Source organism: Spirillospora sp. NPDC048911 (assembly GCF_043198015.1).
Lineage (GTDB): Bacteria > Actinomycetota > Actinomycetes > Streptosporangiales > Streptosporangiaceae > Spirillospora.
In genome coordinates this window covers 56,911-113,681 of sequence record NZ_JBICUD010000007.1, presented here as the reverse complement: position 1 = coordinate 113,681, position 56,771 = coordinate 56,911, and the positions used below count along the sequence as shown (strand labels likewise).

The window sequence follows — 56,771 nt, the reverse complement described above, 5'->3', positions numbered from 1 at the left end:
GTACTGCGAGATCCACGCGATGGTCTCGTGCATGCTGACCTGGCTGCACAACAGGGACGACTTCGGCGGAGCGTTCGCCGACGGCGGGTGGCTCGTGCTCTGCCTGCAACGCCTCCTGCAACGCGTCCATCCCGACACCGAGCTGACGGAGGATCATCTGCCCACGATCGAGGCCGCGATGTTCAAGGGGTTCGGCGAGCGCCGCTGGTTCTCGCTGCTCTCCCTGGCGACCGAAGACGGGCCAGACGTGCGGCCTGACGTCCGGTCCGACGTGCGGGCCGGGGTGTGATCCGCGTGCGATCGCGCGACGGCCTCGTCCCGGGCGGCGGATTCGTCTCCGTCGTGCGGGAGAACGTGGCGGCCTACGGCGACCAGCGCTCCTTCACGTTCGTCACCGAGGAGCGAGGGCCGGGCCGGACGTACAAGGAGACCGTGCTGGGCTTCGCCGAGCTCGACCGGAGCGCCCGCGCGCTCGCCGCCCGCCTCCAGGCGTACGACCTCCAGGATCGGGCCGTCATGCTGCTCTACCCGGAGGGCCTGGAGTTCGTGACGGCGTTCCTGGCGTGCCTCTACGCGCGCGTCCTCGCCGTGCCGGCGCCCCTGCCCGAGCTCGACGCGGGCCGCTCGGGACGGACGCGGCGGATCATCGCCGACGCCGACATCCGCTGGGTCCTCACCGACCGGGCGCATCGCGGCAAGCTCGACAAGTGGCTCGCGGACGCGGGCCTGGCCGACCACGTCGGATGCCTCGACACCGAGACCGACATGGGCGCCGACCCCCGCGACTGGTCGACGCCCCTGATCGGCCCGGACACGCTGGCGTTCCTGCAGTACACGTCGGGTTCGACCAGCGAGCCCAAGGGCGTGATGGTCTCGCACGGCAACCTGCTCTACAACGCCGAGGAGATCAAGCAGGCCATCCGCGGCTGTCCCGACACGGTCGGCACCGGCTGGGTGCCGCACTACCACGACATGGGGCTGGTCGGTCAGTTCCTGCAGCCGCTGTACATGGGCTGCCGGTACGTGTTCACGTCGCCGATCACGTTCATCAAGCGGCCCGTCCTGTGGCTGGAGCTCGCCACCCGCCATCACGCGACGATCATGCTGGCGCCGAACTTCGGGTACGAGCTGTGCCTGCGCCGGGTCACCGACCAGCAGCTGGAGGGGCTCGACCTGAGGTCCCTGCGGACGGCCAAGAACGGCGCGGAGCCCGTCCGCGCCGCGACGATGGAGCGGATGGTCGAGCGGTTCGGCCCCGTCGGGTTCCGGCCGGACGTCTGGATGCCCTGCTACGGCATGGCCGAGACGACGCTCCTCATCGCGGGCGCCTCGTTCGGCGGCGGCGCCGTCGTCCGCGATTTCGACGCCGACGCGCTCACCCGCAACCAGGCGATCCCCGTCGACGCCCCGCCCGCCGAGGCCGCCGCCGCCGAACGAGGTGAGAGGCGATCGCCCGACGATCGGCCCGCCCCGGACGGCTCTGCTGAACCAGGCGTACGGCGATCGCCCGACGACCGGTCAGCGGCGGAGGGGTCCGCTGAGCGGAGCGTCCGGCGGCTGGTCGGCAACGGGAGCCCGGTGACGCTGGACGTGCGGATCGTCGACCCGGAGACCGGGGTCGTGCAGCCGGCGGGGCGGGTGGGGGAGATCTGGGTGCGCGGCGGCAACGTCGCCCAGGGGTACTGGCGCAGGCCCGAGCAGACCCGCGAGACGTTCCACGCGTTCACCGCCGACGGGGCCGGTCCCTACCTGCGCACCGGCGATCTCGGCTTCGTCGCCGACGGCGAGCTGTACGTGACCGGCCGGATCAAGGATCTGATCATCGTCAACGGGCGCAACATCCACGCCCACGACCTCGAGGAGGCGGCTCAGGCGGCCAATCCCAAGGCGCGCAACACCGCCGCGTTCGCGATCGACACCGGGACCGAGCAGGTCGTCATCGTGCAGGAGGTGGGAACCGCCCCCGGCGGTGAGATACCGCTGAGCGAGCTGGCGGCCCGTACCAAGGCGCGGGTCGCCCGGGCGTTCGACCTTCCGGAGCTCGGCGTCGTGCTCGCGGCACGGGGCGCGGTTCGCCGGACGACCAGCGGAAAGATCCAGCGTGGGCGCACTCGGCAGGCCCTGCTGGACGGGAAGATCAACTGTCTCTCTGCTGATCTTCAACCAGATGTGTCAAAACAAATTAGTCAAAAACGAGACTAGGTATGTCTTTGCCTGATAAAGTCACAGATCACCCGGTGCACAGAGTGGAGAGAAGACGGGCCATGGCGCTACGTCACGCGGTTCTCGCAGCCCTGCTGGACGGCGAGTACAGCGGTTACCAGCTCGCCAAGATCTTCGACCTGTCCGTCTCCAACTACTGGCACGCCGTACCGCAGCAGCTCTACGCGGAGCTGACCAAACTCGAGTCCGAAGGGCTCATCACCGGCCGGCGGATCATCCAGCATGATCGCCCCAACAAGCGGGTCTTCACCGTCACGCAGGCCGGGATCGAAGAGTTGGAACGTTTCGCGGCGGTGCCGGCCAAGCCGGGGATCATCCGCGAAAACCTGCTGGTCATGGTCCAGGCCGTGGATCACATCTCCATGCCCGCCGTGATCACCCAGCTCGAGGACCGCGCGCTGGCCTCCGCCGCCAAGATCGCGATCTTCGAGCGCACTCTCGAGCACCTGCGTGGTGATCTCGACGAGGAGTCCTATCTGCGTACCGGTTCTCCGATCGGGCCCTACCTGACGTGTCTGCGTGGGCTCCGATTCGAGCAGGAGAACCGCGAATGGTTCGTGAGCACTGCCCGACTCCTGCGCGACCGAGCAATCGCGCACGCCGAGGAAGGCAAGCCATCGTGACCCCCGGCCCCACGCCACGCCCGCGCGGGAACCGGTCGCCACGCCCCAGCCGAGGAGGCGTTCATGACGGGCGAACACCGCACGATAGAGCGACCTAGCGACAAAGCCGAGCCGCACGCCGAACCGCACGCCGAGGCGCGTACCGCGCCCCCCGCGTCCACCGCGCCCCAGGGGGCGCACCTGCAAGGGACGCACCTGCCCGCCGCGACGTCCGCGGTCGCGGCCAGGGCCCTGTCTTCCGCCACGTCCGCCACGGTCACGGCGGCCGCCCCGCCTGCCGCGCTCGCGGTGGCCGAGCCACTGCCACTGGGAGCGCTCCCGACCCTGGAAGTGCTCGAACCCCCAGAAACCCTCCTGGGTGAGCTGAACCTGCCGGCGGCGCACGCGTCCGTGCCCCTGGCCCGCGGGTTCAGCCGTTCCATCACCACCGGCCACGGCATCCCGGACGTCCGGGACGACGCCGAGGTGCTCGTCTCCGAACTGGTCACCAACGCCGTGCAGCACGCCGCGGAGTCCGGTGCCACGTTGTGCCTGCGCCTCCTCCGCATCGGTTCCCGGCTCCGGATCGAGGTCCACGACCCGAGCCCTGTCCTTCCGCGCGCCGTCCGGATCAACCTGCTGGAAGAGACCGGCAGGGGATGGTTCCTGGTGGCGATCATCGCTGAGCGGCACGGCATCGAGCAGACCCCGGCCGGCAAGTCGGTCTGGTGCGAGGTGCCCGCGTGGCCGTGACGGCCCGCGTCAGCCCTTCTCAGTGAGTCGGCCGGCAGTCGCGTCCTGCCGGTTGACCGGGAGCCCAGGTTCTGGAGCGGAAGAGCATCATGCGCGTTTACATGGCGATCTACGCCGCGTCCGCAAGCCCGCGCAGACGTACCGACCGTCGGCGATAGGGGTGGGGATGCGATGTCTGTGGACTGGTACCGAGCGGATGGAAGACCCGCGACATCGGACGAGGCACAACGGCTGCTGATCGACGTGCGATCACGCCTGCTCGCGCAGGACGTCATCCGCGTCGGCTCGGTCGTGGTGGTCGTGTCGACCTGGTTCACCGTGATCGATCAGGGGCTCGCGGCGAACGGGCGGCCGCTGCTGTGGCAGACCATCGCCTCCGATCTCGCGATGCACGCCGACATCGGGCAGTACACGACCCGGGAGCAGGCGGCCCGCGGGCACGCCGAGGCCGTGGTGATGATCACTGACCGGCTGCGCCGGCTGGTGGCGCGCACCGACGCGGGAGAGACCTGGTCGGGCGGGCACGGCAGCTGGTCGGCGACCGGCTGATCCGTCCCGGCGGCACGACCGTCCGGCCTGAACGAGCACGACCGTCCGGCTTGAACGAGCGACAACCGTCCGGTCTGAACGAGCACGACCGTCCGGCCTCGGGACCCGACCCCGAGACCCGGACTCCGCACGACCCGGCATCGGCCCTCCGATGCCGAGCCATCCGACTTCTGACTACCCGACCTCGAACTACCCGACATCGAGAAGAAGGCGGGCCGAGCCCTGCGGCCCGATCCGACATGAGGGTGAGATCTGATGGGCACCAAGAGCAAGCGCCGGCCGCCCGCCCCGCCCGGGGCGGCCGCCACGACGAAGGCACCGGACAGCGCCGGCGGCGCGAGGAGGCGAGGCCTGCCGATCCGGCTGCGGATCACCGCCCTGCTGCTCGTGCCGCTCATGTCCCTCGCCGCCCTCTGGGGGTTCGCCGCCAACATCACGCTGGGCGCGGCGTTCGACAAGTACGACTTCTCCACCACCTACGACAAGGTCGCGCTGCCCGGCCTCTTCCTCGTCAACCAGCTCCAGCAGGAACGTTCGCTGAGCGCGGTCGCGGTGAGCACGCGCAAGCCCGCGGACAAGCAGAAGCTCGGCGCGCAGCGGGCCCGCGCGACCGCCGTCCAGAACGCGTTCCGCGCGTCGGCGTTCTCGCCCGAGGCCACGGACGCCGCGAAGCCCGAGACGCGGCAGCGGCTGGCGGAGGCGATGAAGGCCCTGGAGCGGCTGCCCGCGCTGCGGGCCAAGGTCGACACGGGACAGATCAGCACCCTGGACATCATCGATTCCTACGGCGGCGTCCTCGACCGCGTGATCCTGGTCTTCAGCGGCCTGGTCATCGTCAACGACCTCGACATCTTCAAACAGGGCCGCGCGCTCATCAGCGTGGGCAACTCGCGCGCGTACATGCTGCGCCAGGACGCGCTGATCTCCGCCGCGCTCGCCAAGGGCGGCAAGATGAGCGACGCAGAGAAGGCCGCCTTCGCCGAGTGGACGGCCATCGGGCGGCGCGAGTTCCAGGTCGGGCTCGTCGACATGAACGACGGCATCAAGGGGCCGCTGCAGCAGCTCGCCGCGTCCCCCAACTTCCAGCGCTACCGGGGCATCGAGACGGCCGTGGTCAGCACGCGCGGCGACCGGCTGCCCGCGGAGGCCGCCGAGTGGCCGGCGACCGTGGCGCCGCTGTCCCAGGCATGGGAGCAGCGGGTCACCCAGGCCAGCCTCACGCTGAACGAGCTGGCCAAGCCGATCGGCGAGCGCGTCGTGCGCCGGCTGGTCCTGGTGGGCGGCTTCGGCCTGCTCGCGGTCGTGGCGTCCGTGATCATCTCGATCCTCGCCGCCCGCAGCCTGTCCCGCGAGCTGCGCGGGCTCCAGCGCGCCGCCCTCCGGCTCGCCGAGGACCGGATCCCGAGCGTGGTCGCCCGGCTCCGCCGCGGCGAGGAGGTGGACGTCGAGGCGGAGGCGCCACCGCTGATCATCGGGAAGACCAGGGAGGTCTCCCGCGTGGGCGACGCGTTCACCCGCGTCCAGCACACCGCGATCGAGACCGCGGTACGCGAGTCGTACCTGCGCGAAGGCATCAGCCGCGTGTTCCTCAACGTCGCCTGGCGCAGCCAGTCCCTGCTCCACCGGCAGCTCCGCATGCTGGACGAGATGGAACGCCGCGCCACCGACCCGGACGTGATGGCCGACCTGTTCCGGCTGGACCACCTCACCACCCGCATGCGCCGCCACGCCGAAGGCCTGGTCATCCTCTCCGGGGCCTCGCCCGGCCGCGGCTGGAGCAGGCCCGTGCCGGTCGAAGACGTCCTGCGCGCCGCCATCGCCGAAGTGGAGGACTACACCCGCGTGGAGGTCGTCGTGCTGTCGGCCGAGGCCGCCCTCATCGGCGAGGCCGTCGCGGACGTCGTCCACCTGCTCGCCGAGCTCATCGAGAACGCCACGGTGTTCTCGCCGGCGCCGACCGAGGTCATGGTCCGCGGCGAGATGGGGGCGAACGGGTTCGCGGTCGACATCGTGGACCGCGGCATCGGCCTCGACCAGGCCGAGCTGAACGCCCTCAACCTGCGGCTGTCGCGGGCCCCCGAGTTCGACCTGGCCGTCACCGACCGGCTCGGGCTGTTCGTCGTCGCACGCCTCGCGGGCCGGCACGGCATCCGCGTCGCGCTGCAGCCGTCGGTGTACGGCGGCGTCTCGGCGGTCGTGCTGATCCCGCGCGAGCTCACGGTGGACGTCGACCAGCCCGAGAACGAGAGCGAGCCCGGCTCCAACGGCTCTCGCGGGTCGAACGGGTCCAACGGATCCGGCGGGTCCAACGGCGCCGCCGGCGAGGGCGTCCCCGCCCCGAGGCCCGCACCGGAGATGCGACCGAACGGCTCCGGGCCCGCCGACGAGAACGGGTCGCGGCAGGCTCTGCAAAGGTCCAAGGCGATGCTGAACGCGCCGACGCCGTTCGACGCGCCCGCGTCCCCCGTCCAGGGGACGGGAGGGGACGCGCCGCCGTCCTTCGGGACCCCGGGCCCGCCGCCGCCCCTCCCGCCGGACCCGTCCGCGCCGTCCCTGCCGCCGCGTTCGCCCGCGGCGCCCGAGGTCCCGGCCTGGGCCTCCGACACGCCCGCGTGGGGGACCGACACCCAGGCGTGGTCGGCGGCCGACACGCCCACCTGGGGCAACGAGACACCGACCTGGGCGGCCGAGCCCACGTCCTACACCTCGCAGGTGGCCTTCGGTGAGCCGATGGCCGATCCGCACGCGCAGCCGGACTCCGGCGGGCGTGCCCCGCTGCCGCGGCGGACCAGGAGGGCCAGCCTGGCCCCGCAGCTGCGCAGCGACGAGCCGTACGCCGTGTACCAGCAGGACGACGCGCTCGTCGCCTGGGAGGAACGCTCGGCCGAGGCGTCCCGGGACCTGTTCGCCGAACTCCAGGCGGGCTGGATGCGGGGCCGGGACGAGGACGAGGGACCGTCCGACTACGCAGAGGGAAGGGGAGGACCGACATCATGACGCAGCAGGGAGTGGGGACCGAACTGAATTGGCTGCTCAACGACCTCGTCGACCGCGTGCCGCAGGTGCGCAAGGTCGTCGTGCTGTCGAGGGACGGCCTGGTCATGGGATCGTCGCGGGACGTCAGCCGCGACGACTCCGAATACCTGGCCGCGCTGGCGGCCGGCTTCCACAGCCTGGCGATCGGCGCCAAGCCGCAGCTGGACTCCGGCGAGATCCGGCAGACCATCATCGAGATGGACAAGGGGCTGTTCTTCGTGGTCCCGGCCGGCGCCAACAGCTGCCTGGCGTTGCTGAGCGAGGTGGGCGCGAACGCGGGTCTCGTCGCGTACGAGATGACGATGCTGGTCAAACGTGTGGGCCGGCAGCTTTCCACTGGGCTGAGACCGCGCGGCCCGGTGCCGGAATCCGGGTGAGCGGAGATGGACCCGAGCATCTCCGGAGGCCCCCGGGGCCCGGGGAGGGAGCGGTGGCTCGACGAGGCCGCCGGGCCCGTGGTCCGGCCGTACGCCATGACCCGGGGCCGGACCCGGCCCCGGGGCGAGCCGCTCGACCTCGTCACCATCCTCGTCGCGATCGCCCGCGCCCCCGCCGAGCCCGGCCGGCTCACCCGCGAGCAGCGGCGGATCCTGTGGCTCTGCCGCCGCCCGCACACCATCGCCGACCTGGCTTCCGACCTGGACCTGCCGTTCGGCGTGCTCCGGGTGCTGGCCGGCGACCTCCTCGATTCGGGCCTGGTGGGGATCCAGCGCTGGACCTCCCCGGCCGCCCCCCATGCCGATCAGAACCTGCTCAGGAGGGTTCTCGATGAACTTCGCGCGCTCTGAAGAACTGCACGACCCGCCGGACGGCCATCCGCCCGACGACGAGCCCGACGGTCCGCGCGTCGCGCTGAAGATCCTCGTGGCCGGCGGCTTCGGGGTGGGCAAGACGACCCTGGTCGGCGCGGTCAGCGAGATCCGCCCGCTGCGCACCGAGGAGGCCCTCACCGACGCGAGCGTCGGCGTCGACGACCTCGAGGGCGTGGCGGCCAAACGGACGACGACCGTGGCGATGGACTTCGGGCGGATCACGTTGCGGGACGGCGTCGCGATCTACCTGTTCGGGACGCCGGGCCAGGAACGCTTCTGGTTCATGTGGAACGAGCTGTCGCGCGGGGCGCTGGGCGCCGTGGTGCTGGCCGACACCCGGCGGCTCACGGCCAGCTTCGCCTCGATCGACTACTTCGAGGAGAAGGGCACGCCGTTCGTGGTCGCGGTGAACTGCTTCGAGGACGCCGACCGGTACGAGTCGAACGAGATCCGCGGCGCCCTCGACATCGATCCGCACGTGCCCGTCATCCTCTGCGACGCGCGGCGGACCGACTCGGCCAAGCGGGTGCTGGTCGGGCTCGTCGAACACGCACTGCGACTGGCGGGCGCGCCCGCCGGTCGGTAGAGGGGCTCGACCCGGCCGGCACAGAGGGGCGCGGCCGGCCGGTCGAGCGGCCTCAGCTGGCCGGTAGAGGCCAGCTTCGGCCCTCGACGCCGTTCGGTGCCGTTCAGCCGCCGATCGGTGTCATTCGTCTCCGGAGTACGGAGACCGCTGAACATGCCGGATGTGGCCAGTGTCTGGGCGAGAGTGGAGGTTCCGGCCAGACGCCGGCCCGCAGGGCCGCCGGAAGGGGTCAGGCGGTGGGATCGGAGGCCGGAGTCCCGGCGGTGTCGACCGTCGGGAGCTCCGGGATCACCCCCGTGAGCTGCTCGTCCTCTTCCGGCGGGTCCAGTGGCGGGCGCATGATGACCTCATGGACGCCGACGTCGTGGCCGGCCTCGCAGCGGACCTGTGACATGACGGCCTCGCCGCAGTCGGCGTGGACGAGGGCGACCATCCGCCCTTCTTCGCTCTCGAGGTAGATGTCACCCCATTCCATGAGGCTGACCAGCGTGGGCGCCAGGGCGAGGCCCGCCTTGGTGAGGTGGTACTCGTAGCGGGTGCGCTGACCGGGCTCCTGGTACGGCTCCTTGCTGAGCAGACCGAAATTCACCAGATGCCGCAGCCGATCGGTGACGGCCGATTCGGTCATGCCGAGGTTGCGCACGAAGTCGCCGAAACGGCTCGTACCGAGGTACGCCTCGCTCAGCACCAGCACCGCCGACGGCGGGCCGATCGCCGCAAGTGTCCTGGATACGGGGCAGTTCTGCATCGACCACGTGGTGCGGTCGGCGAAGTGCCCCTGAAGTGCGATGGTCACCTTCGCGATTATACGCCGAAGAACATGCTGACTTGTATTGACCGCAGTCAGCAGACCTCACTACGCTATCTAACTATGGTTGATCAAAGTCAGGTGAGACCGCGGATCGCCCTCGCGGTACTCTCCGTGGCCTCTTTCATGGCCGGGCTCGACCTGTTCATCGTCAATGTGGCGTTCAACGACATCGGCAAGGACTACGCGGGGAACTCCCTTGCCGATATCTCTTGGGTACTCAACGGCTACACGATCGTCTTCGCGGCACTGCTGGTCCCCCTCGGCAGGCTCGCGGACCGCTACAGCCGTAAGGCCGGGCTGCTGCTCGGCCTGCTCCTCTTCGTCGCCGCCTCACAGGCCTGCGCGCTCGCGCCGACCCTGTGGTGGCTGGTCGTCTTCCGCGTCCTGCAGGCCATCGGTGCGGCGGCTCTGATCCCCACCAGCCTCGGGCTGCTGTTGTCGGTGTTCCCCCCAGAGCGGCGCGCCGCCGCGGTACGGATCTGGTCCGCCTCCTCGGCATTGGCGGCCGCGGCGGGTCCGGCGGTTGGCGGCGTGCTGGTTGAAGCCTCGTGGCGTTGGATCTTCGAGGTGAACGTCCCGATCGGGATCGTCGCGGCGTTGCTCGCGCTGCGCTACGTTCCCGACTCCCGGGACGGCGCGTCCGCTCGCATCCCCGACCTCACGGGGGCCGCGGTCTTGACGGCGTCCATAGCGTTGCTCGCGCTCGGGCTCGTGAAGATCAATGATTGGCCGGGCGAGCGGACCGCGATCGTGATGGCCGTGTCCATGCTGACCCTTGGTGCGTTCTGGCTGCGCTCGTCGCGGCACGCCACACCGGTGATCGAGCCGTCGCTGCTCGCGGTGCGCACCTTCGCCTCGTCGAATGCGGCGATCCTGCTCTTCTGCGTCGCGTTCGCCGGCAACCTGCTGATCGGTGTCCTCTGGATGCAAGAGGTCTGGAACTACTCGGCGATCCAGACCGGGCTCGGGGTGGCTCCCGGGCCGCTGATGGTACCGATCTTCGCGTTGGTGGCCGGCCGGATGATCGGCGCGAGGATTCCGGTCGGCGTGGTCACGGCCATCGGCTGCGCGGTCTGCGCGGCCGGCATCGGCATCATGGTGACGAGCCTCGGCCCCACCCCGGCCTACGCGGCCGACCTGCTGCCGGGCTGGCTCGTCGGCGGGGCGGGCGTCGGGCTCGCCCTTCCCACCATCCTGGCGGCGGCGTGCACCGACCTGCCGTCGCACCGGTTCGCGACCGGCAGCGCGGTCGTCAACATGAGCCGGCAGATCGGCAGCGTCCTCGGCGTCAGCATGGCGGTGGCGGTGCTCGGCACACCGTACGGCTACCTGGACGCGCACGAGTCGTTCGTCAACGCCTGGCTCGTCATCGGCGCATTCATGATCGTCGCGGCCTTCGCCGCCCTCGGCATGACCCCGCGCCGCGTCCCGGTCGGGCACCGCGTGCCCGACCGCGGACCGGCCGTCGCCGGCGCCTCGTCGAAGACCACCTGAGCCGCGGCGCCTGCGGGTAAGCCCCTGCCCGCAGGCGTCCGACAGCGGCCCCTTGCTCGCGGTCCTAGCCGGCGTAGCCGGCCGGGGGACCGAGCAGCAGCCCGCCGTTGACCTCCAGCGTCTGGCCGGTGATCCAGCGGGCGTCGTCGGAGGCGAAGAACGCCACGGCGTCGCCGACGTCGGCCGGCCGGCCGTGGCGGCCGAGGGCGATCATGCGCGCGACGTGCTGGGCGGCCTGCGGATCGCTCAGCCATCCGTTCATGTCGGTCTCGGTGATGCCGGGGGAGACGGTGTTGACCGTGATGCCCCGCCCGCCGAGGCTCTGCGCGAGCGACCGGCTGAAGACGTTCAGGGCGCCCTTGGTCATGCCGTAGGCGACTTCGGGGGTGGCGAACCAGGTGACGCCCGAGGAGACGTTGACGATGCGGCCGCCGTCACGCATCAGGGGGAGTGCGCGCTGGGTGATGAACAAGGGCGCCCGCACGTTGATCGCGAATTGCCGGTCATAGGCCGCGCGCGTGACCTTCTCGATGGTGGCGTCGTAGTCGATGATCGCGGCGTTGTTCACCAGGATGTCGAGCGGGCGCCCGGCCAGGCCGTCTTCGAGCCCGGCGAACAGCGTGTCCACGTCGTCGTCCACGCCGAGTTCCGCGCGTACGGCGAACGCCTCCCCGCCCGCCTCCCGGATCGCCGCCACGGTGTCGTTCGCCGCCGCCTCGTTGGTGCCGTAGTGCACGGCGACCAGCGCGCCGTCGGCGGCCAGGCGTTCGGCGATGGAACGTCCGATGCCGCGTGAGGCCCCCGTCACCAGCGCCGTCCTACCGGTCAGATCAGCCATCCCTGGACTCCTTCAAAGCGAGTAATGTTAGGGATCGTTCCCTAACGTTCTGCCGAGTGCAAGCGGGTGTGATCCAGCTCACTTTCGTGCGGAGGTTCGGAGCGTGGTTAGGCTGTCCGGCGTGAGCGAGCAACGGGGTGGCCGGCGCCGCACGTCGGCCGAGACGCGCGAGCACGTGCTCGCGGTCGCGCACGAGCACTTCTACTGGCAGGGCATCCGGGCCGTCGGAGTGGACAAGATCGCGGCCGAGGCGGGGATCGCCCCGACCACGCTGTACCGGCTGTTCGCGTCCAAGGACGACCTCATCGCCGCCTACGTCGAACGCGCCGACAACGCCTACCGCGAGTGGTTCGACCAGGCCGCGCGAGCCGGCGGCCGCGGCGCGCGGGAGCGGATTCTGGCGCTGTTCGACGCGCTCCTCGTGCAGATCCAGCCGGACCAGTGCCGCGGGTGCCCCTTTCTCATGACCCTGGCCGAGTACCCCGACGCCGAGGTCGCGGGCCACCGGCTGGCGGTGGGGATGAAGACCTGGGTCCATGCGCGGCTCAACGAGCTCACCCGGGAGCTGGACGGCGTCGACGATCCGGCCCTGCTGGCCGACCATCTCACGCTGATCATGGAAGGCGCCTACGCCTCGGTCCAGGCGCTCGGGATCGACGGGCCCGCGCGGCAGGCGCGCGTCCTGGCCGAGTCGATCCTGCCCGGCGAGGACGGAGCCGGATGAGGCTGCTGCCTCGTCGACTCCGCCCTTGGCCGGAATGCGTCGGGCTGGCCGGATTCGAACCGGCGACCCCCGCCACCCAAAGGCGGTGCGCTAGCCAAACTGCGCTACAGCCCGTAGCGGCCGTCAGTCTAGCCCCTCCCGAGGACGGCGTGCAGTCCGTTAACGCTGCTAGAGATCGTTGATCAGTCCGGGTCACCGTCGTGGGCACGGAGCCAGGCGCCCACGCCCTCCGGGGTGAGGAAGGCGTCGAAGGCCAGCTCGGAGGCGCCGATCAGGGTGGCCTCGGCGCCGAGGGCGGAGGGCAGGACGGCGGCGGGCTGCTCGCGGCGGAAGTCCATCAGGCCGGCCTTGTAGGACGTCTCCATCGCCTCGGCCGAACGCGCGAGGATGTCGACGCCGAGCCCGGAGACCGTGACGATCTCCGGATCCAGGGCGTTGACCAGGGCGCTGATGCCGATGCCGAGGATGCTCGCGGTCTGGTCGATGACGGCCTGGTGGGCAGGGTCGCCGAGGATCTCCAGCGCGCGCGGCCGGTCCTGGGGCGGGTGGCCGGTCGCCCGCAGGAGGGCGTTCGCCCCGACCTCCAGGCCCCAGCAGCCGGTCGCGCCGCAGGCGCAGGGCCGGTCGCTGCCGATCAGCGGCATGTGGCCGAACTCCCCGGCGGCTCCCCGCGCGCCCGGGATGGGGTTGGCGTTGAGGATGAGCGTTCCGCCCAGGTCGAACTCGACGTGCAGGTGCAGCCCGAGCCCGCGGGTGCGGAGCGCGCCGCGCCGGGCCTCGGCCAGGCCCGCGAGGGTGGCGTCGTTGTCGAGGAGGACGGGCCCCAGGGTGGCCGCGACGTCGATCGCGCGCCAGCCGAGGTGCGGGATGTCGAGCAGCCGGCCGTCACGGACCGGCCCCGGAACGGCGACCGCCACTCCCACCGGACGAGGCGCCAGCGCTTTCCTGTGCCGGTGGATGGCGGCGGCGAGCGCGGCGAGGACGTCGGCGGCGGGCACGCCGGGATGCGGCTGCTCTTCGAGGACGGTCAGCCCGCCGCCGAGCTCGGCCGCCGCGATCGTCCACAGGTCCTCGCGGAGATCGACGGCCAGGACCAGCGGGCCGTCCGGATGCGGGCCCGGAACGCCGGTCGGGCGGCCGCGGGTGCCCTGGCGGGCGATCTCCTCGCGGACGAGGCGGCCGTTGGCCAGCTCCGCGACGAGGACGGCGGCGGTGCCGCGGGCCAGCCCCAGGTCGCGGGTGAGCTCGGAACGGGTGGCCCCGGCGCCCCGCTCGTGCACGGCGCGAAGCAGCCGCACCAGGTTGTGGAGCCGCAGCTCGCCGCTCGTCGTCGCTCCCGTCACCCGGGCGATTGTGCCAGGCCGGGGTCATCGATTATGTTCTAGCCGAGAGCAAATTAGGAGGAACCGTGATCAAGCGCGCAAGGCTCGGCGTCTTCGGCTATTTCGGGCTCTGCGGCCTGGTCATCGGCATGTGGGCGGCGAGCCTGCCGGCACTGGACGAGCGGCTCGATCTCGGCACCGGCCGCATGGGGACCGTGCTGCTCCTGGTCTCCTTGGGCGCGCTGGTCTCCATGCAGGGCGCCGGCCGGGTGGCGGACCGCTTCTCCAGCCGCCGGCTCTGCCTGCTCTCAGGCCCGCTGCACCCGCTGCTGCTCCTCGGCCCGGCGTTCGCGGGGTCGTACGAGGCGATGCTGGTGCTGGCGTTCGTGTTCGGGCTCGGCTTCGGGCTCCTCGAAATCGGCATGAACGCGCACGCCGTGGAGGTGGAGGAGCGCTACGACAGGCCGATCATGTCGGCGTTCCACGGCATGTGGAGCCTCGGCGGCGCGATCGGCGGCCTGCTCACGGCGGCCGCGCTCCGGGGCGGTCTCGGCGTCCAGACCCTGCTGACGGTGACGGCCCTGGCGGGCGCCGTCCTGATGCTGCTGCCAGGCCGCTACCTGTTGCGTGACCACGTCGTGCCCACCGAGTCGGCCCCCGTCGACCAGACCGTGGACCGCCCACTGGCCAAGGGCGCCATCGCCCTCCTGGGCATCGTCGTCTTCGCCGGATCGATCAGCGAGGGCGCGGCGGTGGACTGGGCCGCCCTGCACGCCCGCCGCGTCCTCGACGCGGGCCCCGAGCTCGCGCCCCTCGCGTTCACGGTCTACTCGATCGCGATGACCACCATGAGATTCCTCGGCGACAGGCTGCGCGGCAGGCTCGGCAGCGCCCGCACCCTGCGCCTGGCCGGCAGCCTGGCCACCGCGGGGTACGCCGTCGTCCTGCTGGCCCCGGCGCTCGGCGGTGCCGCGATGGCGTTCGCCTGGGCGGGCTGGGTGCTGGTCGGCACCGGCCTGGCGACCATCGTGCCCGTGGCGTTCAGCGCGGTCGGCGCCTCCCGGGAGGCCTCGGGACGGGCGCTGGCCCTGGTGACCACGTTCGGCTACTGCGGCCTGCTCGCCGGCCCGGCCGTCATCGGCCACCTGGCCGACGCCACCTCCCTTCGCACCGCACTAGCCCTCCCCATCGGCCTGGCGTTCTTCGTGGCCCTGGCCGGCCCAGGCGCGATCACCGCCCTGACCCGCCACCGCTGGACCCCCCGCACCGACCCCATCACCACGTCCCCCTACTCCTGACCGACGCCCCGCCCGCCTGCGCGATCGCGCAAGCGGGCGGGAAATGCGGCGTTGAGCGCGCTGTCTCAAGCTGGGGAGCGCAGTGTGGAGCGTGCTGTGGCCGCTGCCAGCGTGAGCGCCTCGGGTAGGCGCTCTGGACGCCCGCCGCCCGCTTGCGCGATCGCGCCCTTGCCGCCCGCGCCGCCGCCCACGACCTGCGCCGCGCCGGTGAGCAGGTCGCGGGCGCGCAGGCCCGCGTCGGCGAGGTCACGGGTGAACGCGCTGACCAGCGTCGCCGTGCCGCTCGCCGTGGCGAGGATCACCGCTCCCGGTCCGGGCCGCTGCGCGAGCTCGGTCGCCAGTGGCCGCAGCTCTTCGGGAGGGACGTCCAGGAGTTCGGCGATGAGCCATGCGCCGTCGACCTGCTCGGATCGGGACGCGAGACGTTCGGCGGTCGCCGCACGGTCACGACGACGCAGCCTGTCGAGCTCGCGCTGTGTCTCTGCCAGTGCCGACAAACGTTGGCGCAGGCGATCGGGGGCCTGGTCCGGCGGAACGTTCAGCAGTCCGGCGAGCTCGATCAGCAATGCCTGCTGCCGATCGTGATGGCGCAGTGCGTCGGCGCCGGTGAGCGCCTCGATCCGGCGCAGGCCGACCCCGATCGACGACTCGCCGGTGATGTGCACCGGCCCCGCCTGCGCGCCGTGGCCGACATGGGTGCCGCCGCACAGCTCCCGGGACGCGTCGCCGATGTCGACGATCCGCACCCGGTCGCCGTACTTTTCGCCGAAGAGCGCGATCGCTCCCGCCGCTTCTGCCTCGTCCCGGTTCGCCTCCCAGACCCGGACGTCGGGATCGTCGAGCAGGTAGTCGTTGACCAGCGTCTGCACGGTGGTGAGCGCCCCGGGCTCGACCGCGCCGAAGTGCGCGAAGTCGAAGCGCAGCCGGCCCGGCTCGACCCGCGAGCCCTGCTGGGCCGCGTGGTCCCCGAGGACGCGGCGCAACATCGCGTGCAGCACGTGGGTGGCGCTGTGCGAGCGCGCCGTCGCCGCCCGCCGCTCCGCGTCCACGACCGCCTCCGCCTCCGCGCCCGCCCGGATCGCGCCGCCGGTCACGCGCGCACGATGGACGTGCAGACCGTCGAGGCCGGGACGCGTGTCGAGGATCTCCAGCGTCCCCTCCGGCGTCGTGACGAGGCCGGTGTCGCCGACCTGGCCGCCCGCCTCCGCGTAGAAGGGGCTCCGGTCCAGGACCACGTCGATCTCCTGGCCCTCGACCGCCTCGTTGAGCAGGTCGGAGCCGTCCAGCAGGCCGAGCACCCGCGCGTCCGCCCGCGTGGAGTCGTACCCGACGAACTCGGTGAGCCCATGCCGCGAGACGATCCTGCGGTACGCGTCCTGGCGGGCCACCGCGCCGCCCTTGCGGTCGCGTTCCGCGTTTTTCGCTTGGCGCTGCTGCCGTTCGAGGAACTCGCCGAACGCGTCCTCGTCCACGCTCAGGCCCGCCGCCCGCGCCGCGTCCACGGTGAGGTCGATCGGGAAGCCGTACGTGTCGTGCAGCTCGAACGCGGTCCGCCCCGAGAGACCCGACCCGCTCGTCCGCGCGCGTTCGATCGCGCCGTCCAGCAGCCGCGAGCCCTGCCGCAGCGTCCGGTCGAAGCCGTCCTCCTCCGCCGCCACGACCTGCCGGATCACCTCGCGCCGCCGTTCCAGCTCGGGCCATGCCGAACCCAGATTGTCGATCACGCTTCCGGTGAGCGCCGCCAGCACGGGCTCGCCGATCCCCAGCACCCGGGCGTGCCGGATCGCCCGCCGCATCAGCCGCCGCAGCACGTAGCCGCGGCCGTCCCCGCCGGGCAGCACCCCGTCCGCGATGAGGAACGCCACCGACCGCGCGTGCTCGGCGACGACCCGGAACGAGACCGACTCCTCGCCGCCGTCGCGGCCCGGGTACTCGCGTCCCGCCAGCTCCTGCACCAGCCGGAACGTCGGCGCGACGAGATCGGTCTCGCACACGGTGTCGACGCCCTGGAGGATCGCCGCGAGCCGGTCCATGCCGAGACCGGTGTCGATGTTCTTGGCGGGCAGTTCGCCGACGATGGGATAGCCCTCTTTCGCCGGGCCCTCGCCGCGCAGGTTCTGCATGAAGACGAGATTCCAGATCTCCTGGTAACGCTCGCCGTCCACCGCGGGCCCGCCTTCCCGCCCGAACGACGGCCCCCGGTCGTAGTGCAGCTCCGACGAGGGCCCGCACGGCCCGGGAACGCTCATGGACCAGTAGTTGTCGGCCATGCCGAGCCGCTGGACGCGCTCGCCCGGCACGCCCAGGCGCCGCCACATCCGCTCCGCCTCGTCATCGTCGAGATAGACGGTGACCCAGAGCCGGTCGCGATCGAGCCCGAAGTGCTCGGTGAGCAGCTCCCAGGCCCAGCCGATCGTCTCTTCCTTGAAGTAGTCGCCGAACGAGAAGTTGCCCAGCATCTCGAAGAACGTCGCGTGCCGGGTCGTGCGGCCGACGTTGTCGATGTCGGACGTCCGCGCGCATTTCTGCACGGACGTCGCCCGCCGATGGCCGGGCACGCTCTCGCCGAGCATGTACGGCTTGAACTGGTTCATGCCCGCCGCCGTCAGCAGCAGCGTCGGATCGTCCGGGATCAGCGGGCTGGACGGCACGACCCGGTGGTCGCGCGCGGAGAAGAAGTCGAGAAACGTCGAACGGATGTCAGGTGATCGCATGGAACGGCCTCACGAGGTCGATGGGATGACGGCGCACACCGCCGAGCCGGGCCGAGAACGACTGCTCGTTCCCCAGCTCGGCGCGGATAGCTCGCCGCCCCACCTCGTGGAAGGCCATCGGATTCCTGCCAGATCTCCCGCTCGTGAACGCGGGCCCCTGGGCCCGCCTTGATCCAAGGTAACGCGTCCCCGCCCCCGGCTTCTTCCCGTTTCCCGGACGGAACGGCGAGCACGGAAGCTTGTCGGGCGTCTGATCTGCGACGGGAGCCCAATGTCCGTAATCTGGGCGTTCACGTTCTTGACGAGGGGAGAGCCGTGCCCGACATCTTCTGGATGATTGCGTGAGGACGCCGCCGCGGCCGGTCGACATCGCCGCCGTCTTTCCCGAGCTCACCGCGTACGCCAGGACGACCACCCGCCTGCACCCCCGGCCCGGGGAGCCGGGCGTCCATGACAGCTCGGTGGGCGGCCCGCTGCTCTGGCCCGCCGATGAGCCGTGGCCGGTCTGCTCCGATCCGCACGCGGCCGTGGACCCGGACGATCTGGTCAGCGTCGAGGACGAGCGGCTGCGCCGTCGAATCCTGAAGGAGGCGTGGGGAGAGACCGGGTTCACCGACGAGATCCGGGCCCGCCTCGAAGCCTTGGACGATCGTGCGCCGACCGCGATCCCGGCGGAGGTGCCCCTTCTGGCGGTGGCCCAGCTGTACGCGCGTGACGTCCCCGACCTCAAGCCTCCCGAAGGCGCGGACCTCCTGCAGGTGCTGTGGTGCCCGTTCGACCACGAGGACGAGATGTACTGCCCGGCCGTCACCCTGAAGTGGCGTCGTTCGGCGGACGTGGGCCGGCCGCTCGCCGAGCAGCCGGAGCCCGAGGTCGCGGGGTCGGACAACTACGTGCCCGAACGGTGTGTCGTCCACCCGGAGCAGCTCGTCGAATACCAGTACAGCGACTTCCTCCCGCCGGAGCTGGCCCAGCGCATCGAGGAATGGGAGGAGGAGACCGACTCCACCTACTTCTACGGGCTGTCGGTCGCGCAGGGCTGGAAGGTGGGCGGCTGGTCCAACTGGAACCTCACCGATCCCTACCCCATGGCGTGCGCCTGCGGCTCGGAGCTGGACCTGCTCCTCAAGATCGACAGCGGTGAGTGGGACGGTGAGCAGCACTGGCGCACCGAGGACCACGAGGAGCTCGAGGACGCCAATCCCGCCAAGGTCACCATCGGCCGCGGCTATGGCCTGTGGATCTTCGTCTGCCCGGTCTCGCACGACCATCCGCACCAGTTGAGCATGCAGTGAGCGCGCGCTCGCGGGCGGTCTAGGACGGCGGCGCCTGGGCCAGGGCGCCGGATCTGACCTCGCTGAGGACGGTCGTGACGGTGCCGACGACCTCGGGGAGGTTGTCGCGAAGGGTGCTCGCGGCACGCCGGTGGTCGGCGGAGTCGGGGACCCCTGCGGCCTCCAGGAGCGGCGTGAGGTCGCGCAGCGTCTTCTCCAGCCAGGCCATCGGATCGTCGGTGAGGTCGGGAGTGAAGACGCGGCGTCCCGGCTCGTTGTCGCGCATGCCGGGATGGTGGTGCATGCGGTCCTTGGTGCCCGGGCCGCCCTCGACGGATTCGAGGAAGTCGGCTCGCCAGAGCGCCCGGTCGACGACGATCCGCTGGGAGGCGTTGCCGGTGCCGCGCCAGGGCTGGGGGTCGACAGCGCGGAGCTCCACGCGGACGCCTCGTTCGTGGCCGCCGCGGTCGGGATCGGGGTCGATCAGGTAGACGTCCTCGACCGTCAACCCGAGGCTGCCGAAACAGAACACGCGCAGCACGGTGATGCTCCTTCCGCCGTCGTGATTCGGACGATACGGCGCGAACGGGCGGCCGTCAGCCCTCGGCGAGAGTGCCCTCGGCGAGATGGCCCTCGGCCCTCGGCGTCCGGCGTCGGCCCTCGGCGGGAGTGCTCTCGGCCCTCGGCGTGCGGCGTCGGCAATGGGCGGGAGGCGCCGGTCTTCGGTGGGGTGGCGTCAGGCGTCGCGGGAGTCGTAGGACTTGCGGGCGAGGGCGATCTCTTCCATGTGCGACTCGGCCCAGGCCATGAGGGAGCCGACCGCGTCCACGAGGGTGTGCCCGAGGGGCGTGAGCGTGTATTCGACGCGCGGCGGGATCACCGGGTAGACGGTGCGGGTGACGATGCCGTCGCGTTCCAGCCCGCGAAGTGTGGCGGTGAGCATGCGCTGGCTGATGCCCTCGACCTCGCGCTTGAGCTCGGTGAACCGTTTGGTGCCGGTGCCGAGCACGGTGATCGTGTAGAGCGACCACTTGTCGCCGATGCGGTCGAGGACCCGGTGCGTCTCGCAGAGCTCGGGCCGGCGCTCCTGGAACGCGCTGACGTCCACGGTTCCCTCCGTGTGCCTGTGGCAGAAATTAGTGCCTTCTTGTGTCCCCGCGAAGGGTCTTTGCAGGATGGAGACGGTTCCTCTTTGAGAGTGACATACGAAAGAGAACCTTCTTCCTTCTCATGCCCTAAGGAGACACCATGACGGTCGAGATTGTCGAGATCCCCGGCTATGTCGCCGGCGCCTGGACCATCGATCCGGCCCACTCCGACGTCGGCTTCAAGATCCGGCACATGATGCTCAACAAGGTCCGCGGCCAGTTCACCGGCGTCGAGGGTCGTATCGTGACGGCGGAGAACCCGCTGGAGTCGAGCGTGACCGCGACCATCGACCTCGCCTCGATCAGCACCGGCAACGCCCAGCGCGACGAGCACGTGCGCTCGGCCGACTTCCTCGACGTCGCCGCGCACCCGACGATGACCTACCGCTCGACCGGCCTGCGCCCGGACGGCGACGCGTTCGTGCTCGACGGCGAGCTCACGTTGCGCGGGATCACCCGGGAGGTGCCGCTCCGGCTGGAGATCGACGGCTTCGGCCCCGATGTCTTCCGGCAGGACGACCCGTTCAAGGGTGCGCGGGTGGGCTTCACGGCCACCGGTGAGCTCAACCGCACCGATTTCGGCGTGGGCGACACCGCCACCATCCCGGGCGGCGCGCTGGCCCTCGGCGAGAAGCTGCAGCTCATTCTGGAAATCCAGGCCGCGCTGCAGACAGACTGAACGCGCCGGCGACCTGGCCCGGATCCATGACAGGAACCGGGTCATGCCAGGAAGTCGAGCAGAGCCGCGGTGAGCTCCGCCGGGGCGTCCTCCTGCACCAGGTGCCCGGCCCCCTCGATGAGGCGGAGCCGGGCGCCGGGGATGGCGGCGGCCAGCTCGTGGGCCCTGGCGACCGGTATCCACGAGTCGTCGGTGCCCCAGCAGACGAGCACCGGCAGGTCGAGCTCGCCGTAGCGCCCCTGGATCTCGTCCGTGAAGCGCTGCTCCGACTGGGCGATCTGGCGGTAGAACGCGGGCTGCCCGGCGTCCCCGAGCCACGGCTGGACGAGCGCGTCGAGCGTCGCCGGATGCAGCCCCGGGCCGCTCGCGGTCGACACGTACTCCCGCACGAGCGCGCGGTGCAGATGGGGCGGGAGCCGCTCAAACACCTCGGCGCTGTCTCGCACCAGCCGGAAGAACGGCGAACCCCACGGCGCGAGCGCCACCGGGTCGACCACCGCGAGCCTGCGATAGCGGACGCCGTGCAGCAGATGGGCGCGCAGCGCCACGGCGCCGCCGAAGTCGTGGGCCACCACCTGCGGCTCGTCGAGCCTCCAGTGCGCGAGGAGTTCGGCGAACACACGTCCCTGAGCGCCCAGCGAGACGTCCTGCCCCGCGGCCATCTCCGATGACCCGTAGCCGGGCATGTCCCACACGTACACCCGTCTGCCGGCGCCGAGAGCCTTCGCCAGGCGGCGCCACACGTACGACGAGAACGGCGTGCCGTGCAGCAGGACGAGCGGCTCGCCCGCACCGAAGGCATCCCATCGGACTTCTCCCGAATTGCTCTGATAGGTCTCGCCGAGCTTCCAGTCCGTCATGGGCCTGCCGCCTCCGCTCGTCGTGCTCGTCCGTCCGCCATCGGTGACAGCCTGTCACGGACGGCCGACATTCCCGGAGCGGGAGATCAAAAACCCGGATGCCCGCACGCGGCGCACTCTGGGACCATCCCCTTCGTGGACGCATTACAGGATTTCGCCGGTGACTTCGAGGCCCACCTGACGGTGGCGACCGGGGCCGCCGGGGCCGGCACGCTCGACGACTGGGCCGCGCCGCGCGGGCTCAAGGTCGCTCACATCGTGCTGGCGCGCGGCCGGACGCCCTCGCAGCCGATGGTGACGCTCCGCGCCGCCGGAACGCTCCCCGAAGCGCGCAGCCTCACGGCGAGCACTGCCGCCGACCTGCGGCGGGCGGGCTTCACGGTCACCCGCACCAAGATCGAAGCCGCTCCCTGGAACGCGGGCGTGCCGGGCTCCGATGACGAGCCGCACGCCCCCGGCCGCTACTTCGAGCACCACGTCAAGCTCGTGCTCGACGCGGCCGCGGCTGGCACGGACCTCGCGGCGCTGACGGCACTGGTCGTCCCGCACGGCGCGCACCTGTCGCGCAACGCGCGCCGCGTCCGTGCGGACGGCCGCCAAGAGCGCTTCGTCACCCAGCGCCGCCGTGACGTTGGCGCGGGCACGGCGGGCGCGCGGCTGGAAGCACTGACCACCGCGCTGAAGACGGCGCGGCATGAGATCGCGTCGGTCGAACGCGAGTACGTGGTCTTCGACGACGACGAGTCACTGGACGACGGCTGGATCGACTGGATCGGCGAAGGGAGGAATGGACGATGAGCTCTACCTGGAAGGGGCTGAACTGGGGCCCCTGGCCCGCCGACGCGGAGGTGCCGCAGGAAGGTCTGGACGCGGTCACGCGCGCACGCCTCGGGCTGCCCACGACGCTGCGTCCGGTGCCCGGCGCTCTGCAGCGGCCGGTGTTCGACCCGGCGCTCAGACAACACCCGATGGCGATGCGCGCCGGTGACCCGCTCTTCGCTTCGGCGGAGGCGGGGGAGCGGTGGTACGCGGCGCGGCGGCGTGCCGTCGACCATGTCCTCGCGGCGATCGCGCGGTCGCGGTGGGCCGACCATCTGGTGTTGCGCGGGAGCGTCCTGCTGCGCGCCTGGTACGGAGACCTCGCGCGTGAGCCCGGCGACCTCGACTTCGTCGTCGTTCCACGGGCATGGCAGATGGCCGAGCACCGGACGAAGGAGATGCTCGACGGCATCGCGCAAGGCGCGGAGGCCATGTCCGACGACGTCCGGCTGAACGCGCAGGGCGCGGTGAGCGAGGACATCTGGACGTACGACCGCGTGCCTGGACGGCGCCTCGTCCTGCCATGGAAGGCCGAGGGCCTGCCACCGGGGAACGTGCAGCTCGACTTCGTCTTCAACGAGCATCTGCCCGCCGAGCCAGAGCCAACGGAGGTTCCGCAGTACGACGGTGGGGAACCCGCACTCCTCCAGGCGGCGTCGCCAGAGCTCTCGCTGGCGTGGAAGGTGATGTGGCTGCTGGACGACATGTACCCGCAGGGCAAGGACCTCTACGACGCGTGGCTCCTCGCCCGGCACACGCGCCTCGGCTACAGGCTCCTGGTGGAGGCGATGGTCGCGGGCGATCCGGCGCGCGTCAGGCACCTGCCCACCCTCGCGGACGTGAACCGCCTGGAAGTGGACTGGGAGGAGTTCCAGAAGGAGTACCCGGGTCTGCCGGGGACACGTGAGGACTACCACTCTCAGCTCACCTCTGCGCTGACGCCGACCTTCACTGCCGAGAGCGACCTTCCGGAGCAGGAGTACACGCGGCGCGCGGAGCTGTTGCGCCCCCGCACCACTCTCTACGAGACCCTTCGGGCAGAGAAAGGCCTGGACGGCTCCCTGCGCCGGATGGCAGAGGACCAGATCCCGTTCGCCGAAGGCGTCGTGATCGCCAATGAGCTGCTCGGACGCGGTCCGGCCGGCGTCGCGGCGTCGCTGGACCTCGTGCTGCGCGCCTACGAGAGCGCGGGCTCGGGCTGGATCGGCTATCTGCGGCGGAACCCCGACGAGCGGGCCAAGATCCTGGACGAGCTGCGCGGGTGAAATGGGCGGGCCCCTGACCCGCGCGGTAGGTCAGGGGCCCGAGCCTCAGCTCGACATCGGCAGAGGCCGCGTCGTCAGCCGAGGCCGTTCCTGATGGCGGTGATGAGCTCGCCATTGGCGGTGTCGCCGCTGAGCTCCCAGAAGAACGACCCGGCCAGGCCCTGGTTCTTGGCGTAGGTCATCTTGCCGCCGATGGTGGACGGGGTGTCGTAGCTCCACCACTGGTTGCCGCAGTAGGCGTACGCGGTGCCCGCGACCGTCCCGTTGGCCGGGCAGCGCCCCTTGAGGACCTTGTAGTCCTCGATGCCCTGCTCGTAGGTGCCCGGCGCGGCGCCGGTGGCGGTCCCGCCCGGCTCCTTCTGCGTGACGCCCTGCCAGCCGCGGCCGTAGAAGCCGATGCCGAGCAGCATCTTGTTCGCCGGGACGCCCTTGGACCTGAGCTTCTGGATCGCCGCGTCGCTGTTGAAGCCCTGCTGCGGGATGCCCGGGTACGAGGTGAGCGGCGAGTGCGGCGCCGTCGGGCCCTGCGGCGCGAACGCGCCGAAGAAGTCGTACGTCATCGGCAGGTACCAGTCGACGTACTGCGCCGCGCCCCCGTAGTCGGCCGCGTCGATCTTGCCGCCGTTCGACCCGTCCGCCGTGATCGCGGCGGTCACCAGATTATTGGAGCCGAACTTGCCCCGCAGCGCCGACATGAGGTTCTTGAACGCGGCGGGCCCGCTGGTGTCGCAGGTCAGGCCGCAGGCGTTCGGGTACTCCCAGTCGATGTCGATGCCGTCGAACACGTCCGCCCAGCGCGGGTCCTCGACCAGCGAGTAGCAGGAGTCGGCGAACGCGCCGGGGTTGGCCGCGGCCTGGCCGAAGCCGCCGGACCAGGTCCAGCCGCCGAACGACCAGATGACCTTGAGGTTCGGGTACTTCTTCTTCAGCTTGCGCAGCTGGTTGAAGCTGCCGCGCAGAGGCTGGTCCCACGTGTCGGCCACGCCGTCGACGCTCTCGCCAGCGGTGTAGGCCTTCTCGTAGTCGGCGTAGCTGTCGCCGATGGTGCAGCGGCCGTTCTGGACGTTGCCGAACGCGTAGTTGATATGGGTGAGCTTGGCCGCGGAGCCGCTCGTGTCGATGTTCTTGACGTGGTAGGCGCGCTGGTAGACGCCCCACTGGGCGAAGTACCCGATGACCTTGTCGCCGCCAGAGCCAGACCCCGCATCCGTGGTGACGCTCACGGCGTTCGAGGCGCCAGAGGTGTTCCCGGCCGCATCGCGCGCCTTGACGGTGAACGAGTAGGCGGTGCTGGGCGAGAGCCCAGAAACCGTGGCGCTCGTACCACTCACCGTATCCGCCAAGGAACTGCCGCGATAAACGTCGTATCCGGTGACGCCGACGTTGTCAGTGGAGGCGTTCCAGGCCAGCGAGACACTGCTGGACGTCTTACCTGTAGACCGCAGGTTGCCGGGAACACCAGGAGCCTGAGTATCCCCGGAACCGCTACCGTCGCAGACACCCCCGTTGACCTTGCAACCGGAGATCCAGCCGGACCCGGTGCCGTTGAAGCCGAAGCTCGCCGACGCGCCCGCGGCGACCGTGCCGTTCCAGCCCGCGTTGGTGAACGTGTAGTGGTCGCCCGAGACGGCCTTGGTCGCGTCCCAGGTAGAGCCGATGGCCGTCCCGGCCGGCAGGTCGAACTCGACCTTCCAGCTGGAAATCGACGCCGAGGTACCGTTCTTGACCGTGCACTGGCCGCCGAAGCCGGTGCCCCAGTCCGAGGTCTTGGTACAGGTCGCGGTCACCGCCGCCGCCGACGCCGCGGGCGCCACGGCCAGCGAACCGCCCATCACGATGATCAATGCGCCGGCCAGCCCGATCGCTCGCCGTCCGCGGGGTCTGGACATGGTTCTCCTCGTTCAGCTCACCCCGAACCAACAGGAACCCCGATCATTCTTAGGAAAGTTTCCTAAGAATTGCGGCGATCGTAACCTCGCCCCCGCACGCCTTCAAGACTTCGTGACACCGCACTTCACCAGGCCGCGCTGGTCCTGTCGGCTGCCTGCGGACGTTCACCCGCCCCTCTCCGAACGCACCCCAAAAGACAATCCGAAACCGGAGTCAAAACCAGACCGAAATACCACCACCCCGGTCTAGAGCGGCTGACTCACCTCGGCTTATCTCGCGCGGCGATCAGAGGGTGACGGGATACGACAGCGTGAGCTCGTCCGCCGGAACGCCACGAATGCCCCAGTTCACCTTGGGCATCTCCACGATCGTGAGCTCCAGATCATCGGGGTCGAGCCCGAGCACGGGACAGAGGCGCTCATAGAACGCCCGGATCAACTCCCGCTCAACCCACACATCCCGCCGCCCGTAGATCCTCACCTGCGCCATGCGCATCCTCTCACCGGGACTTGTGATCTTCCGGGACTTGTGATCTTAAAGTGTCCGATCACGCGGCCAGCGCCGGGCCGCTGAGCCGCATCCACGCGACCAGCCGCGTCTCCTTGACCTTGGCCCGCACCTGGCGGTACCCGTCCGGGTCCATGTTCTTGATCACGCTCTCGTACACGTAGGTCGACGCGAGCACGCCCAGCAGCGCCTCGGTCTCGGCCATGGAGCGGCGGAGCACGCCCGCGTCCAGCAGCCTGGTCGAGTGGATCAGCGGATCCCCGGCGGGCCCGCCCTCGTTGGTGGTCAGCGGCCCGACGTCGACGGAGGCGCGCAGCCGGATCTGAACGGCCGGCTTCGCACGGCGGTGGTAGTCCTTCAGCAGCGAGTAGAGCAGGCCGAGCGCCTCGACGACGCGAGCGGTCGGGACGGTCGGCGGGGCCACGAGGAGCAGTTCGTCGCCGCTGTGCCGGAGATAGCAGGCGTCCCACGGAATTCCGGCGCGCCTGAAGCTCTCCCGCGTCATCGCCAGGTGGGTCTCCTGGATGAACAGGCGGTCGTCCGCCGTCCGGACGGAAGATGCGAAGCCCACGATGTCGGTCCTGAGGATGGTGCAGTGGTGCCCGTCCAAGTGCGGAAAGCCGCCCTCGCTCCCGGAGTGGCCGCCGGTGGCGGGAGCGTCGGGGTCTTCTCCCGGCCGCTCGGTCAGCCGGTCGTAGATCTGGCCTTCCACGATCCCGAGCACGTGCGGATGGGCGCTGATGAAGTTCGCGAAGTCCGGGGTCGTGAGGATGAGGGCCTCGACCGTGTCGACGGCGACGACCGTCGCGGAGCGCACGTTGACCTGGAGCGCGGCCCGTTCGCCGATCAACTGGCCCGGCCCGCGCTCGGCGAGCAGCCGTTCGCGGCCGTTCTCGATGACGTAGATCTTCGTCCGGCCGGAGCGGATGATCACCACGAAGTCGGCCTGTTCGCCCTCGCGGAAGAGCGTCGCGCCGAGCGCGAACGTCCGGGACGTGGCGACCGAGCGCAGCGCGTTCCTCTCGCCCTCGCTCAGCGAGTCCCAGAAGGTGTCGCCGCCCGGGCGCCCGGAAGCCCAGGGGGGATCGACGGCGAGCCTCGGAGCCGGCGAACCCGGGTAGGGGCCGGGCCCGTGCGGCCCGTACACCTGATAGGCCGGTTCGACGATCGCCCAGGTGTCACGGATGCTCGCGAGCAGCCGGGTCCAGTTGACGAGCCATCGGATCAGGAGGGCGGCCGCGCAGAACACCGCCGCCACCTCGACGGGATCAGCGCGACCGGCGGACAGGCTGACCAGCAGGGCGGTGCCGACCGGACCGAGGCCGCTCAGCACGGACAACGCGGTCGAGAACGCCGATTCGTGAACGCGGTCCCGTTCCCGGATACCGATCCGTACATTCAGGCGGTGGTCACGGGGCCGTTCTAGACAGGCGGGCTTGATGGGGCTCTGAACGGTCTGTTCAGCCTTTCCTGGAACGTGCTTTCGCGTGTGCATGGGGGAGCCTCTGTGTGGTTCAAGAGTTCCGAATTCCGCGGTGGCCGGAAGCAGCCAGTGGCCGTTCTCCCAGGTCCGATGGCCGCGATGCCGACAGCACGGTTCCGCCCTTGGTAGCCCGCCGGGGCGTGGCTACCATGGGGAAACCGGTATGCACATTCGCAAGGTCAGGCGCCGGATGGTCGGTTTGAGGCCGCCCGTCCGTTCCGCTTTACGGAAACCGGCCGGTATGAAGTGCCTGCGGCACGCCATGTGGCCGGCCTGACGAAAACGAATGTGTGAACGGTGTGGAGGGTCGCATTCGTCGCGCTGATCCCTGTGGCTGGACACCTTCGGATCAGTGCCAGACGGGTGCGGCCCTTTGTGCGTGCCGCGATCGGTGACCGTGATGCAAGGTCGCCTCCTCGAGCATCGTTGATGCGTTTCGAGATGGACGCGGATGCCCGCAAATCCACGGGTCTGTCCGAATCTGCCCGGCTGCCGCTTGTGGTGATCTCGCTCGGCCCGGCTGTGCGGCCGGAGGCTCGCGATAAAGATCAATCGAGAGTCTATCATATTGTGACATGACAGACTGGTTCCGACTGAAATAGAGGTGCGTAGTTTGCCACCTAGCACTCTGGTGGGTAGCATCGGCACCTCACGCTGGCGGTCAGGGGTTGTGCTGAGCGCTCAGATGCGATAGAGCGATCGGTAAACCCGTGTCCCCACCGCGCGCGAGTGTGAACAAGCTATTCCGGCAGACGGCGAAATGCTACCTGGCACCTCGTTACCTGCCCGGAAGACTACTGGTTTGATGGTGCTGACTACGGAGGGTGGGTCACGATCATGGCGGTAGACCAAGGTCCGGTCGTGCAGAGTGCGATGCTCCGTAGCGACCTGGTCCGTATTCGCAGGGATAAATCGCTGACCCAAGAACAGGTGGCCGATGAGCTGGAGTGGTCGCCGTCCAAGTTGATCAGGGTGGAGGGCGGGCGGAGCTCGATCACGAAGGTCGATCTGGACGCCCTGCTCACCCTGTACGGGGTCACGTCGGAGAGTCAGCGCGAGAAGCTCCATGCGCTCAATCGCGGAGCGCGGGCGCCGGCCTGGTGGAACGAGTTCAAGGGCGAGAGCCCGCTCACTTACCTCAACTATGTGGGATACGAGGCCGGCGCTGCCTTCATCCGCCAGTTCCAGACCTCGGTCGTGCCGGGCCTGCTGCAGACCCGCGAGTACTCGGAGGCGCAGACCGCGGCCCTGATCTCCGAGGCGAGGGTCGGGGCGGCGGTCAATCTCCGGATGCGGCGCCGGGAGGAGATGGCGAAGCGCTCGACGCCGCCGCGCCGCTACTTCGTGGTCGACGAGGCGGTCATCCGCCGGCACGTCGGCAAGAGCCGTGACCCGGCCATCATGCCGGCCCAGCTCCGGCACATCGCCGACCTGGTCGAGCAGGACGACCGGCTCACCTTCCGGATCATCCCCTTCGAGGCGGGCGAGCATCCGGGCCTCACCGGTCCCTTCACCCTGCTGGAGTTCGAGGGCGGCCTCTCCGACATGCTCTATCTCGACACCGGCCGCGAGATCTCGATGATCATGGGCGATGACCCCCAGATCGGCGAGTTCGCCGCGAACTTCGAATCCCTCCTGGAGGTGGCGCTGTCCGCGGAGGGGTCGCGGGAGTTGCTGCTGACCGCGGCCGAGGAGATGTCGTGACGGCCCGACTCGGCCCTCTGTGACGGCCTGAGACGGCCATGGCCGGGCATGCGTCCGGCGCTTGCCGCCTCGCCGCCGGGCGAAGGACCGGTGTGCGGCGAGGCGTTGCATGATCTTCCGCTGTCTGTATGCGGTGAATGATGAACCGTTTACACTTATGGTCGAAAATCACCCACAAGGTCGTGGGCCCAGTGTGCCCTGCCTGATTCTTGTGATCGGGTGTGGTCCGGCCAGATTCGCCGGCAGGATGGGCCGACGCGGCGAACGGAGGGTCGTGGATGATTGCCCGGCCGAACTGGTGCGCCTCGGTTGCATGGCGGAAGAGTCACTTCAGTGCTGGTCAAGGCGATTGCGTCGAAATCGCTCGTCTAGGTGACATTGTGCTGTTCAGGGACTCGCGCGACAGGCACGGTCAGGTGCTTGCCATCACCCCTGCTGAGTGGGGCCGCCTCGCGACCCGGATCCAAGGCGGTGAACTGGACCTCGCCTGATGGCGTGCCGTGGTGCGCACGCTGCGCTTTGGCTTCGGTGACCCGGCGTTATCGACCACTTCTTTTCTTGTTACCAGTGATGCGTTGTTGGCTCGGCGGGCCCGGTTTTCGTCGAGTCCACTAAGATTTCAGGTGGTAGCACTGATTTGTGTCACACGGCACAAATGAATAGCGCCGACTGTGCTTGACTGGCGACTTTTCACCAAGTGCCCGGTTGCTCTCAGAAGGTGCCGAACCAGCGGGGCATGTCCAGCTGGAACGGGTTCGGCGGGGTCATCGTGCGCAGGTCCTGCTCCATCGCGCGGACGCGGTCGGCGCCCAGGGACTCGACCCAGCGGGCGCGGATCTGGTCGAAGATCTGCGCGGAGAGGGTCAGGCTCTCGACGCCGCGCGGGGTGAGGCGGACGATCTTGCGGCGGGCGTCGGCGGGGTCGGTGGCGCGTTCGACGTAGCCCAGCTTCGCCAGCTGGTCGATGGTCTTGCCGGCCGCCTGTTTCGAGACGCCCATCCTGCGGCCGAGCTCGACCGCGGTCGCCCCGGCGCCGATGGCCTGGCAGGCGAAGCCGTACATGGGCTTCAGTCCCGGGTGCCCGCGCCGGGCCAGTTCGGCGTGGAGCTCATCGATGATCACGCGGAAGCCGAGCAGGAGCCGCAGCGGGAGTTCGAAGCCGGGCGCGTCGGGACTTGACATGAAAGACAACCTCGTTAACTATATGGACAACCACGTTGACGAATTCTAAGGGAGACCGCGCATGACTCTGATCCGCGACACCGAAGCCCGGCGCACCGAGACCCCCGCCGGCGTGATGACCACGTTCGCCTCGCCGACCCAGGGCGGCACCAGCCTGTCGATGTGGCGGGTGGAGAGTGCCGGCGGGGCCGCCGGGCCCGAGCACCTCATCGACGCCGAGCAGGTATGGACGTTCCTGGAGGGCGCCGCGGCCATCCGCCTGGACGGTGAGACCTTGACCGTCGCCAAGGGGGACACCGTCGTCATGCCGGCTGATGTCGTCCGGCAAGTGTCCGCTGGGGCCGAGGGGTTCGTCGCCGTTGTGGCCGCGTCCGCCGGAGCCCAGGCGTCGATGCCCGGCAGTACCGACAAGATGCTCCCGCCCTGGATCGCCTGAAGGAGACACCCCATGACCTTGATTCTTGCGAAAGACGTACGACGCACCGAAACGCCCAACGGCGTCATGACGACCCTTGCCTCGCCCACACAGGGCGGGGCGGGAACGGCGATGTGGCGGGTGGACATGCTGCCCGACCGCGAAGGCCCCCTGCACGCCTTCGACACCGAGCAGGTGTGGACGTTCGTGGAGGGCGGCGCCACCGTTCAGTTGGGTGATGAACGGATCGCTGTTGAGGTGGGGGACAGCCTCGTGATGCCCGCTGATGTGCCCCGCCAGGTCTTCACCGAGCACGGCTTCGCGGCCGTGGTGGTCGCGCAGGCGGGCGGCCAGGTCTACAACCCGGACGGCAAGGGCCCGGAGGACGCGTGCGATCTGGCTCCCAAGGCCGCCGAACGCGTCGTCGCGCCGTGGACGCGGTGAGCGGTCATCCGTTGAGGTAGGCCAGGACGGCCAGGACGCGGCGGTTGTCGTCTTCGGACGGCGGCAGGTTGAGCTTGCCGAAGATGTTGTTGGTGTGCTTGCTGATCGCCTTCTCGGTGATGAAGAGCTTGCCGGCGATCGCCGCGTTCGACCGTCCCTCGGCCATCAGCTCCAGCACCTCGCGCTCGCGCGGGGTCAGCGCCTGGAGCGGCTCCTCGCGGGCGCGGCGCGTGAGGAGCTGGGCGACCACGTCGGGGTCGAGCGCGGTGCCGCCGTCGGCGACCCGGCGGACGGCGTCGACGAACTGGCTCACGTCCGACACGCGGTCCTTGAGCAGGTAGCCGATGCCACCCGAGCTGTCGCTCAGCAACTCGCGCGCGTACAGCTGCTCGACGTGCTGCGACAGGACCAGGACGGGCAGGCCGCGGATCTCTTTGCGCGCCTCCAGCGCCGCCCGCAGGCCCTCGTCGGTGAACGTCGGCGGCAGGCGCACGTCGACCACGGCCACGTCCGGACGGTGGGTCGTCAGCGCGCGGAGCAGCGACGGCCCGTTGTCGACGGCCTCGACGACCTCGAACTGGAACGCCTCCAGCAGGCGGATCAGTCCATCCCGGAGGAGGGCAAGGTCCTCGGCGATGACAACGCGCACGGGATCTCCATGGTCACGACGGTGGGTCCGCCCCGCGGACTGGTCACGACCATGGTCCCATCGAATGCGCCCAGCCTGCGTTCGATTCCCCGCATCCCCGTGCCCGCGGCGAGGTCGGCCCCGCCGAGGCCGTCGTCGCCCACGATCATCTTGAGCGCGCCGTTCGCGTGGTGGATGTCGATCCACGCGCGGTTGGCGCCGCTGTGCTTGGCGACGTTGGCGAGGATCTCGGCGACGGCGAAGTAGGCGGCCGACTCCACCGGGGCCACCGGCCGTCCCGGCAGGTCGATCTCGACGTCAACGGGCAGCGGCAACGACAGGGCGAGGGCCCGCACGCCGCCGTCCAGGCCACGTTCGGCCAGCACCGGCGGATGGATGCCGCGCACCAGGTCACGCAGCTCGGTGAGAGCCGTGCCGCTGGCTTCGCGCGCCTCGACGAGCAGCTTCTGAGCGGCCTCGGGGTCGTGCTTCATCAGCTCCCCGGCCAACCCGATGTTCATGCTGAGCGCCACGAGGCGGGCCTGCGCGCCGTCGTGCAGGTCGCGTTCGATCCGGCGCAGTTCGGCCGCCGACGCGTCCACGGTCTCCGACCGCGTCTCGGTGAGCCGCTGGACGCGCTGCTCCAGCGCGCCACGCGTGGGCGCGAGGAGCGAACGGTTGAACAGCGCGTGCGCCCGCAGAATGCGCGGGCCCGTCAGCAGGCCGATCGCGGTGAGCGCCAGGCCCCCGATGATCGAGCCGACGATGCCGACCAGTCCCCAGTCCTGGAGCGTCCAGAACGGGCCCCAGCCGTAGTCCGTGATCTCGGCGAGCAACGGCGCGACGATGACGCCCTCCACGCCGTACACCACCAGGGCGGCCGGCAGGAGCCCGAGCAGCAGCCCGACCGGGGCGTTCAGCAGCGACCACAGCACGTCGCGCCACGTCGCCGGATCGCCGAGCAGCCAGCCCAGCCGGCGGAACGGATTGGCCGACGCGGGCTCGGGCCGGTACGGCACCGGGATCGTCACGTCCGACCACTCGGCGCCCCATGCCCGCTGCTGGTTGGCCAGCGCGCGCAGCGCGAGCATTACCGGCGGCAGCAGAAAGACGCCGACGCCGATGGGTATCAGCGCGAACGACACCACGGCCAGCACGAACAGCGGGATGTTCGCCGCCTGCGAGAGCACCACCTGGATCAGGCCGCGTACCCCCGAGAGAAACCAGCGGTGGACCGCCCCCTCGGGGGCGCCGCTTTCGTCGCGGTCACTCACTGTCCCTGCCTCCCTCTCGGCCTGTCCGGTCGAACTCCGCCGATCGCCTCATTCTGGTCCGTCCACCGCCGCGAATGGGTAGTGCTAGGTCCCCGTTCGGACGTGAAAAAGGGGAGGTGAATCCCTACCTCCGAGGGGGAGCTGAGGCCAGTGCCCGCCGGCCCGCCCCGCAAGAGCATCGACGTCATGAGTTCCGAACCGCGACTGAGTTCTGAACCGCGACGGCGAGCAGCGAAGGGCGAACGATGAACACGCAACTGGAGGGCGGACGAGGGTCGAGGCGGGCCCCGAAGCAGGGACCGACGGTCCGGGTGGCGCGCTGGAGCGCCGTCCATCCGTGGCGGGCGATCGGCCTGTGGCTCGCGTTCGTGGTGGCCTGCCTGGTCATCGGCGGTGCGACCGGGACGCAGAAGGCGACGCTGATCGACCAGGGGACGGGCGAGTCCGGACGCGCCGCGAGGGTCGCGCACGATCACGGCGTCCCCGAACCGGCAGGGGAGAACGTCCTCATCTCGGCACGGAAGGGGACGCTGGACCAGGCCCAGGCCGCCCAAGCCGCAGGCGAGGTCGCCCAGCGGATGCGGAAGCTGCCCGAGGTCGCCGCCGTGGGGCGGCCCTCCCCGTCGCCCAAGGGCGACGCGGTGCTGCTCCCCGTCACCATGCGCGGCGACCCGGAGACGGCCAAGGACCGGGTCGAGCCGCTGCTCGCGCAGACCGCGGAGGTCCAGCGGGCCCATCCCGGCCTGCGGATCGAGCAGGCGGGCGACGCCTCCATCCCGCGGGGCCTCGGCGAGCTCATCGTCGAGGATCTACTCAAGGCCGACATGTTCGGGCTGCCGATCACGCTGATCATCCTGCTGGTGGCCTTCGGCGCCGTCATCGCCGCGGGCGTGCCGCTGCTGCTGGCGATCACCTCGGTGCTCGGCGCCGTCGGGCTGACCTCGCTGATCTCCCACCTGCTGCCGATGTACGACACGGCGACCAGCATGATCTCGCTGATGGGGCTGGCGGTCGGCATCGACTACTCGCTCTTCTACCTGCGGCGCGAACGTGAGGAGCGCGCGAAGGGACGCGGCCACCTCGACGCGATCGAGATCGCCGCGGCCACGTCCGGGCACGCCGTCGTCGTCTCCGCCGTCGCCGTGATCGTCTCGATGGCCGGGCTGTTCCTGACCGGCCATGTCGTCTTCACGTCCCTCGCCTCGGCGGCCATCATCGTCGTCGCGGTGGCGATGCTCGGCTCGGTCACCGTGCTCCCGGCCGTCCTGGCCAAGCTCGGCCCACGCGTCGATCGTCCCCGCGTGCCGTTCGTCTGGCGGCTGACCGCGACGCGACAGGGGCCGCCCCGGTTGTGGCCGGCGCTGCTGCGCCCGGCGCTCCGTCACCCGGCGGCGACGCTGCTGGTCTCGGTGCTCGCGCTCGTGGCCCTGGCGCTCCCCGCCCTGGGAATGGACCTCAAGTCGACCACCGCCGACGAGCTGCCCCGCGCCATCCCCGCCATGCAGACCTATGACCGGCTGACCGCCGCGTTCCCTGGCGAGTCCACGTCCCACCTCGTCGTCGTCCGTGCTCCGGCCGAACGAGCTGCCGAAGCCAAGCAGGCCCTTGGCCAGTTGGCCGTCAAGACGCGTGACGACCGGCTCTTTGCCCCGACCACGGCTCAAGTGCGTGAGTCAGCCGATCGTCGCGTGCACACGCTCGTCCTGGCCTCCCCGTACGCCGTCAACTCCGCCCAGGCACAGGACGCTGTGACGAAGCTCCGCACCGACCTGCTGCCCGCTACTGCCGGCAAGGTCGCCGGAGCCGAGCACTGGGTCGGCGGAGAGGCCGCCGACAGCCACGACTTCGGCGTGCGCCTGGAGGAACGGCTGCCGCTGGTCATCGGGTTCGTGCTGCTCCTGACGTTCGTGATGATGGCGGTGATGTTCCGTTCCGTCGTCGTCGCCCTCACCGCGATCTTCATCAACCTGCTGTCGGTGGGCGCCTCGTTCGGCGCGCTCGTGCTCGTCTTCCAGCACACCTGGGCCGAGGGGACGCTCGGCTTCACCTCCACCGGGCACATCATCGCCTGGATCCCGCTGTTCCTGTTCGCGGTGCTCTTCGGGCTGTCGATGGACTACCACGTCTTCCTGGTCAGCCGGATCCGCGAGGCGGCCGCGGCGGGCGTGCCGACCCGGCAGGCGGTCGCCGACGGCATCACCCGCTCGGCGGGCGTGGTCACCAGCGCCGCCGTGATCATGATCTCGGTCTTCGCGCTGTTCGGCTCCATGCGCATGATGGACATGAAGCAGATGGGCATCGGGCTCGCCGTGGCGGTCCTGATCGACGCCGTGGTCATCCGCATCGTCGTCCTGCCCTCCCTGATGGCGCTGCTCGGCACGGCCAACTGGTGGCCTGTCCAGCCCGTTCGCCGCCCTCGGCGCGAACAGCGGCAGGGCTGGCACGCCCAGGGAACCCCGCGGGACGCCCAAGGAACCCCCTGGGACGGGCAGCGGAGTCCCGTTCACGGGCCTCCGCGCGACAAGTGACGCCCGTTCCTGGACAATGCTCAGGCGATATCCAGGGGAAGAGAGCGGGATTCCACTCGTGACAGCGTCCATCAGCCAGACAGGCACCACCGGCGTCGCGCCGGTCTCGATCAGCCGGCGGATCGCCGATGAGCTCGGCGTCCGCGAGGGGCAGGTACAGGTCGCCGTCGACCTGCTCGACGGCGGATCGACGGTGCCGTTCATCGCCCGCTACCGCAAGGAGGCGACCGGCGCGCTCGACGACGCGCAGCTGCGCGCGCTCGAAGAGCGGCTGCGCTACCTGCGCGAGATGGAGGAACGGCGCACCGCGATCCTCGAGTCGATCGAGTCGCAGGGCAAGCTGACCGACGAGCTCCGCGCCCAGATCATGGGCGCGGAGTCCAAGGCCCGGCTGGAGGACATCTACCTCCCGTACAAGCCCAAACGCCGTACCAAGGCCCAGATCGCCCGCGAGGCGGGGCTGGAACCGCTCGCCGAGCTGCTGCTGGCCGACCCGTCGAACGACCCGCAGGCCGCGGCCGCCGGTTACGTGGACGAGGAGAAGGGCGTCGCCGACGCGGCGGCGGCGCTGGAGGGCGCCAGGGCCATCCTGGTCGAGCGCTTCGCCGAGGACGCCGACCTCATCGGCACGCTGCGCGAGCAGGTGTGGTCGCGCGGCCGAGTCGTGTCCAAGGTCCGCGAAGGCAAGGAGGAGGCGGGCGCCAAGTTCTCCGACTACTTCGACTTCGCCGAGCCGTTCACCAAGCTGCCCTCGCACCGGATCCTCGCGCTGTTCCGCGGGGAGAAGGAGGAGGTCCTCGACCTCGACATGGAGCCGGAGCCGGTCGACGAGGCCGACCCGGGCAAGCGCAGCTCGTACGAGGCCGAGATCGCGCGGCGCTTCGCGATCGTCGACCAGGGCAGGCCCGCGGACCGCTGGCTCTCCGACGCGGTGCGCTGGGCCTGGCGCACGCGCATTCTCGTGCACCTGGGCATCGACCTGCGGACGCGGCTGCGGCAGGAGGCGGAGGACGAGGCGGTCAAGGTGTTCGCCGCCAACCTGCGCGACCTGCTGCTGGCCGCCCCGGCCGGCACGCGGACCACGCTCGGCCTCGACCCGGGCCTGCGCACCGGCGTGAAGGTCGCCGCCGTGGACGCCACCGGCAAGGTCGTCGCCACGGACGCGATCTTCCCGCACGAGCCGCGGCGCAAGTGGGACGAGTCGATCGAGACGCTGGCCAAGCTGTGCCGCGAGCACAATGTCGATCTGATCGCGATCGGCAACGGCACGGCGTCGCGCGAGACCGACAAGCTCGCGGCCGATCTCATCGCCCGTCACCCCGACCTCAAGCTCACCAAGATCATGGTGTCGGAGGCGGGCGCGTCGGTGTACTCGGCGTCCGCGTACGCCTCGCGCGAGCTGCCCGACCTGGACGTGTCGCTGCGCGGCGCCGTCTCGATCGCGCGCCGGCTCCAGGACCCGCTGGCCGAGCTGGTCAAGATCGACCCCAAGTCCATCGGGGTCGGCCAGTACCAGCACGACCTGTCTGAGGTGAAGCTGTCGCGTTCGCTGGACGCCGTCGTCGAGGACTGCGTGAACGCGGTCGGCGTCGACGTCAACACCGCGTCCGCGCCGCTCCTCACCCGCGTGTCGGGCATCGGCGAGAGCCTGGCCGACAGCATCGTCGCCCACCGCGACGCCAACGGGCCGTTCCGCACGCGCACCGGTCTCAAGGACGTGGCGCGGCTCGGGCCCAAGGCGTTCGAGCAGTGTGCGGGTTTCCTGCGCATTCCCGGTGGCGACGACCCGCTGGACGCGTCCAGCGTGCACCCCGAGTCGTATCCGGTCGTGCGGCGCATCATCGACGCGGCGGGCAACGACATCAAGGGGCTCATCGGTAATACGGCGGTGCTGCGTTCTCTCAAGCCCGCCGAGTTCGTGGACGACACGTTCGGCCTGCCGACGGTCACCGACATCCTGGCGGAGCTTGAGAAGCCTGGGCGTGACCCGCGTCCCGCCTTCAAGACGGCCACGTTCAAGGAGGGCGTCGACACTCTCGCCGACCTCAAGGCCGGGATGATCCTGGAGGGCGTCGTCACCAACGTCGCGGCGTTCGGAGCGTTCGTGGACGTGGGCGTGCACCAGGACGGGCTCGTCCACATCTCCGCGATGTCGAACAAGTTCGTCGAGGACCCGCGTGACGTCGTCAAGCCCGGCGACATCGTGCGCGTGAAGGTGCTGGACGTCGATCTGCAGCGCAAGCGCATCTCGCTCACGCTGCGACTTGAGGACGAGACGGCGCAGGGGAGCGGTGGGCGTGAGCAGTCGGGCGGCGGTGGTGGCCGTCGCGGCGACAACCGTGGCCAGCGCGGCGGCGGCCAGCGTGGAGGCCAGCGCGGTGGTGGCGGCGCCCAGGGCGCCCAAGGCGGGGGCCAGGGCAGCGGTCCACGCGGGCAGGGCGACAGGCAAGGCGGCGACCAGCGAGGCCAGCAGGGCCAGCGCGGAAGTGGCGGAGGCGGACGCGGCGGTCAGGGCGGACGCGGCGGCCGTGACTCGGGCGCGGGCGGCGGCGGTGGCGGCGCCATGGCCGACGCACTGCGGCGGGCCGGCCTCGACAAGGGTCTCCCTAACCAGGGCCAGGGCGGCGGCAAGGGCGGTAAGGGGCGCGACAAGCGCCGCTAGACGCTCCTAGCCCTCGGAAGGGTCGTGCGGAGGGGGCGCGGGCCAGGCGGGATACCGTCCGGTCCGCGTCCCCTTCGGCTGCGTGGGCGGCGGCACGTCTGGCTGCCCAGCAGGTGGCTGCGCAGGCGAGGGCTCGTTGGGCTGCGCGAGGGGTGGTTGCGCGGGCGGCGGTACGCTGGGCTGGGCAACGGGTGGCTGGCCAGGCTGCGCCACGTTCGTCTGGGCAGGAGGCTGCTGCGCAGGCGGTTGCTGCTGAACGGGTGTCTGCGGCGGTGTTGGAGCCGCCAGTGGCGAGGCGCCTGCGAAGGGGATACCTGCCAGCGGATCCCGGACGAGAGGCGCGCGAGTCATCGGGCCGCGTGCGGCCGGCGAGGCCTGGCCGAAGGGATCCTGCGCGGCCGGCACTTCCTCGTAGTCCGGCCCTTCGTCAGCACGCACGGGATGGTGCCGCGGAAACTGGAGTACCGCTATCGCGCCCAGTGCCAGCGCGCCCAGCCGCAGGGAGAAGTGCTGGAAATCGGTCGGCCACGGTTCGGCGTACATGAACGTGCCCATGAGCAGCAGGTACGACTTGGCGCTCACCGTCATCACGGTCGCGACGATCGTCACCCGGCAGCGCTGGAACGCGGCGACCATGATGCCGAAGCCGAGCGCGGCCGACAGCACCGTGATGTAGGGATACGGGGTCGACAGGATGTCCAGGCCCTTGGCGCCGTTGTCGCTCCACCCCTTGATCGCGAGCTCGGCGGTGCCGACCGGGAAGCCGGAGCTCAGCCCGTAGGCGATGCCGGTGATCGGCCGCGCGTGCCGCCCGTCCGGCCGGTAGTCGCTCAGCACGATGATCAGCAGCGGCACCACCACCGCCGGGCCGACCACCACGCCGAGCTTCCAGGGCGGCACGTCGACGATCTCCAGTGGGGGCGGGTCGCCGATCGACAGCGTCAGCAGGGTTATCGCCGCGCCGATCAGCACCAGGCTGAGCCATTCGCGCGCGGTCATCCGCTCGCGGAAAAAGATCATCGAAATGATGATCAGCGGAATGAGTCCCGACATGAAGATGGGCACGGCGATACCGAGGGACACCTTGCTCAGCGCGAGAATCTGCAGGCTGAGCCCGCCCAGGACGAGCGCCAGGCCGACCAGGAAGATCCAGTTGGTGAGGATCACCCAGACGAGATGCGGGATGCGATTGCCGCGGACCGGTTCCATGCGGTCCGCGGCGAGCTTGAAGATGGCGAAGCCGATGTAATAGAGCCCGGTTGCCCCAAAGGCCGCAACTATCCCATTCATCCCGAACGAGTATGAGGGTTGACGTGCTCTATGTCACACCCCTGAAGGACATCCGTCACGTAACGAGATCGGGATCCCGGGGGCGTCTCCCGGCTTTCCCTGCGTCTTCTCCGCCGCCGATGTCCTCAGCCGCCGCCGGGACCCCATAGACTTGGCGCGCGAGGCGCGGCGCCGGTTCTTCGGCGTGCCCGCGCCCGACCCTAGAGACTGATTGGCTGAGTACGCGTCGAACCTCGAACGCCGCGGCCGAGACAGCGCCGGATCCAAGGAGACCTACCCCAGTGAAGACCGATGTCGAGGAGCTGACCCCCACGCGGGTCAAGCTCACCGTCGAGGTTCCGTTCGACGAGCTCAAGCCGAACCTCGACAAGGCGTACAAGGAGATCTCGCAGCAGGTCAGCATCAAGGGCTTCCGCCGCGGCAAGGTTCCCGCCCCGCTGATCGACAAGTACGTCGGCCGGGGTGCGGTGCTGCAGGAGGCGGTCAACGACGCGCTGCCCGAGCTGTACGGTCGCGCCGTCGAGGAGAAGGAGCTCTTCGTCCTCGGCCAGCCCGACGTCGAGGTGACCGAGCTCAACGACGGTGAGCAGTTCGCGTTCACCGCCGAGGTCGACATCCGGCCCAAGTTCGACGTGCCGGACTACGACGGCCTCGAGGTCACCGTCGAGACCGCCGAGGTCACCGACGAGCAGATCGACGAGACCGTCGACAACCTGCGCGAGCGGTTCGCCTCGCTGACCACCGTCGAGCGCGCCGTCGAAGAGGGCGACTTCGCCACCGTCGACCTGGCCGCCACGATCGACGGCGAGGACATCGAGGACGCCTCCACCAGCGGCTACTCCTACGAGGTCGGCAGCAAGTCGGCCATCGAGGGCCTGGACGACGCCCTGGTCGGCCTCGCGGCCGGCGAGAGCAAGACGTTCACCAGCACCCTGGTCGGCGGCGAGCGCACCGGCGAGGAGGCCGAGGTCACCGTCACGGTGCAGAGCGTCAAGGTCAAGAACATGCCGGAGCTGGACGATGACTTCGCCCAGATGGCCAGCGAGTTCGACACCATCGGCGAGCTGCGCGACGACGTGAAGTCCCGCCTCGACCGCCAGGGCCGCATGCAGCAGCTGTCCGACGCCCGTGACAAGGCGCTGGAGGCCCTGCTGGAGAAGGTCGAGATCCCGCTGCCGGAGAAGGTCGTCGAGGAAGAGATCGGCCGCCGCAACCAGCAGCTGGAGCAGCAGCTCCAGATGGCCGGCATGACCAAGGCCGACTACCTCGCGGACGAGGAGAAGTCCGAGGAGGACTTCGACAAGGAGGTCGCCGACGCGGCCGCCCTGGCGGTCAAGGGCGGGTTCGTCCTCGACCAGCTCGCCGTGCAGGAGGAGCTGGGCGTCGAGAACGAGGAGCTCAGCGAGTACGTGGTCACGCAGGCCATGCAGATGGGCGTGGCGCCGCAGCAGCTGGCCCAGTACCTCACCGAGAACAACCAGCTTCCCGCGATCGTGTCGGAGGTGCTGCGCAGCAAGGCGCTCAACCTCGTGGTCGAGCACGTCACGATCAAGGACGAGGCCGGCAACGTGATCGACGTGGAGGCCGCCCGCCGCGAGCTGAACGGCGAGACGGCCGACGCCGAGACCACGGACGACGCCGAGACCGCTGACGCCACGGCCGACGGTGACGCCACGGCCGACGGTGACGCCACGGCCGACGGTGACGCCACGGAGGCCCCCGAGGCCGCCGCTGACGAGACCCCGGACGCCGAGGCGGCCGAGGTCAAGGACGAGGAGAAGAAGGACGCCTGACGCCTTCTCAGCCCCTCCTGAGATCACCGAAGACGCCTCGTCCCGCCTGTCTGGGGGACGAGGCGTCTCTCGTTCCCGGGAAGCGCGGGCACGAGGCGTCGCTGGCTCCGGGAGATGCAGAGTACGAGGTGTCCTTGGCTCCGGCAGAGGAACGGAAGCCCCGACCCCGCACGCGAACGCGCGGCGCTGAGCGGGGGGGCCGGCCGAAGGCGAGGCCCCCCGGGGAAGATCGCGAAGCGATGTCGCGTTCGCCCGCTTTGTGGTTCGGGGGCCGAGCCGCCAGGCGAGGCCCCCGAGGCCACGAAGCCAGCCAACACAGCTACGCCCCGAGCGAAAAGGCGGCCCTCCAGGCTTAAACGGGTGCGGGAGCGCGTTAATGTCGCAAGCATCCGAACCGATTAAAGGACCGGAGGAACACCCGGTGAGCATGCCTCCGACTTTCGACGAGTCGTCGCCGATCCAGGCGCGGGTGGCCGAGGCGCCCCTGCTTCCCCTGGGTGAGCAGCTCTTCCAGCGCCTGCTGCGGCAGCGGATCGTCGTCCTCGGCCAGCAGGTCGACGACGACATCGCCAACCGCATCTGCGCCGAGCTGCTGCTGCTGTCCGCCGAGGACGGCCGCCGCGACATCACGCTTTACATCAACTCGCCAGGTGGCTCCGTCACCGCCGGCATGGCGATCTACGACATCATGCAGTACGTCCCGAACGACATCGTGACGGTCGGCATGGGCCTGGCCGCCTCGATGGGGCAGTTCCTGCTGTGCGCCGGCACGACCGGCAAGCGGTTCGCCCTGCCGCACGCGCGGATCATGATGCACCAGCCGTCCGGCGGCATCGGCGGCACGGCCTCCGACATCAAGATCCAGGCCGAGCAGATGTTGTACGTGAAGAAGACGCTCGCCGAGAAGATCGCCTTCCACACGGGCCAGTCGCTGGACCAGATCGAGCGCGACTCCGACCGTGACCGCTGGTTCACCGCCGCCGACGCCAAGGACTACGGCTTCGTCGACCACGTGGTGCAGAGCGCGACGCAGGTGCCCTCCGAGGGCCCCGTCTCCTGACGACTGAATCTTTATCGGAGGCACACAGTGAGCGACCTGATCAGGCCCAACCTGGTGACGGCGGGGGGCGCGACCCCCGTCGACAACCGCTACATCATTCCGTCGTTCGTCGAGCGCACCACGTACGGGGTCAAGGAGATGAACCCGTACAACAAGCTCTTCGAAGAGCGGATCATCTTCCTCGGCGTGCAGATCGACGACGCGTCGGCCAACGACGTGATGGCCCAGCTGATCACGCTCGAGTCGATCGACCCGGACCGCGACATCAGCATCTACATCAACTCGCCGGGCGGCTCGTTCACCGCCATGACGGCGATCTATGACACGATGCAGTTCGTCAAGCCCGACGTGCAGACCGTCTGCATCGGCCAGGCCGCCTCGGCCGCGGCCGTGCTGCTGGCGGCCGGCACCCAGGGCAAGCGGGCGGCACTGCCCAACTCGCGGATCCTGATCCATCAGCCCGCGACCGAGGGCACCTACGGCCAGTCCAGCGACATCGAGATCCAGGCCCGCGAGATCATGCGGATCCGGGAGCTCCTCGAGGACATCCTCGCCAAGCACAGCGGCAAGGATCTGGCGGAGGTGCGGCACGACATCGAGCGTGACAAGATTCTTACTGCCGAGGAAGCCAAGGCGTACGGTCTGATCGACGACGTCTTCCAGAGCAGGAAGCGCAAGGCCGAGGTAGTGTCGTCCTGAGACGGCAACCCGGATGAGGTAGCGCCCCCAGCCCGGTCGTCATAGTTCCGGGCGAGGGGCTTACCAAGTCCGTTGGAGACGGTAACGTCGAATCCAACGTCGAGAGCCTTCGGGACGCAATCGAGCTGCGCCGCATCCTCTCAGGCGGGCGGCCCCACGAAAAGGAGACAGTTGGGTGGCACGCATCGGCGACGGTGGTGACTTGCTCAAGTGCTCGTTCTGCGGGAAGAGCCAGAAGCAGGTCAAGAAGCTCATCGCGGGTCCGGGCGTGTACATCTGCGACGAGTGCATCGATCTCTGTAACGAGATCATCGAGGAGGAGCTCTCCGAGACCTCCGACCTCAAGTGGGACAGCCTGCCCAAGCCGAGGGAGATCTTCGACTTCCTCGACTCCTACGTCATCGGGCAGGAGACGGCCAAGAAAGCTCTTTCCGTGGCCGTCTACAACCACTACAAGCGCATCCAGTCCGGCGACAACTCACGAGACGACGCGGTCGAGCTGGCCAAGTCGAACATCCTTCTCCTGGGTCCGACCGGATCGGGCAAGACGCTGCTCGCGCAGACGCTCGCCAAACTCCTCAACGTCCCGTTCGCCATCGCGGACGCCACCGCCCTCACCGAGGCCGGCTATGTGGGCGAGGACGTTGAGAACATCCTGCTGAAGCTGATCCAGGCGGCCGACTACGACGTCAAGAAGGCCGAGACGGGGATCATCTACATCGACGAGGTCGACAAGATAGCTCGCAAGAGCGAGAACCCGTCGATCACCCGGGACGTCTCGGGCGAGGGCGTGCAGCAGGCCCTGCTCAAGATCCTGGAGGGCACCACCGCGAGCGTCCCGCCCCAGGGCGGCCGCAAGCACCCCCACCAGGAGTTCATCCAGATCGACACCACCAACGTGCTGTTCATCTGCGGTGGCGCCTTCGCCGGCCTGGAGAAGATCGTCGAGTCCCGCGTCGGTAAGCAGGGCATGGGCTTCGGCGCGGTCATCCGTTCCAAGACCGAGTTCGACGAGTCGGTCAACGTGCTCGCCGACGTCATGCCCGAGGACCTCCTCAAGTTCGGCATGATCCCCGAGTTCGTGGGCCGTCTCCCGGTCATCACCAGCGTCCACAACCTGGACCGTGAGGCTCTGATCAACATCCTCACCGAGCCCAAGAACGCGCTGGTCCGCCAGTACCACCGGCTCTTCGAGCTGGACGGGGTCGACCTGGAGTTCACCGACGACGCCCTCGAGGCGATCGCCGACCAGGCCATCCTCCGCGGCACCGGCGCCCGTGGCCTCCGCGCCATCATGGAAGAGGTCCTCCTCTCGGTGATGTACGAGGTTCCGTCCCGCCACGACGTCGCCCGCGTCGTGATCACCCGGGAAGCCGTCCTGGAACACGTCAACCCGACCCTCGTCCCGCGCGAACGCACCAAGCGCGAACCTCGGGAAAAGTCGGCCTGACGGCCTTCGGGCATGGGGGCAGTGTGTCCGCGGAAAGCGCGGACCACTGCCCTTCGCCATGCCTGCCCAGGGGGACGACCCCCTGGAACCCCCGATGCAGGGGCTCCGCCCCCGCACCCCCTTTTGGGGCTCCGCCCCTCGCCCCTCTGGGGCTTTGCCCCTCGCCCCTCTGGGGCTTCGCCCCTGGGCGTGTCGCAGCAGCCCGGCCATCCACCGGATGCTCCGCCGAAAGCCGTAGTAGTGGCGGGTCGACGGACGCGGCGAACTGCCAACGCGTCGGTGTGACCCCATTCACACCAAACCAAACGCTTGCTAGGCTCCGGGCATGATCTCCACGATCGTCTGGGGGACCGGCAACGTCGGCCGCCTGGCCATCCGCGCCATCGAAGCGCATCCGGCACTGGCCCTCACAGCCGTGCTCGTCAACAACCCGGACAAGGTGGGCCGCGACGCGGGAGACCTGGCCGGCCTCGGCCGCGACCTGGGCGTGGCGGCCAGCGACGACATCGAGACAGTGCTGGCCGGGCGTCCCCAGGCCGTTGTGTATGCAGCATCGGGAGAACTCCGCCCCGACGACGCCATCGCCGACATCGCCAAGGCGATCCGCGCCGGGGCCGTAGTCGTCACCCCGTCCCTCTACGCGCTCTACGACCAGCGCAACGCCCCGCCCGAGGTCCGCGACCCGATCATGGCCGCCATCTCCGAGGGAGGCGGCTCCCTCTTCGTCTCAGGAGTAGATCCAGGCTGGGGCAACGACATTCTTCCCGCGCTCCTCAGCGGCCTGGGCGGCACCATCGAGGCGATCCGCTGCCAGGAGATCTTCGACTACTCCACCTACGACCAGGAGGACTCGGTCCGCTACATCGTCGGCATGGGCCAGCCGATGGACTACGAGCCGCCCATGGTCGCCCCCACGATCCCGACCATGGTCTGGGGCGGCCAGATCCGCCTGATCGCCCGCGCCCTGGGCGTCGAGCTGGACGAGATCCGGGAGACCGTGACCCGCCGGGATCTGGACGAGACGATCACCACCGCCACTATGGGCGAGTTCGAGAAGGGCACCCAAGGCGCTCTCCGCTTCGAGGTCCAGGGAATCATCGACGACGAGCCCCGCATCGTCATCGAACACGTCACGCGCATTCACCCGTCCTGCGCCCCCGACTGGCCCACCCCGCCCGACGGCGACGGTGCCCACCGCGTGATCATCGAGGGCAGTCCGCGCATCGAGGTCACGGTCGAGGCGACCGAGAACGGCAACCGCGCCGAAGGTGGCAACGCCACAGCCGTGGGCCGCCTGGTCAACGCCATCGACTGGCTGGTAGAAGCCGCTCCCGGCCTCTACGACGCCCTGGACGTCCCGCTGCGCCCGGCGACCGGCAAGCTCGGAAGGAAGCCATGAACATCGACATCCCCGAGGGCAAGGACGCGATCGAGTACGTATGGGGCGAGATGATCCCCGGCATAGGCCCCGCCGCGGCGAACTTCTCCCTCTCCGTCTACGCGCACACCACCCTGGGCCTCCGCGAGTTCGAAGCGGCCCGCCTGCGCATAGCCCAGATCAACGGCTGCATCTTCTGCCTCGACTGGCGCACCGACCGCGACGGCGAAAAAGTAGAAGACGACTTCCCCGAAGCCGTCACCAACTGGCGAACCACCGACGCCTTCGACGACCGAACCCGCCTAGCCGCCGAATACGCCGAACGCTACGCCGAAGACCACCACAACCTGGACGAAGACTTCTGGGCCCGTATGACAGCCCACTACAGCCAGCAAGAAATCGTCGAACTCTCCATGAGCCTGGGCTCCTGGCTAGCCTTCGGCCGCCTGAACCACGTCCTGGGCCTAGACACAATGTGCATGCTCCCCACCCACCGCTAGCCCCGAAGCGTCCGCCTGCTAAGTGGCTACGCAGTCGATCCAGTAGCGGCCGGTCTCATCGCGGCTCACTCCATGGATGTCGGTGCCCAGGAACGGGAAGGTGCGGTCGAAATCTTCGAGCGCGCGCAGGTAGCTCACCAGCGGCCCGTCGTCCGGTCCGACGGACTCACCCGGCATCAGCATCGGGATGCCGGGCGGGGTGACGACGACGATCGTGGCGGCGGTGCGGTCCGCCAGCCCGCTCAGCGGCACCCGCTCGGTCCTGGAGCGGATGAGGGCCTGGTAGCAGTCGGCCGGGGTGAGGACGGGTCGGGGCAGGTCGGTGAAGACCTCGTCGAGCAGGTCGTCGAGATTCGCGTCGCGCAGCTTTTCGTGCACCTGCGTACAGAGGGCGCGCAATGTCACGCCGGACGGGCCGAAGCCGGGCAGGACCTCGGCCAGCGGAAGGTCGCCGTCGTAGGCGTTCTTGAAGTCGATCAGCGCGTCGATCAGGGTCCCCCACTTGCCCTTGGTGATGCCGAGCGAGAACAGCACCAGCAGGGTGTGGTCCCCGGTCTTCTCCACGACGATGCCGCGCCGCTCCAGATAGGCGGCCACGATCCGGGCGGGTATGCCCCATCGCGTCGTGCCGCCGACGGCGTCCGCGCCGGGACAGGTGATCGTCACCTTGATCGGATCGAGCATGCAGTGGCCGTCGTCCAGCCCGTCGAATCCGTGCCAGGCGGCATCAGGCGCCAATGTCCAGCATTCCGGCCTGGTGGACAACACCTCAAGATCGGCGTCCTCGAACGGCATGGTGTCACCGGTGTGGGGATCGGTCACGTGGGAGGGTTGCCACACGCCGAAGAACCAGTCCGGACGGGCGGCGTCCTCGCGGATGCGGCCGGCGAGCCGGACCATCGTCTGCCGGAAGCGGATCGCCTCGACGATCGCCTCGCCGGTCAGGAACGGCCCGGACGGCCCGTCCATCATCGCCGCCGCCACGTCCAGCGAGGCGATCATCGGATACAGCGGCGAAGTGCTGGCGTGCATGAGGAACGTCTCGTTGAGCCGGTCATAGTCCACAGGGGCCTGCGGCGCGGGGCTCACGTGCAGCATCGACGACTGCGAAAGCGCAGCGAGGAGCTTGTGCGTGGATTGCGTGGTGAACACCGTCGGACGTGCCGGGCCGGGCAGGGACGCCTCGTTCACGGCCATGCCATATCGCCCCTCGTACAGCGGATTGAACCGGGCATAGGCGAACCATGCCTCGTCAAAGTGCACCCGCGGCACCGAGGCGCCCAGCAACTCAGCCACCCCAACGGCGTCGTAGCACAGACCGTCGTAGGTCGAATTGGTGACCACGGCGTACGCGGGTTCGGAAGCCGCCGCACAAGAAGTGAAGGGATGGTCGACCAATCGCTCGCGCACGGCCTCCGCCGAGAGCTTCCTGGCCGGAATGGGCCCCGCCAATCCAAGCCCATTGCGTTCGGGGACCAGATAGACCGGGCGGCCGCCGCTGATGGTGAGAGCGTGCTGGATCGACTTGTGGCAGTTGCGATCGACCAGGGCCAGCTCATCGCGGGCGATGGCGTGGTGGCCGACGATGCGGTTGGCGGTGGAGTTGCCGTTGACCACGAAGAACGTCCGGTCGGCACCGAAGATCCGGGCAGCGTTGCGCTCGGCCTCACCGATCGGGCCGGTGTGGTCGAGTGGTGACCCGAGTTCGGGAACGGAGATGGACAGGTCGGTGCGCAGCAGCCGTTCGCCGTAGTAGTCGAAGAACGCCCGGCCCACCGCCGACTTGAGGAAAGCCACCCCGCCGGCGTGCGCGGGGGTGTGCCAGGAATAGCGGTGCCGGCCGTCAAGTCGACATAGCGCTTCGAAGAACGGCGGGAGTATCCGCTCGGCATACTCCTCGGCCGCATGCGCGATCCGTCCGGCGATGAAGTCAGGCGTGTCCTCCAGCAGCAGGACGTAGCCCTGGATCACCTCGTACACCCACAGGGGAAGGTCGCGCGGCTCCTGGTCGGCGGCCATCAGAAAGACCGGCAGGCGGTGGAACCGCTGGGTCACCGCCTCCAGGACCCTCTCGCCGCCGTCAGCGGCCCAGCCGGTCAACATCGCCGTCAGCATCGACTCCGACCGGATCACCGCCAGCGCGTCGGCGCCGCGATGCGTCCACCGGACCCGCAGCCCGTGCTCCTCCATGGCCGTGCACAGCCGGCGCAACTGTTCGGCGACGGCGGAGTCCGCATCGGGCCGCTCGTCAGCGGCGACGAGAACAGTTCCCTCCACGGCAAGACCTCCATCGCGTCCCGTCGGCGAACACCCGGGGCATAACGCAACGTACGCGATTCTTGACACACAGTGCACATTCAAGGGCGAGGAGTAACCATCACGTCAGCATCACCAAGCCCAGCCGTAAGCAGGAGTGCAGACGGGCCGCTCCGCGACCGAAGCCGCCCAGACAGCCGCAGCTTCTCCAGACCCGCGTCAGCGAGCGATCGGGCAGTCCGGCGAGTCGAGCCAGATCGTCTGCCCCTCCGGTGTCACGGTCATTCCGAAGCGGTCCCGACCAGGTTCACGCCAGCTGACCCATTGGAAGTAGGCCGCCTCCGCCTCGTCCCACAGCCTCCGGTCACCAGCCTGCTCGACGTCGTAGGTGTCCTTGCCTTGCTCGTAGGTCGCGCTGGCCCAAGAGCCGGCAGAAGCCCACAGCCACAGCGTGTACTTGCCGCCCGCCTGAGTGCTCTTGGAGAAGACCTCTCCCAGCGTGGCCGACATCGCGAGATCAGCACCCGGGGGCGCGAAGGCGATAGTCCGAGGATCGACCGCCGTCTGGGAACGTGTCGCCTCCACACCGTCCATATCAAGGGCAGGGGGCCGCTGCGAACGGATCATCATGTACGAGGCGTAGCCAGGAACGCGGCCTACAGCGGTGCCGTCTGGCATCACCACAAGCCGTAGCTCATGCCCATACCCGAATCCAGGACTGTACGGCAGCACGATCACGCCCCCGGGCCTGGTCTGCTCGATCCAGGTATAAGGCACCACGCGTACGCCACAGGTGACGTGTACACGGTCGTACGGCGCCGCTTCAGCCCAACCCCGCACACCGTCACCGACGACCAATCGAGGCGAGGCGCCGGCATTCTTGAGATTGTCCGCCGCCTGCTCGGCGACCTGTGGGTCGACCTCCACGCTGACGACGTTGCCTTCCTCGGCCAAATGCGCCAGAAGCCCGGCGGTCCATCCGGTCCCAGTGCCGATCTCCAGCACCCGATGACCACGCTCGACGTCCAGCAACTCCAGCAGAGACACAACGGTACTGGGTGCAGAACAAGACGATGTGAAAACCCCGCTCGTGGCATCGGAGACCCCGTCGTCAAGCTGCGTGATGATCGCATCTTGCGTGTAGGCGAGACTCAGCCAGCCATCAGGGTCAAGGTCACGATCCACTCGATCGCCTTGCCCCGTCCCTGCGATCCGGGGGACGAACGTGTGCCGGGGGACGTCGTGCAGCGCCGCCCGTACCTTCTCCTGAGTCAGCCACCCGTCCACGGCCAGCTGATCCGCCATGGCCTCGATGTGCTGCACGACGTCCCCCATGTCGGCTACTTCCCTCGCTTCCCGTCGCCCTTGTCATCGGGCTTCTGCGGTGGCGGGACGGGCTTGTGCCCGTTCTTCTCCGCTGGGTTCTCGTGCTTGCCCACCCATGTTCCTTTCACTGTGCCAGCGCGGCCGGTCATCGCGCTTGTAACCCTCAGGCCGAACGGGTTGTGACTCATCTGAGAACCCCGTCCGCCCAGAGGGGGACTAGAGAGCGAGGCATGCCCAGACGGTCTTGCCGCCTGTCTCAGGTGGGTGGGCTCGGATACCCCACGCCTGGGCGACTGCCTCGACGATGAGCAGCCCGCGTCCTGCGGTGTCCTCGGGCTCGGGTGTCTTCCTCGCGGGCTTGGATTCCGCGGGATCCCAGATCTCGATCATCAGAACTGCGGGAAGACAGATGACCTGGAAGCCGATGAGACGCCCACGGCCGGCGTTCACCGCGTTCGTCACCAGCTCGCTCACCACGAGCGTCGCGTTCTCGACATGGTCGCTGAGCCCCCACTTGTGGAGATGAGCCTCCGTGAGATCGCGAAGGAGACCCACCACCGCGGGCGTGGCGATTACGCCCTTCCCGAACTCACGTCCATGTGCCTGGAGCCTCTCCGTCAAGGTCGTCATCGCCTCGATTTCCGATCTGGGAGCACGCGGCCCTCGTAGGGGCTGTCACTTTCAGTGAACAGTCGCTCACGTCTACGTCACAGAGCGGTAGTGGTGCACTCGTGGTGCATCTCTGCGGCATCCGCGCTGCATCGGGGGACCCAGGTCGTACGCTGACGTTGGCGAACGCAAGAAAGCCGGTCTCGCGGAGGACGTTCGATGACGACAATGCGTCGACCTCGTCTGGCAAAGCGCCGGAAAACGCAAGGATTCACTCAGGAATCCCTGGCGGCGGCGTTGGGATCCGACAGGTCTACCGTCGCCCGGTGGGAACGCGGGCAGTGCGATCCCCAGGCATATCACCGGGCCAAGCTTTGCCGCCTGCTTGAACTCAGCCCGGATGAACTTGACGAGGTGTTGACAGAGCAGACGACGGGTGCGCAGACCGACTCAACGGCGCTCATCGGCCGGGCGGTGACCACCGGTGCTGTGAGCGGCCCGATGATCACACTGGACGGTGGTTCTGATGAACTGGAGGACCTGAACCGCCGCACGCTGCTTGGGTTGCTCGCTGCCACGGCAGTGGTGGTGCCGTTAGGCAGAGACTTCGAGCCGGTCCGCGCTGCCTTGACCGGCACCGTCATCGACGAGGTGAGGGAAAACGACGCTGACCTTTGGGAGCGCGTCGCCTTCGACTATGCCCACGAGGTCGGCCACCTCTCGACAGCCGGGATACTTCCCGAGTTGTTGACCGACATCGTTGAGCTCAACATGCTGGTCTCGCGTGCCCGAAGTGACGCCATTAAACGGCGGCTCATCCGCACTGCGGCCCATCTGGCCGCCCTTACCGCCATTGCGCTGACCAATGTCGGAGACCCTCGCAGCGCACGTCGCTGGTGGCGAACAGCGACGAGCTCCGCTGACGCGTCGGGTGACCCTGAAACGCGATCGCTCGTTCGTGGTCGGCAAGCCGTGTTCTCCCTCTATGAAGAGCGTCCCACTCTGACGATCCTCAAGGTGGCAGAGCAAGCCATAGAGATCGGGGGCAATGCGCCGATTCCTGGAGTCGTGAGCGGTCAGGCGGCCAGAGCCCAGGCGCTCGCGCGGCTTGGCCGGCACCAGGAGGCCCGAAAGGTACTGGAAGACCTGGAGGGATTGTTCGAACGTCTCCCTGTCCAAGTGCAAGATGACCGCGTGTCCCAATGGGGCTGGTCAGAGCATCGCCTCCAACATGTCGCAAGCAATGTGCACACCTTCGCGGGGAATATCAAACTGGCCACCCGTGCCCAGGCCAGAGCGCTCGATCTCTACCCGCACACACACTGGCAGGGGCGTACCCAGGTGGAGTTGCACCGTGCGGGCTGTCTGCTCCGTGCAGGTGATATCGACGAAGGCGGGCGACACATGGTGAGGGTTTTGGAGCGTTTGCCAACTGAACTCGGGAATGACGCGCTTTTGCGGCGTACCGCACTCACCTCGCTCGCGATGGTCCCTGAGGCCACGGTGGGGCGGTCAGCGGTGCAGGAGGCGTACCAGTTGCTCACGGTGACCGGAAGGCAATGATGATGCCGGAGTTGAAGTTCAGCAGGCACGATGCCAAGGCGGTCCAGGGAATTCTCGATGATGTGGTCGTGCCGCTTTATGTGGCCAGCCACGCGGAGGTGAGTGGCGATCCGTTCTATTCGAGTGAGCGGTTCGCTGAGCGGGTTCGGGGTTACCTGCGGGCGCCGGCCTTCGAGATCGTTGTCGCGTACGTGGGCGGGACGGCTGTGGGGCAGGCGTTCGGGTATGCGCTGCCGCCTCATGCGCGGTGGTGGCAGGGGTTGACGACTCCAGTGCCGGAGCGGTTCACCGAGGAGAGTGGTGAACGGACGTTTGCCCTGAACGAGTTGATGGTCGTGCCTGAGTGGCAGGGGCAGGGCGTCGCTCATGCCCTTCATGACGAGTTGTTGCGGGGGAGGGGCGAGGAACGTGCGACGTTGCTGGTGCGGGAGGACAACATGTCAGCCCAGAACGCGTATGCCCGGTGGGGTTGGCGGAAGATCGGCAAGCTGCGGCCCTTTCCGGACGCTCCGCATTTCGACTCGCTGGTCATCGAGTTGCCGCTTGGTGGGATGGAGGGGGCGCACCACTGAAGGGGCGTTTTCCGGGGGCTTGCCCCCGGTTCGATGAAACTGTCCGAGCGTAGCGAGGGCGATGTTCTTGAGGGCTTGTCCTTGGGTTTTTAGGAGCCGCCTAGGCCTGCTTCTCTGGCTAGGACGATCGCTTGGGCCCGGTCTGCCACGTGGAGCTTCATGAAGATGTTCGAGACGTGGTTGCGGACCGTTTTCTGGCTCAGGAAGAGGGCGGCGGCTATGTCCTGGTTGCTTCGGCCCTGAGCTATGAGTTCTAGGACTTCGCGTTCGCGTTCGGTGAGCTGGGGGAAGGCCGCCTGGCGCGGGTCGGGCATGTCGGTGAAGTAGGCCAGGACGCGGCGGGCGATCTCGGGGCCGTAGATCGCCTCGCCGGCGGCCACGGCCCGGACGGCGCGGGCGATCTCTTCGGCGCCGGACTCCTTGAGGAGGTAGCCGCGGGCCCCGGCGCGCATGGCGGCGAAGACGGAGTCGTCGTCGCGGAACATGGTGAGGACGAGGACGCCGATCCGGGGGCTCGTGCGGGTGATGGTGCGGGTCGCCTCGATGCCGTTGCCGCCGGGCATGTGGAGATCCATCACGACGACGTCGGGTTGCAGCTCGGCGGACAGCCTGACGGCCTCGGGGCCGCTCTCCGCCTCGGCCACGACGTCCACGCCGAGCGCCGTCAGGAGCCCCTTGAGGCCCTGGCGGAAAACGGGGTGATCATCGGTGATGAGGACCCGGATGCCCTCTGCGCTCATGTTCGTCCGCCTTTGCCGGTCGAAGGCCGATGCTACCCGGCACGGCGAGGGGAAGCCGTGCCGAGACGACCGTGCCGCCGCCGGCGCGCGAGGTGATCGTGCAGCCGCCGCCGACCTCGGCCGCCCATTCGTGCATGGCGGCCAGGCCTCGGCCACCGCGAGGGCGGGCGCCGTTGGTGTGGCCGTTGTGCAGGCCCCTGCCCGAGTCGGCGACGGTGAGGTGCAGTTCGGTGTCGCGGCTCAGGAGGACGAGCGCGGTGCACGCGTTGGAGTGCCTGCGGACGTTCGTGAGGGCCTCGGCGACGATGTGGTACGCGGCTACCTCGGTGGCCGCGGGGAGGTCCGTGGGGTCGCCGTCGAACCGGACGTCCACCCGTTCGCAGGCGCCCTCGGCGAGGGATTCGATCGCGCCCACCAGGCCCAGGTCGTCCAGCGCCGGTGGGCGCAGTCCGTGTGCGAGGTCGCGGACCTCCCCGACGGTGGAGGCGAGCCGGTCGCGTATCTCGCAGAGGATCGGGTCCACCCGGGCGGGATCGGTGGCGAGCATGATCCTGGCCTCGTCGAGGGACATCGCGACGCTGGCGAGGGTCGGGCCCAGCTCGTCGTGCAGGTTGTGGCGGATGCGGCGGCGTTCCTCCTCGTGGGCGGCCAGCATCCGCGTGCGCGACCGCTGGAGGTTCGCGGTCAGCCGTACGAGATGCGGGATGCTGGCCAGGTGCGCCGTCACCGCTCCGGCGGTGAACGCGCCGGCCACGCAGGCCGCACGCGGCAGTAGCCTCCGCATCCCGTCCTTCCCCTCGTGCCGGTCTCCCGATGGGGCCGTCCTCATCCGGAACGACCCTGTCCGGTGGGGTGACCCGGTGTCAGGTGACCTGTGTCCCGAGCGCAACGGGAAAACGCATTCTGATCATGGTCCAGGTCAGTCCTCGACGTCGTCGCGCAGGTCGCGCATGACGGCGGCGACGCTGAGGCTGCTGTAGACGCGGGTGGACGAGAGGGACGAGTCCGGCGCCGGGTAGACGAGCCCGAACGTGTCGCCGGTCATCCAGCCGCACATCGCCGTGGAGACCGAGGGAATGGTCGTGGTGGACGAGACGTGGCGGATGCTCACGCAGGCCGCCTCGCCGTCGCCGCCCGCGTCGCTGATCGGCAGCGTCAGCGTGCTGAACCGGCTGGAGTCCATCTCGCGGTTGACGGCCTGCCGGAAGCTCCCCACGAGGGTGTCGGGGTCGAAGTCGCCCTCCGCGCCGACGAACACGTAACGGTCGCTGCCGATGCCGTAGACGGCGGACTTGACGGTGTCGACCTTGTAGCCGGTGACCTGCTGGATGATCCGCCGCTGGCTGCTGATCGTCGAGCTCATCCGCACTTCGGCCGAGTAGTCGCGGCTGCGGCCGCCCGCCACCGCCGGGGTGTCGATCGTGTGGTCGTTCATGCTGACGGCGACGATCGCGACGACGGCGATCAGGACGACGGCCGCGACCCCGGCGAAGACGATGCCGAGGACGCAGCCCGCGTTCGACTTGCGCCGCATCGGGGGCGGGCCGTACGCCATCGGGGGCGGCGCGCCGTAGCCGTAGCCGTAGGGCTGTCCGGGCGGACCGCCGGGTGCCGGAGGGGGGTTCCAACCGCTCATGTCAACGCTCCTTGCCGGGCCGGGCGAGCGATTCGAGGGGGTGCTCGCCCGGTCGATTGATGCGTTGGACGTACGCGGCGTTCGGCGCGTTGCGCTCGCGGAGCGGTTTTTCCCGCCTGCCTACTTCTCGAACTCCACGCCCTGCCGGAACTTGCGCATGATGTCGGCGGTCGCCGCCATCGACGTGTTGGGAGCCGTGGGCACCACGACGCCGAAGGAACTGCCCGTCGCCCAGGCGCACTCGGAGATCGTCACGCCGGACTGGCTGATCTGGCTGCAGGCGGCCTTGCCGCCGTGCGATCCGGGCGAGGTGTCGGTCGTCGGCGCGCCGGCCTTGGTGGCGGCCTCCTTGAAGCCCTTGATGAAGCTGTCGATCTCGCCATCGAGGTTGCCGGTGCCGCCGATGAACATCACCCCGGCGGGCGTGCTGCCCGTGGACGACCCGTTCGGGTCCTTGTAGAAGGCCGACCGGAACGAGGTGATCTTGCCCTGGGTCTCGTTCTCCATCTGGGTGCGCAGCGTCTGGATGCTCGACGAGAGCTGGCTCTCGGTGGACGAGTCGCGCTGCATCCCCGCCACGGCCTGCGGAGTGGTGATCGTGTAGTCGGGCCCGGAGTCACCGGTGGCCATGAACACCGCCACGCTCGCGATCAGGACCACGACGGCCGCGCCCACGATCAATCCGATGATCAGACCCAGGCTGGACTTGCGGCGCGGCGGGCCGCCGTACGGACCGGGCTGGCCATAACCACCGGGCTGACCGTACGAGCCGGGTTGGCCGTAGCCGCCGGGCTGGCCCGGCTGTCCATAACCACCGGGCTGGCCTGGCTGCGTGGGCTGCCCATACGACCCGGGCTGCCCATATCCGCCTGGCGGCTCGTACCCGCCAGGCTGTTGCCCGTATCCGCCAGGCGGAACGTTCCCCCCGCCATAGGGCGGGGATTGCGACGGGTAACCCGGCTGCTGCGGTGGCTGCTGACCGTAGCCACCGGGGCCGCCCTGCTCGCCGCCCGGTCCGCCTTGACCCGGCGGGGGGTTCCAACCACTCATGTCATCTCCTCAGCCACCGGAACGGATCCCGCCACGGGGTCCGGGGGAGGACTCGCACCGGCTGGTTCTCCTTCTATTGACGCATCCGGAGCCCGGCATGTTCTAGGCGGCATGTTCCACCTGCCGCCGACCCGTAGAATCCGGTCCCGTGACACAGCCCAGCAATGAGCGCGGCCAGGGCGCCGCCGACGTCGACCTGCCCACCCAGTACCAGCCGGCGAACGTCGAGGGCAGGCTCTACGAACGCTGGGTATCCGCAGGCTACTTCGCCGCCGACGCCGCTCGTGACCCGAGCGCCCCCGCGTACTCCATCGTCATCCCGCCG

The 56,771-nt window shown here is 69.4% G+C and carries 53 protein-coding genes and 1 tRNA gene (2 of these 54 only partly in view); 31 read left to right on the top strand and 23 right to left on the bottom strand.

Annotated elements, in window-relative coordinates; translation table 11 throughout:
- From ACGFNU_RS30125 to ACGFNU_RS30085, 9 genes are all read left to right on the top strand, one after another.
- Positions 1-289, top strand: partial view of an acyl-CoA dehydrogenase family protein gene (locus tag ACGFNU_RS30125; protein WP_392599014.1) — the final stretch only. 1,520 nt of this gene lie to the left of the window's left edge; only the last 289 of its 1,809 coding nucleotides appear in the window; its start codon lies beyond the left edge, outside the window; the stop codon is at positions 287-289.
- A 5-nt stretch (positions 290-294) separates the two neighbouring features.
- Positions 295-2,202 carry a fatty acyl-AMP ligase gene (locus tag ACGFNU_RS30120; RefSeq protein ID WP_392599012.1) on the top strand — a complete coding sequence of 636 codons (1,908 nt, stop codon included), beginning with the start codon at positions 295-297 and terminating at the stop codon, positions 2,200-2,202.
- Between the two features lie 62 nt (positions 2,203-2,264).
- Positions 2,265-2,846 (top strand): PadR family transcriptional regulator, encoded by a 582-nt coding sequence (locus ACGFNU_RS30115; RefSeq protein ID WP_392599010.1) that lies wholly within the window; start codon positions 2,265-2,267, stop codon positions 2,844-2,846.
- 63 nt (positions 2,847-2,909) lie between these two features.
- On the top strand, positions 2,910-3,578 hold the full coding sequence (locus tag ACGFNU_RS30110) for an ATP-binding protein (RefSeq protein WP_392599009.1): 669 nt from the start codon (positions 2,910-2,912) through the stop codon (positions 3,576-3,578).
- Between the two features lie 171 nt (positions 3,579-3,749).
- Entirely contained in the window at positions 3,750-4,127 is a 378-nt protein-coding gene (locus ACGFNU_RS30105) for a hypothetical protein (protein WP_392599007.1), read from the top strand.
- Positions 4,128-4,382: 255 nt separating this feature from the next.
- Positions 4,383-7,124 (top strand): nitrate- and nitrite sensing domain-containing protein, encoded by a 2,742-nt coding sequence (locus tag ACGFNU_RS30100; protein WP_392599005.1) that lies wholly within the window; start codon positions 4,383-4,385, stop codon positions 7,122-7,124.
- A complete protein-coding gene (locus ACGFNU_RS30095; protein WP_392599003.1) occupies positions 7,121-7,540 on the top strand; it encodes a roadblock/LC7 domain-containing protein in 420 nt (139 codons plus the stop codon). Before ACGFNU_RS30100 ends, ACGFNU_RS30095 begins: the two co-directional genes overlap by 4 nt.
- Positions 7,541-7,546: 6 nt before the next feature.
- Positions 7,547-7,951: a DUF742 domain-containing protein gene (locus ACGFNU_RS30090; RefSeq protein ID WP_392599001.1), complete on the top strand. Its 405-nt coding sequence runs from the start codon at positions 7,547-7,549 to the stop codon at positions 7,949-7,951.
- Positions 7,932-8,561: an ATP/GTP-binding protein gene (locus tag ACGFNU_RS30085; RefSeq protein ID WP_392598999.1), complete on the top strand. Its 630-nt coding sequence runs from the start codon at positions 7,932-7,934 to the stop codon at positions 8,559-8,561. The genes ACGFNU_RS30090 and ACGFNU_RS30085 overlap by 20 nt, the downstream gene beginning before the upstream one ends.
- Positions 8,562-8,790: 229 nt before the next feature.
- On the opposite strand, the gene ACGFNU_RS30080 is transcribed toward ACGFNU_RS30085, so the two are convergent.
- A complete protein-coding gene (locus ACGFNU_RS30080) occupies positions 8,791-9,357 on the bottom strand; it encodes a winged helix-turn-helix transcriptional regulator (RefSeq protein WP_392598997.1) in 567 nt (188 codons plus the stop codon).
- 24 nt (positions 9,358-9,381) lie between these two features.
- On the opposite strand from ACGFNU_RS30080, the gene ACGFNU_RS30075 reads away from it, so the two are divergent.
- A complete protein-coding gene (locus ACGFNU_RS30075; protein WP_392598995.1) occupies positions 9,382-10,866 on the top strand; it encodes an MFS transporter in 1,485 nt (494 codons plus the stop codon).
- Positions 10,867-10,930: 64 nt separating this feature from the next.
- On the opposite strand, the gene ACGFNU_RS30070 is transcribed toward ACGFNU_RS30075, so the two are convergent.
- A complete protein-coding gene (locus ACGFNU_RS30070) occupies positions 10,931-11,704 on the bottom strand; it encodes an SDR family NAD(P)-dependent oxidoreductase (protein ID WP_392598993.1) in 774 nt (257 codons plus the stop codon).
- Positions 11,705-11,825: 121 nt separating this feature from the next.
- Here ACGFNU_RS30070 and ACGFNU_RS30065 point away from each other — a divergent pair, with 121 nt between their 5' ends.
- Positions 11,826-12,428 carry a TetR/AcrR family transcriptional regulator gene (locus ACGFNU_RS30065; RefSeq protein ID WP_392598991.1) on the top strand — a complete coding sequence of 201 codons (603 nt, stop codon included), beginning with the start codon at positions 11,826-11,828 and terminating at the stop codon, positions 12,426-12,428.
- A gap of 39 nt (positions 12,429-12,467) precedes the next feature.
- On the opposite strand, the gene ACGFNU_RS30060 is transcribed toward ACGFNU_RS30065, so the two are convergent.
- Positions 12,468-12,542 (bottom strand) — tRNA-Pro (locus ACGFNU_RS30060).
- Positions 12,543-12,610: 68 nt separating this feature from the next.
- The gene (locus tag ACGFNU_RS30055; RefSeq protein ID WP_392598989.1) at positions 12,611-13,771 is read right to left on the bottom strand and encodes an ROK family protein; all 1,161 of its coding nucleotides are present in this window, start codon (positions 13,769-13,771) and stop codon (positions 12,611-12,613) included.
- Between the two features lie 65 nt (positions 13,772-13,836).
- Here ACGFNU_RS30055 and ACGFNU_RS30050 point away from each other — a divergent pair, with 65 nt between their 5' ends.
- On the top strand, positions 13,837-15,048 hold the full coding sequence (locus tag ACGFNU_RS30050; RefSeq protein WP_392598987.1) for an MFS transporter: 1,212 nt from the start codon (positions 13,837-13,839) through the stop codon (positions 15,046-15,048).
- Between the two features lie 65 nt (positions 15,049-15,113).
- Here ACGFNU_RS30050 and alaS read toward each other — a convergent pair whose 3' ends face one another.
- Together alaS and ACGFNU_RS30040 are read right to left on the bottom strand one after the other, a co-directional pair.
- Positions 15,114-17,762: an alanine--tRNA ligase gene (gene alaS / locus ACGFNU_RS30045; protein ID WP_392598985.1), complete on the bottom strand. Its 2,649-nt coding sequence runs from the start codon at positions 17,760-17,762 to the stop codon at positions 15,114-15,116.
- Positions 17,749-17,880 (bottom strand): hypothetical protein, encoded by a 132-nt coding sequence (locus ACGFNU_RS30040; RefSeq protein ID WP_264159552.1) that lies wholly within the window; start codon positions 17,878-17,880, stop codon positions 17,749-17,751. The genes alaS and ACGFNU_RS30040 overlap by 14 nt, the downstream gene beginning before the upstream one ends.
- 223 nt (positions 17,881-18,103) lie before the next feature.
- Here ACGFNU_RS30040 and ACGFNU_RS30035 point away from each other — a divergent pair, with 223 nt between their 5' ends.
- A complete protein-coding gene (locus ACGFNU_RS30035; RefSeq protein ID WP_392598983.1) occupies positions 18,104-19,057 on the top strand; it encodes a hypothetical protein in 954 nt (317 codons plus the stop codon).
- A gap of 19 nt (positions 19,058-19,076) precedes the next feature.
- Here the strand turns inward: ACGFNU_RS30035 and ACGFNU_RS30030 are convergent, their stop codons facing one another.
- Complete coding sequence (locus ACGFNU_RS30030) at positions 19,077-19,577, bottom strand: hypothetical protein (RefSeq protein WP_392598981.1); 501 nt, start codon at positions 19,575-19,577, stop codon at positions 19,077-19,079.
- Positions 19,578-19,772: 195 nt separating this feature from the next.
- Positions 19,773-20,144 (bottom strand): winged helix-turn-helix transcriptional regulator, encoded by a 372-nt coding sequence (locus ACGFNU_RS30025; RefSeq protein WP_392598979.1) that lies wholly within the window; start codon positions 20,142-20,144, stop codon positions 19,773-19,775.
- 140 nt (positions 20,145-20,284) lie between these two features.
- Between ACGFNU_RS30025 and ACGFNU_RS30020 the strand changes: the two genes are divergently transcribed.
- On the top strand, positions 20,285-20,863 hold the full coding sequence (locus tag ACGFNU_RS30020; RefSeq protein WP_392598977.1) for a YceI family protein: 579 nt from the start codon (positions 20,285-20,287) through the stop codon (positions 20,861-20,863).
- A gap of 41 nt (positions 20,864-20,904) precedes the next feature.
- Here the strand turns inward: ACGFNU_RS30020 and ACGFNU_RS30015 are convergent, their stop codons facing one another.
- Entirely contained in the window at positions 20,905-21,723 is an 819-nt protein-coding gene (locus ACGFNU_RS30015; RefSeq protein ID WP_392598976.1) for an alpha/beta fold hydrolase, read from the bottom strand.
- 135 nt (positions 21,724-21,858) lie between these two features.
- On the opposite strand from ACGFNU_RS30015, the gene ACGFNU_RS30010 reads away from it, so the two are divergent.
- Together ACGFNU_RS30010 and ACGFNU_RS30005 are read left to right on the top strand one after the other, a co-directional pair.
- Complete coding sequence (locus ACGFNU_RS30010; protein ID WP_392598974.1) at positions 21,859-22,521, top strand: hypothetical protein; 663 nt, start codon at positions 21,859-21,861, stop codon at positions 22,519-22,521.
- Positions 22,518-23,807: a nucleotidyl transferase AbiEii/AbiGii toxin family protein gene (locus ACGFNU_RS30005; RefSeq protein ID WP_392598972.1), complete on the top strand. Its 1,290-nt coding sequence runs from the start codon at positions 22,518-22,520 to the stop codon at positions 23,805-23,807. The genes ACGFNU_RS30010 and ACGFNU_RS30005 overlap by 4 nt, the downstream gene beginning before the upstream one ends.
- 74 nt (positions 23,808-23,881) lie before the next feature.
- Here ACGFNU_RS30005 and ACGFNU_RS30000 read toward each other — a convergent pair whose 3' ends face one another.
- The 3 genes from ACGFNU_RS30000 to ACGFNU_RS29990 form a co-directional block, all read right to left on the bottom strand.
- On the bottom strand, positions 23,882-25,696 hold the full coding sequence (locus ACGFNU_RS30000; RefSeq protein ID WP_392598970.1) for a glycosyl hydrolase family 18 protein: 1,815 nt from the start codon (positions 25,694-25,696) through the stop codon (positions 23,882-23,884).
- A 286-nt stretch (positions 25,697-25,982) separates the two neighbouring features.
- Positions 25,983-26,186, bottom strand: coding sequence for a tautomerase family protein (locus tag ACGFNU_RS29995; protein WP_392598968.1), 204 nt, complete (start codon positions 26,184-26,186; stop codon positions 25,983-25,985).
- Positions 26,187-26,244: 58 nt separating this feature from the next.
- Positions 26,245-27,537 (bottom strand): cyclic nucleotide-binding domain-containing protein, encoded by a 1,293-nt coding sequence (locus tag ACGFNU_RS29990; RefSeq protein WP_392598966.1) that lies wholly within the window; start codon positions 27,535-27,537, stop codon positions 26,245-26,247.
- 987 nt (positions 27,538-28,524) lie between these two features.
- Here ACGFNU_RS29990 and ACGFNU_RS29985 point away from each other — a divergent pair.
- Positions 28,525-29,391 carry a helix-turn-helix domain-containing protein gene (locus ACGFNU_RS29985; RefSeq protein WP_392598964.1) on the top strand — a complete coding sequence of 289 codons (867 nt, stop codon included), beginning with the start codon at positions 28,525-28,527 and terminating at the stop codon, positions 29,389-29,391.
- 278 nt (positions 29,392-29,669) lie between these two features.
- Entirely contained in the window at positions 29,670-29,882 is a 213-nt protein-coding gene (locus ACGFNU_RS29980; protein ID WP_392598962.1) for a DUF397 domain-containing protein, read from the top strand.
- A gap of 220 nt (positions 29,883-30,102) precedes the next feature.
- Here ACGFNU_RS29980 and ACGFNU_RS29975 read toward each other — a convergent pair whose 3' ends face one another.
- On the bottom strand, positions 30,103-30,573 hold the full coding sequence (locus tag ACGFNU_RS29975) for a MarR family winged helix-turn-helix transcriptional regulator (RefSeq protein WP_392598960.1): 471 nt from the start codon (positions 30,571-30,573) through the stop codon (positions 30,103-30,105).
- 61 nt (positions 30,574-30,634) lie between these two features.
- On the opposite strand from ACGFNU_RS29975, the gene ACGFNU_RS29970 reads away from it, so the two are divergent.
- Both ACGFNU_RS29970 and ACGFNU_RS29965 read left to right on the top strand, forming a co-directional pair.
- Positions 30,635-31,009, top strand: coding sequence for a cupin domain-containing protein (locus ACGFNU_RS29970; protein ID WP_392598958.1), 375 nt, complete (start codon positions 30,635-30,637; stop codon positions 31,007-31,009).
- A 12-nt stretch (positions 31,010-31,021) separates the two neighbouring features.
- Positions 31,022-31,432, top strand: a complete 411-nt coding sequence (locus ACGFNU_RS29965) for a cupin domain-containing protein (protein WP_392598956.1) — start codon at positions 31,022-31,024, stop codon at positions 31,430-31,432.
- A 4-nt stretch (positions 31,433-31,436) separates the two neighbouring features.
- On the opposite strand, the gene ACGFNU_RS29960 is transcribed toward ACGFNU_RS29965, so the two are convergent.
- Together ACGFNU_RS29960 and ACGFNU_RS29955 are read right to left on the bottom strand one after the other, a co-directional pair.
- Positions 31,437-32,081 (bottom strand): LuxR C-terminal-related transcriptional regulator, encoded by a 645-nt coding sequence (locus tag ACGFNU_RS29960; protein ID WP_392598954.1) that lies wholly within the window; start codon positions 32,079-32,081, stop codon positions 31,437-31,439.
- Positions 32,033-33,334, bottom strand: coding sequence for a sensor histidine kinase (locus ACGFNU_RS29955; RefSeq protein ID WP_392598952.1), 1,302 nt, complete (start codon positions 33,332-33,334; stop codon positions 32,033-32,035). Before ACGFNU_RS29955 ends, ACGFNU_RS29960 begins: the two co-directional genes overlap by 49 nt.
- 245 nt (positions 33,335-33,579) lie before the next feature.
- On the opposite strand from ACGFNU_RS29955, the gene ACGFNU_RS29950 reads away from it, so the two are divergent.
- Both ACGFNU_RS29950 and ACGFNU_RS29945 read left to right on the top strand, forming a co-directional pair.
- On the top strand, positions 33,580-35,862 hold the full coding sequence (locus tag ACGFNU_RS29950) for an MMPL family transporter (protein ID WP_392598950.1): 2,283 nt from the start codon (positions 33,580-33,582) through the stop codon (positions 35,860-35,862).
- Between the two features lie 58 nt (positions 35,863-35,920).
- Complete coding sequence (locus tag ACGFNU_RS29945; protein WP_392598948.1) at positions 35,921-38,524, top strand: Tex family protein; 2,604 nt, start codon at positions 35,921-35,923, stop codon at positions 38,522-38,524.
- A 6-nt stretch (positions 38,525-38,530) separates the two neighbouring features.
- On the opposite strand, the gene ACGFNU_RS29940 is transcribed toward ACGFNU_RS29945, so the two are convergent.
- Positions 38,531-39,814 carry a hypothetical protein gene (locus ACGFNU_RS29940; protein WP_392598946.1) on the bottom strand — a complete coding sequence of 428 codons (1,284 nt, stop codon included), beginning with the start codon at positions 39,812-39,814 and terminating at the stop codon, positions 38,531-38,533.
- 281 nt (positions 39,815-40,095) lie between these two features.
- On the opposite strand from ACGFNU_RS29940, the gene tig reads away from it, so the two are divergent.
- From tig to ACGFNU_RS29910, 6 genes are all read left to right on the top strand, one after another.
- On the top strand, positions 40,096-41,607 hold the full coding sequence (gene tig / locus ACGFNU_RS29935) for a trigger factor (protein WP_392598944.1): 1,512 nt from the start codon (positions 40,096-40,098) through the stop codon (positions 41,605-41,607).
- A gap of 427 nt (positions 41,608-42,034) precedes the next feature.
- Positions 42,035-42,667 carry a ClpP family protease gene (locus ACGFNU_RS29930; protein ID WP_392599743.1) on the top strand — a complete coding sequence of 211 codons (633 nt, stop codon included), beginning with the start codon at positions 42,035-42,037 and terminating at the stop codon, positions 42,665-42,667.
- A gap of 27 nt (positions 42,668-42,694) precedes the next feature.
- The gene (locus ACGFNU_RS29925) at positions 42,695-43,366 is read left to right on the top strand and encodes an ATP-dependent Clp protease proteolytic subunit (RefSeq protein ID WP_392598942.1); all 672 of its coding nucleotides are present in this window, start codon (positions 42,695-42,697) and stop codon (positions 43,364-43,366) included.
- 175 nt (positions 43,367-43,541) lie between these two features.
- On the top strand, positions 43,542-44,816 hold the full coding sequence (gene clpX, locus ACGFNU_RS29920) for an ATP-dependent Clp protease ATP-binding subunit ClpX (RefSeq protein WP_151571241.1): 1,275 nt from the start codon (positions 43,542-43,544) through the stop codon (positions 44,814-44,816).
- Between the two features lie 325 nt (positions 44,817-45,141).
- The gene (locus ACGFNU_RS29915) at positions 45,142-46,215 is read left to right on the top strand and encodes a dihydrodipicolinate reductase (RefSeq protein WP_392598940.1); all 1,074 of its coding nucleotides are present in this window, start codon (positions 45,142-45,144) and stop codon (positions 46,213-46,215) included.
- Positions 46,212-46,694: a carboxymuconolactone decarboxylase family protein gene (locus ACGFNU_RS29910; RefSeq protein ID WP_392598938.1), complete on the top strand. Its 483-nt coding sequence runs from the start codon at positions 46,212-46,214 to the stop codon at positions 46,692-46,694. Before ACGFNU_RS29915 ends, ACGFNU_RS29910 begins: the two co-directional genes overlap by 4 nt.
- A gap of 18 nt (positions 46,695-46,712) precedes the next feature.
- On the opposite strand, the gene ACGFNU_RS29905 is transcribed toward ACGFNU_RS29910, so the two are convergent.
- The 3 genes from ACGFNU_RS29905 to ACGFNU_RS29895 form a co-directional block, all read right to left on the bottom strand.
- A complete protein-coding gene (locus ACGFNU_RS29905; protein ID WP_392598936.1) occupies positions 46,713-48,971 on the bottom strand; it encodes an Orn/Lys/Arg decarboxylase N-terminal domain-containing protein in 2,259 nt (752 codons plus the stop codon).
- A gap of 198 nt (positions 48,972-49,169) precedes the next feature.
- Entirely contained in the window at positions 49,170-50,285 is a 1,116-nt protein-coding gene (locus ACGFNU_RS29900) for a methyltransferase domain-containing protein (RefSeq protein WP_392598934.1), read from the bottom strand.
- A gap of 207 nt (positions 50,286-50,492) precedes the next feature.
- Positions 50,493-50,897: an ATP-binding protein gene (locus ACGFNU_RS29895; protein ID WP_392598932.1), complete on the bottom strand. Its 405-nt coding sequence runs from the start codon at positions 50,895-50,897 to the stop codon at positions 50,493-50,495.
- A 207-nt stretch (positions 50,898-51,104) separates the two neighbouring features.
- Here ACGFNU_RS29895 and ACGFNU_RS29890 point away from each other — a divergent pair, with 207 nt between their 5' ends.
- A complete protein-coding gene (locus ACGFNU_RS29890; RefSeq protein ID WP_392598930.1) occupies positions 51,105-52,448 on the top strand; it encodes a helix-turn-helix transcriptional regulator in 1,344 nt (447 codons plus the stop codon).
- A complete protein-coding gene (locus ACGFNU_RS29885) occupies positions 52,445-53,020 on the top strand; it encodes a GNAT family N-acetyltransferase (RefSeq protein ID WP_392598928.1) in 576 nt (191 codons plus the stop codon). Before ACGFNU_RS29890 ends, ACGFNU_RS29885 begins: the two co-directional genes overlap by 4 nt.
- Positions 53,021-53,109: 89 nt before the next feature.
- Here the strand turns inward: ACGFNU_RS29885 and ACGFNU_RS29880 are convergent, their stop codons facing one another.
- The 4 genes from ACGFNU_RS29880 to ACGFNU_RS29865 form a co-directional block, all read right to left on the bottom strand.
- Complete coding sequence (locus ACGFNU_RS29880) at positions 53,110-53,760, bottom strand: response regulator (RefSeq protein ID WP_392598926.1); 651 nt, start codon at positions 53,758-53,760, stop codon at positions 53,110-53,112.
- Positions 53,723-54,544, bottom strand: coding sequence for a sensor histidine kinase (locus tag ACGFNU_RS29875; protein ID WP_392598924.1), 822 nt, complete (start codon positions 54,542-54,544; stop codon positions 53,723-53,725). The genes ACGFNU_RS29880 and ACGFNU_RS29875 overlap by 38 nt, the downstream gene beginning before the upstream one ends.
- A gap of 135 nt (positions 54,545-54,679) precedes the next feature.
- Positions 54,680-55,396 (bottom strand): hypothetical protein, encoded by a 717-nt coding sequence (locus tag ACGFNU_RS29870; protein ID WP_392598922.1) that lies wholly within the window; start codon positions 55,394-55,396, stop codon positions 54,680-54,682.
- Positions 55,397-55,516: 120 nt separating this feature from the next.
- On the bottom strand, positions 55,517-56,446 hold the full coding sequence (locus ACGFNU_RS29865; RefSeq protein WP_392598920.1) for a hypothetical protein: 930 nt from the start codon (positions 56,444-56,446) through the stop codon (positions 55,517-55,519).
- A gap of 148 nt (positions 56,447-56,594) precedes the next feature.
- On the opposite strand from ACGFNU_RS29865, the gene ACGFNU_RS29860 reads away from it, so the two are divergent.
- On the top strand, positions 56,595-56,771 hold the 5' end (the start) of the coding sequence (locus ACGFNU_RS29860) for a valine--tRNA ligase (RefSeq protein ID WP_392598918.1). It continues 2,439 nt past the right edge of the window; only the first 177 of its 2,616 coding nucleotides appear in the window; it begins with the start codon at positions 56,595-56,597; the stop codon falls past the right edge of the window.

Coding starts and splice junctions, on each gene's coding strand:
- alaS (WP_392598985.1), bottom strand. CDS start 17,762: ATGCGATCACCTGACATCCGTTCGACGTTTCTCGACTTCTTCTCCGCG.
- ACGFNU_RS29975 (WP_392598960.1), bottom strand. CDS start 30,573: ATGTCAAGTCCCGACGCGCCCGGCTTCGAACTCCCGCTGCGGCTCCTG.
- ACGFNU_RS29865 (WP_392598920.1), bottom strand. CDS start 56,446: ATGAGTGGTTGGAACCCCCCGCCGGGTCAAGGCGGACCGGGCGGCGAG.
- ACGFNU_RS29940 (WP_392598946.1), bottom strand. CDS start 39,814: ATGAATGGGATAGTTGCGGCCTTTGGGGCAACCGGGCTCTATTACATC.
- ACGFNU_RS30015 (WP_392598976.1), bottom strand. CDS start 21,723: ATGACGGACTGGAAGCTCGGCGAGACCTATCAGAGCAATTCGGGAGAA.
- ACGFNU_RS29885 (WP_392598928.1), top strand. CDS start 52,445: ATGATGATGCCGGAGTTGAAGTTCAGCAGGCACGATGCCAAGGCGGTC.
- ACGFNU_RS30075 (WP_392598995.1), top strand. CDS start 9,382: ATGCTGACTTGTATTGACCGCAGTCAGCAGACCTCACTACGCTATCTA.
- ACGFNU_RS29915 (WP_392598940.1), top strand. CDS start 45,142: ATGATCTCCACGATCGTCTGGGGGACCGGCAACGTCGGCCGCCTGGCC.
- ACGFNU_RS29890 (WP_392598930.1), top strand. CDS start 51,105: ATGACGACAATGCGTCGACCTCGTCTGGCAAAGCGCCGGAAAACGCAA.
- ACGFNU_RS30095 (WP_392599003.1), top strand. CDS start 7,121: ATGACGCAGCAGGGAGTGGGGACCGAACTGAATTGGCTGCTCAACGAC.
- ACGFNU_RS29880 (WP_392598926.1), bottom strand. CDS start 53,760: ATGAGCGCAGAGGGCATCCGGGTCCTCATCACCGATGATCACCCCGTT.
- ACGFNU_RS29980 (WP_392598962.1), top strand. CDS start 29,670: ATGATTGCCCGGCCGAACTGGTGCGCCTCGGTTGCATGGCGGAAGAGT.
- ACGFNU_RS30005 (WP_392598972.1), top strand. CDS start 22,518: ATGAGCTCTACCTGGAAGGGGCTGAACTGGGGCCCCTGGCCCGCCGAC.
- ACGFNU_RS30100 (WP_392599005.1), top strand. CDS start 4,383: ATGGGCACCAAGAGCAAGCGCCGGCCGCCCGCCCCGCCCGGGGCGGCC.
- ACGFNU_RS29930 (WP_392599743.1), top strand. CDS start 42,035: ATGCCTCCGACTTTCGACGAGTCGTCGCCGATCCAGGCGCGGGTGGCC.
- ACGFNU_RS30105 (WP_392599007.1), top strand. CDS start 3,750: ATGTCTGTGGACTGGTACCGAGCGGATGGAAGACCCGCGACATCGGAC.
- ACGFNU_RS29900 (WP_392598934.1), bottom strand. CDS start 50,285: ATGGGGGACGTCGTGCAGCACATCGAGGCCATGGCGGATCAGCTGGCC.
- ACGFNU_RS29965 (WP_392598956.1), top strand. CDS start 31,022: ATGACCTTGATTCTTGCGAAAGACGTACGACGCACCGAAACGCCCAAC.
- ACGFNU_RS29970 (WP_392598958.1), top strand. CDS start 30,635: ATGACTCTGATCCGCGACACCGAAGCCCGGCGCACCGAGACCCCCGCC.
- ACGFNU_RS29950 (WP_392598950.1), top strand. CDS start 33,580: ATGAACACGCAACTGGAGGGCGGACGAGGGTCGAGGCGGGCCCCGAAG.
- ACGFNU_RS30085 (WP_392598999.1), top strand. CDS start 7,932: ATGAACTTCGCGCGCTCTGAAGAACTGCACGACCCGCCGGACGGCCAT.
- ACGFNU_RS30000 (WP_392598970.1), bottom strand. CDS start 25,696: ATGTCCAGACCCCGCGGACGGCGAGCGATCGGGCTGGCCGGCGCATTG.
- ACGFNU_RS29875 (WP_392598924.1), bottom strand. CDS start 54,544: ATGCGGAGGCTACTGCCGCGTGCGGCCTGCGTGGCCGGCGCGTTCACC.
- ACGFNU_RS30040 (WP_264159552.1), bottom strand. CDS start 17,880: ATGGCCTTCCACGAGGTGGGGCGGCGAGCTATCCGCGCCGAGCTGGGG.
- ACGFNU_RS29870 (WP_392598922.1), bottom strand. CDS start 55,396: ATGAGCGGTTGGAACCCCCCTCCGGCACCCGGCGGTCCGCCCGGACAG.
- ACGFNU_RS29910 (WP_392598938.1), top strand. CDS start 46,212: ATGAACATCGACATCCCCGAGGGCAAGGACGCGATCGAGTACGTATGG.
- ACGFNU_RS30090 (WP_392599001.1), top strand. CDS start 7,547: ATGGACCCGAGCATCTCCGGAGGCCCCCGGGGCCCGGGGAGGGAGCGG.
- ACGFNU_RS29995 (WP_392598968.1), bottom strand. CDS start 26,186: ATGGCGCAGGTGAGGATCTACGGGCGGCGGGATGTGTGGGTTGAGCGG.
- ACGFNU_RS30020 (WP_392598977.1), top strand. CDS start 20,285: ATGACGGTCGAGATTGTCGAGATCCCCGGCTATGTCGCCGGCGCCTGG.
- ACGFNU_RS30070 (WP_392598993.1), bottom strand. CDS start 11,704: ATGGCTGATCTGACCGGTAGGACGGCGCTGGTGACGGGGGCCTCACGC.
- ACGFNU_RS29985 (WP_392598964.1), top strand. CDS start 28,525: ATGGCGGTAGACCAAGGTCCGGTCGTGCAGAGTGCGATGCTCCGTAGC.
- ACGFNU_RS30110 (WP_392599009.1), top strand. CDS start 2,910: ATGACGGGCGAACACCGCACGATAGAGCGACCTAGCGACAAAGCCGAG.
- ACGFNU_RS30115 (WP_392599010.1), top strand. CDS start 2,265: ATGGCGCTACGTCACGCGGTTCTCGCAGCCCTGCTGGACGGCGAGTAC.